The 43,362-nt window shown below is 60.5% G+C and carries 41 protein-coding genes, 1 tRNA gene and 1 pseudogene; 20 read left to right on the top strand and 23 right to left on the bottom strand.

All coding sequences use genetic code 11. From position 1 onward, the window contains the following. The coding region (locus J9885_RS14105) for a hypothetical protein (protein WP_210549840.1) at positions 1 to 210 on the top strand (210 nt) is incomplete at its 5' end. A gap of 153 nt (positions 211 to 363) precedes the next feature. Beyond that, positions 364 to 903 carry a gamma carbonic anhydrase family protein gene (locus J9885_RS14100; protein ID WP_210549839.1) on the top strand — a complete coding sequence of 180 codons (540 nt, stop codon included), beginning with the start codon at positions 364 to 366 and terminating at the stop codon, positions 901 to 903. 89 nt (positions 904 to 992) lie between these two features. On the opposite strand, the gene polA is transcribed toward J9885_RS14100, so the two are convergent. Continuing rightward, on the bottom strand, positions 993 to 3,743 hold the full coding sequence (gene polA, locus J9885_RS14095; RefSeq protein ID WP_210549838.1) for a DNA polymerase I: 2,751 nt from the start codon (positions 3,741 to 3,743) through the stop codon (positions 993 to 995). A gap of 400 nt (positions 3,744 to 4,143) precedes the next feature. Here polA and elbB point away from each other — a divergent pair, with 400 nt between their 5' ends. Further along, positions 4,144 to 4,794 carry an isoprenoid biosynthesis glyoxalase ElbB gene (elbB, locus tag J9885_RS14090; RefSeq protein WP_210549837.1) on the top strand — a complete coding sequence of 217 codons (651 nt, stop codon included), beginning with the start codon at positions 4,144 to 4,146 and terminating at the stop codon, positions 4,792 to 4,794. A gap of 72 nt (positions 4,795 to 4,866) precedes the next feature. Here the strand turns inward: elbB and J9885_RS14085 are convergent, their stop codons facing one another. From J9885_RS14085 to J9885_RS14070, 4 genes are all read right to left on the bottom strand, one after another. Then, complete coding sequence (locus J9885_RS14085) at positions 4,867 to 5,076, bottom strand: cell division protein ZapB (protein WP_010672454.1); 210 nt, start codon at positions 5,074 to 5,076, stop codon at positions 4,867 to 4,869. A 210-nt stretch (positions 5,077 to 5,286) separates the two neighbouring features. Continuing rightward, positions 5,287 to 6,570 carry a hypothetical protein gene (locus tag J9885_RS14080; protein WP_210549836.1) on the bottom strand — a complete coding sequence of 428 codons (1,284 nt, stop codon included), beginning with the start codon at positions 6,568 to 6,570 and terminating at the stop codon, positions 5,287 to 5,289. A gap of 21 nt (positions 6,571 to 6,591) precedes the next feature. Further along, complete coding sequence (gene cysE / locus J9885_RS14075) at positions 6,592 to 7,371, bottom strand: serine O-acetyltransferase (protein ID WP_210549835.1); 780 nt, start codon at positions 7,369 to 7,371, stop codon at positions 6,592 to 6,594. A 7-nt stretch (positions 7,372 to 7,378) separates the two neighbouring features. Next, positions 7,379 to 8,290: a cation diffusion facilitator family transporter gene (locus J9885_RS14070; protein WP_043763559.1), complete on the bottom strand. Its 912-nt coding sequence runs from the start codon at positions 8,288 to 8,290 to the stop codon at positions 7,379 to 7,381. Between the two features lie 87 nt (positions 8,291 to 8,377). Here J9885_RS14070 and J9885_RS14065 point away from each other — a divergent pair, with 87 nt between their 5' ends. The 3 genes from J9885_RS14065 to trmL all read left to right on the top strand — a co-directional run bounded on the left by J9885_RS14065 (position 8,378) and on the right by trmL (position 10,958). After that, positions 8,378 to 9,070 carry a response regulator gene (locus J9885_RS14065; protein ID WP_043763561.1) on the top strand — a complete coding sequence of 231 codons (693 nt, stop codon included), beginning with the start codon at positions 8,378 to 8,380 and terminating at the stop codon, positions 9,068 to 9,070. Next, positions 9,067 to 10,422, top strand: coding sequence for an ATP-binding protein (locus J9885_RS14060; RefSeq protein ID WP_043763563.1), 1,356 nt, complete (start codon positions 9,067 to 9,069; stop codon positions 10,420 to 10,422). The genes J9885_RS14065 and J9885_RS14060 overlap by 4 nt, the downstream gene beginning before the upstream one ends. 71 nt (positions 10,423 to 10,493) lie before the next feature. Beyond that, positions 10,494 to 10,958: a tRNA (uridine(34)/cytosine(34)/5-carboxymethylaminomethyluridine(34)-2'-O)-methyltransferase TrmL gene (gene trmL, locus J9885_RS14055; RefSeq protein ID WP_043763565.1), complete on the top strand. Its 465-nt coding sequence runs from the start codon at positions 10,494 to 10,496 to the stop codon at positions 10,956 to 10,958. Positions 10,959 to 10,980: 22 nt separating this feature from the next. On the opposite strand, the gene J9885_RS14050 is transcribed toward trmL, so the two are convergent. From J9885_RS14050 to lexA, 4 genes are all read right to left on the bottom strand, one after another. Further along, positions 10,981 to 12,351, bottom strand: a complete 1,371-nt coding sequence (locus tag J9885_RS14050) for an MATE family efflux transporter (protein WP_210549834.1) — start codon at positions 12,349 to 12,351, stop codon at positions 10,981 to 10,983. 22 nt (positions 12,352 to 12,373) lie between these two features. Beyond that, positions 12,374 to 13,000 (bottom strand): SCO family protein, encoded by a 627-nt coding sequence (locus J9885_RS14045; protein WP_210549833.1) that lies wholly within the window; start codon positions 12,998 to 13,000, stop codon positions 12,374 to 12,376. Between the two features lie 188 nt (positions 13,001 to 13,188). Next, positions 13,189 to 13,479: a hypothetical protein gene (locus J9885_RS14040; protein WP_210549832.1), complete on the bottom strand. Its 291-nt coding sequence runs from the start codon at positions 13,477 to 13,479 to the stop codon at positions 13,189 to 13,191. Positions 13,480 to 13,857: 378 nt separating this feature from the next. Beyond that, positions 13,858 to 14,484, bottom strand: a complete 627-nt coding sequence (gene lexA / locus J9885_RS14035; RefSeq protein ID WP_210549831.1) for a transcriptional repressor LexA — start codon at positions 14,482 to 14,484, stop codon at positions 13,858 to 13,860. 201 nt (positions 14,485 to 14,685) lie between these two features. Between lexA and plsB the strand changes: the two genes are divergently transcribed. After that, complete coding sequence (gene plsB, locus J9885_RS14030; protein WP_210549830.1) at positions 14,686 to 17,109, top strand: glycerol-3-phosphate 1-O-acyltransferase PlsB; 2,424 nt, start codon at positions 14,686 to 14,688, stop codon at positions 17,107 to 17,109. Between the two features lie 57 nt (positions 17,110 to 17,166). On the opposite strand, the gene ubiA is transcribed toward plsB, so the two are convergent. Beyond that, complete coding sequence (ubiA, locus tag J9885_RS14025; RefSeq protein WP_210549829.1) at positions 17,167 to 18,036, bottom strand: 4-hydroxybenzoate octaprenyltransferase; 870 nt, start codon at positions 18,034 to 18,036, stop codon at positions 17,167 to 17,169. Then, the gene (locus tag J9885_RS14020; RefSeq protein ID WP_210549828.1) at positions 18,033 to 18,584 is read right to left on the bottom strand and encodes a chorismate lyase; all 552 of its coding nucleotides are present in this window, start codon (positions 18,582 to 18,584) and stop codon (positions 18,033 to 18,035) included. The genes ubiA and J9885_RS14020 overlap by 4 nt, the downstream gene beginning before the upstream one ends. Before the next feature lie 145 nt (positions 18,585 to 18,729). On the opposite strand from J9885_RS14020, the gene J9885_RS14015 reads away from it, so the two are divergent. Then, entirely contained in the window at positions 18,730 to 19,164 is a 435-nt protein-coding gene (locus J9885_RS14015; protein ID WP_043763586.1) for a flagellar basal body-associated protein FliL, read from the top strand. 38 nt (positions 19,165 to 19,202) lie between these two features. Further along, positions 19,203 to 19,373 (top strand): hypothetical protein, encoded by a 171-nt coding sequence (locus J9885_RS14010; protein ID WP_081843875.1) that lies wholly within the window; start codon positions 19,203 to 19,205, stop codon positions 19,371 to 19,373. Between the two features lie 48 nt (positions 19,374 to 19,421). Here the strand turns inward: J9885_RS14010 and J9885_RS14005 are convergent, their stop codons facing one another. From J9885_RS14005 to J9885_RS14000, 3 genes are all read right to left on the bottom strand, one after another. Beyond that, positions 19,422 to 19,760: a DUF2799 domain-containing protein gene (locus J9885_RS14005; protein ID WP_167576870.1), complete on the bottom strand. Its 339-nt coding sequence runs from the start codon at positions 19,758 to 19,760 to the stop codon at positions 19,422 to 19,424. 181 nt (positions 19,761 to 19,941) lie between these two features. Further along, the gene (locus tag J9885_RS20095; RefSeq protein WP_081843877.1) at positions 19,942 to 20,064 is read right to left on the bottom strand and encodes a hypothetical protein; all 123 of its coding nucleotides are present in this window, start codon (positions 20,062 to 20,064) and stop codon (positions 19,942 to 19,944) included. 255 nt (positions 20,065 to 20,319) lie between these two features. Next, positions 20,320 to 21,342 (bottom strand): LacI family DNA-binding transcriptional regulator, encoded by a 1,023-nt coding sequence (locus J9885_RS14000; RefSeq protein WP_134696821.1) that lies wholly within the window; start codon positions 21,340 to 21,342, stop codon positions 20,320 to 20,322. 252 nt (positions 21,343 to 21,594) lie between these two features. Here J9885_RS14000 and J9885_RS13995 point away from each other — a divergent pair, with 252 nt between their 5' ends. From J9885_RS13995 to J9885_RS13980, 4 genes are all read left to right on the top strand, one after another. Continuing rightward, positions 21,595 to 22,038: a PTS sugar transporter subunit IIA gene (locus J9885_RS13995; RefSeq protein WP_049046508.1), complete on the top strand. Its 444-nt coding sequence runs from the start codon at positions 21,595 to 21,597 to the stop codon at positions 22,036 to 22,038. 32 nt (positions 22,039 to 22,070) lie between these two features. Beyond that, a complete protein-coding gene (locus J9885_RS13990; protein ID WP_016349013.1) occupies positions 22,071 to 22,358 on the top strand; it encodes a PTS sugar transporter subunit IIB in 288 nt (95 codons plus the stop codon). Between the two features lie 60 nt (positions 22,359 to 22,418). Next, a complete protein-coding gene (locus J9885_RS13985; protein ID WP_094697045.1) occupies positions 22,419 to 23,675 on the top strand; it encodes a PTS ascorbate transporter subunit IIC in 1,257 nt (418 codons plus the stop codon). A gap of 222 nt (positions 23,676 to 23,897) precedes the next feature. Next, positions 23,898 to 24,962, top strand: coding sequence for a glycosyltransferase family 9 protein (locus J9885_RS13980; protein ID WP_210549827.1), 1,065 nt, complete (start codon positions 23,898 to 23,900; stop codon positions 24,960 to 24,962). On the opposite strand, the gene J9885_RS13975 is transcribed toward J9885_RS13980, so the two are convergent. The 6 genes from J9885_RS13975 to rfaD all read right to left on the bottom strand — a co-directional run bounded on the left by J9885_RS13975 (position 24,913) and on the right by rfaD (position 31,867). Continuing rightward, a complete protein-coding gene (locus tag J9885_RS13975) occupies positions 24,913 to 25,995 on the bottom strand; it encodes a glycosyltransferase family 9 protein (protein ID WP_246876961.1) in 1,083 nt (360 codons plus the stop codon). The two genes, J9885_RS13980 and J9885_RS13975, sit on opposite strands and share 50 nt — an antisense overlap. Beyond that, positions 25,995 to 26,672 (bottom strand): glycosyltransferase family 25 protein, encoded by a 678-nt coding sequence (locus tag J9885_RS13970; RefSeq protein ID WP_210549826.1) that lies wholly within the window; start codon positions 26,670 to 26,672, stop codon positions 25,995 to 25,997. The genes J9885_RS13975 and J9885_RS13970 overlap by 1 nt, the downstream gene beginning before the upstream one ends. A 95-nt stretch (positions 26,673 to 26,767) precedes the next feature. Beyond that, entirely contained in the window at positions 26,768 to 27,859 is a 1,092-nt protein-coding gene (locus J9885_RS13965) for a glycosyltransferase (protein WP_210549825.1), read from the bottom strand. Beyond that, positions 27,856 to 29,091: an O-antigen ligase family protein gene (locus J9885_RS13960; protein WP_210549824.1), complete on the bottom strand. Its 1,236-nt coding sequence runs from the start codon at positions 29,089 to 29,091 to the stop codon at positions 27,856 to 27,858. Before J9885_RS13960 ends, J9885_RS13965 begins: the two co-directional genes overlap by 4 nt. A 3-nt stretch (positions 29,092 to 29,094) precedes the next feature. Then, positions 29,095 to 30,858, bottom strand: a complete 1,764-nt coding sequence (locus J9885_RS13955) for a polysaccharide deacetylase family protein (protein ID WP_210549823.1) — start codon at positions 30,856 to 30,858, stop codon at positions 29,095 to 29,097. 49 nt (positions 30,859 to 30,907) lie between these two features. Then, positions 30,908 to 31,867, bottom strand: coding sequence for an ADP-glyceromanno-heptose 6-epimerase (rfaD, locus tag J9885_RS13950; RefSeq protein WP_210549822.1), 960 nt, complete (start codon positions 31,865 to 31,867; stop codon positions 30,908 to 30,910). A 153-nt stretch (positions 31,868 to 32,020) separates the two neighbouring features. On the opposite strand from rfaD, the gene J9885_RS13945 reads away from it, so the two are divergent. The 5 genes from J9885_RS13945 (at position 32,021) to J9885_RS13925 (ending at position 38,206) form a co-directional block, all read left to right on the top strand. Then, positions 32,021 to 32,665 carry a TetR/AcrR family transcriptional regulator gene (locus J9885_RS13945; protein WP_210549821.1) on the top strand — a complete coding sequence of 215 codons (645 nt, stop codon included), beginning with the start codon at positions 32,021 to 32,023 and terminating at the stop codon, positions 32,663 to 32,665. A 183-nt stretch (positions 32,666 to 32,848) separates the two neighbouring features. Next, positions 32,849 to 34,039: a glycine C-acetyltransferase gene (locus J9885_RS13940; protein ID WP_210549820.1), complete on the top strand. Its 1,191-nt coding sequence runs from the start codon at positions 32,849 to 32,851 to the stop codon at positions 34,037 to 34,039. 86 nt (positions 34,040 to 34,125) lie between these two features. Further along, positions 34,126 to 35,151 (top strand): L-threonine 3-dehydrogenase, encoded by a 1,026-nt coding sequence (gene tdh, locus J9885_RS13935; RefSeq protein WP_043763620.1) that lies wholly within the window; start codon positions 34,126 to 34,128, stop codon positions 35,149 to 35,151. A 214-nt stretch (positions 35,152 to 35,365) separates the two neighbouring features. Then, positions 35,366 to 35,818, top strand: coding sequence for a c-type cytochrome (locus J9885_RS13930; RefSeq protein ID WP_043763622.1), 453 nt, complete (start codon positions 35,366 to 35,368; stop codon positions 35,816 to 35,818). A gap of 84 nt (positions 35,819 to 35,902) precedes the next feature. After that, positions 35,903 to 38,206, top strand: a complete 2,304-nt coding sequence (locus tag J9885_RS13925; protein WP_210549819.1) for a bifunctional diguanylate cyclase/phosphodiesterase — start codon at positions 35,903 to 35,905, stop codon at positions 38,204 to 38,206. Here the strand turns inward: J9885_RS13925 and rep are convergent. Next, positions 38,193 to 40,205, bottom strand: coding sequence for a DNA helicase Rep (gene rep, locus J9885_RS13920; RefSeq protein WP_210549818.1), 2,013 nt, complete (start codon positions 40,203 to 40,205; stop codon positions 38,193 to 38,195). The two genes, J9885_RS13925 and rep, sit on opposite strands and share 14 nt — an antisense overlap. Positions 40,206 to 40,357: 152 nt before the next feature. Between rep and J9885_RS13915 the strand changes: the two genes are divergently transcribed. After that, on the top strand, positions 40,358 to 41,578 hold the full coding sequence (locus J9885_RS13915) for a SufS family cysteine desulfurase (protein ID WP_210549817.1): 1,221 nt from the start codon (positions 40,358 to 40,360) through the stop codon (positions 41,576 to 41,578). Positions 41,579 to 41,591: 13 nt separating this feature from the next. Further along, the gene (locus J9885_RS13910) at positions 41,592 to 42,026 is read left to right on the top strand and encodes a SufE family protein (protein ID WP_210549816.1); all 435 of its coding nucleotides are present in this window, start codon (positions 41,592 to 41,594) and stop codon (positions 42,024 to 42,026) included. A 21-nt stretch (positions 42,027 to 42,047) separates the two neighbouring features. Here the strand turns inward: J9885_RS13910 and tcdA are convergent. Together tcdA and J9885_RS13900 are read right to left on the bottom strand one after the other, a co-directional pair. Next, a pseudogene (gene tcdA / locus J9885_RS13905) lies at positions 42,048 to 42,885 on the bottom strand (tRNA cyclic N6-threonylcarbamoyladenosine(37) synthase TcdA). 342 nt (positions 42,886 to 43,227) lie between these two features. Further along, positions 43,228 to 43,304, bottom strand: a tRNA-Asp gene (locus tag J9885_RS13900). Between the last annotated feature and the right edge of the window lie 58 nt (positions 43,305 to 43,362).

Here is a 43,362-nt window from a genome sequence, read left to right as displayed (position 1 = left end):
CAAAAATTGTTTTTGATGCTCGATGCTGTGAGTGCCCACACAGATTGCTTGATTCAAATTGTTAAAGAGCGACGCAGCTTTTGGCTGCTGCGGGAGTGGCATTCTACTCAACCGCCTTCTCGAGTCAAGCCTTATTTTTACAGGCTTTTCGAGGCTACCGACTTGGCTTTCTGCGTTGCCGCTTGCCGTGTCGATGGAGGCGCATTATAGGGAGCGAATTCGTTCTGGCAACCCCTCCCCTGCAATAAAATTGCAAAAAAGCACACTTTTTTAGTTATTCACCTCCAAGCACAGCTTTTATACAAACTTATCCACAGAAACGGGTGCCAAGTTGCTAGAATGGCCGAAAACAAGGAGGCCAAGATGGACTTGCGACTGAGACCTTACAAGGGGAAACGCCCGCAACTGGGCAAACGGGTATATGTGGACCCCTGCGCCACCCTGGTGGGCGACATCGAACTGGGCGACGATGCCAGCATCTGGCCCATGGTGGCCGCCAGAGGGGACGTCAACCACATCCGCATCGGCGCGCGCAGCAACATTCAGGACGGCACCGTGCTGCACCTGACCCGCAAAAGTGCCAGCAATCCAACCGGCCATCCCCTGTTGATCGGCGAGGATGTCACGGTCGGCCACAAGGCGATGCTGCACGGCTGCACCATAGGCAACCGGGTGCTGGTCGGCATGGGTGCCATCCTGCTGGACGGGGCCGTGGTCGAAGATGATGTGATGATAGGCGCAGGCAGCCTGGTACCACCGGGCAAACGGCTCGAGGCCGGCTTTCTTTATATGGGCAATCCCATCAAGCAGGCGCGCCCCCTCAAGCCAGCCGAGATCGCCTTCCTCAAGACCTCGGCCGACAACTATGTGCTGCTCAAGGACGAATACCTGCAAGAGGCTTGAATCCTATCAGCCACAAACAGGAAGCCCGGCATGATGCCGGGCTTCGCGTCTTATATAGCTATATAGGTGTCGATGACGACTGCCAGAGATCAGTGGGCCTGATCCCAGTTGTCACCGGTGCCCGCCTCAACCACCAGCGGCACATGCAATTCGGCAGCGGCTGACATCTTCTCCTTGATGAGCGCGATGTACTCCTCCAGCTTCTCTTCGCGGATCTCGAACACCAGTTCATCGTGCACCTGCATCAGCATGCGGATCGACTGGTCTTCAATGCCCCGGATCCAGCCGTCCACGTTGATCATGGCGCGCTTGATGATGTCGGCGGCCGTGCCTTGCATGGGGGCGTTGATGGCGGCCCGTTCGGCCGCCTTGCGCAGACCGGCGTTGCGGGACTTGATGTCCGGCAGATAGAGGCGGCGACCAAACAGGGTTTCGACATAGCCCTGGGCTTCCGCCTGCTGGCGAGTACGCTCCATGTACTCCAGCACGCCCGGGTAGCGCTCGAAGTAGAGATCCATGTACTTCTGCGCCTCAGCGCGGCCGATCCCCAGCTGCTTGGCCAGACCGAAGGCGCTCATACCGTAGATGAGGCCGAAGTTGATCGCCTTGGCGCTGCGACGCATGTCGCTGGTCACCGCATCAAGTTCAACCCCGAATACCTCGGCGGCGGTCGCCTTGTGGATGTCCTTGCCCTCGGCGAAAGCGGTCAGCAGTCCCTGGTCACCGGAGAGGTGGGCCATGATCCGCAGCTCGATCTGGGAGTAGTCCGCGGCCACCAGCTTGTAACCGGCGCACGGGATGAAGGCCTGCCGAATGCGACGCCCCTGTTCGTTGCGCACCGGGATGTTCTGCAGGTTGGGATCGGTAGACGAGAGCCGCCCGGTCGCCGCCACCGCCTGATGATAGGAGGTGTGCACCCGCCCGGTCTGCGGCTTGATCATCAGCGGCAGCTTGTCGGTGTAGGTGGATTTGAGCTTGGCCAGGCCACGGTGCTCCATCAGCAGACGCGGCAGCTCATAGGTCTCCGCCAGCTCGGCCAGCACCTCTTCCGCGGTGGAAGGGGCTCCTTTCGGAGTCTTCTTGATGATCGGCAGCCCCAGCTTGGTAAAGAGGATCTCCCCCAACTGCTTGGGCGAGGAGAGGTTGAACTCCTGCCCGGCCAGCTCGTGGGCCTGTTTCTCCAGCTCAGCCAGACGCACTTCGATCTCCTGGCTCTGCTGGTGCAGCAGCTTGGGCTCGATGGTGGTGCCGAGCCGCTCCATCCGCGCCAGCACCGGCAGCAGCGGCAGTTCGATCTCGCTGAACATCTTGGCGAGACCCGGCTCGGCAGAGAGCTTGCCCCACAGCGTCTGATGCAGACGCAGGGTGATGTCGGCATCTTCCGCCGCGTAGGGGGCCGCCTGCTCCAGTTCAATCTGGTTGAAGGTGAGCTGCTTGACCCCCTTGCCGGCGATATCCTCGAACGAGATGGTCTCGACGTTCAGATATCTGCGAGCCAGCGAATCCATGTCGTGGCGACTGGCGGTGGAGTTGAGCACATAGGACTCGAGCATGGTGTCGTAGGCGATGCCCTGCAGCTCGATGCCGTGGTTGAGCAACACGTTGCGATCGTACTTGAGGTTCTGCCCCACCTTGAGGCGGGCCGGATCTTCCAGCAGCGGCTTGAGCTTGCCGAGCACCACGGCCTCGGTCAGCTGTACCGGCGCCCCCAGATAGTCGTGACCGAAGGGCACATAGGCCGCCTTGCCCGGTTCGATGGCAAAGGAGACGCCCACGACGCGCGCTTCCATATAGTCGAGACTGGTGGTCTCGGTGTCGAAGGCAAACAACGGCGCCGCCTGCAGCTGGGCCAGCCAGTCGTCGAACTCGGCCTCGTCCAGAATGCAGCGGTAGTCGGTTTCGATGGCGGCAGCCGGGGCTGTGCCTTCCTCATCTCCCTCGGCGCCGCTCTCCTCGCCACCGGACTCCAGCTCTTTGATCAGGTTGCGCAGCTCATACTCGCGATAGACCGCCAGCAGGGCCTCCTTGTCGATGGGGCCGAGCTCCAGCTCTTCCAGGCTCTGCTCCAGCGCCACGTCGGTCTTGATGGTGGCCAGCACATAGGAGAGGCGCACCTGCTCCTCCTGCTCGCGGAACTTGTCGGCAAACGCCTTGGAGCCCCGGAAACCAAGGGCAGCGACCTTGTCGAGGTTGGCGGCGATCTCGTCGATGCTGCCGATCCCCTGCAGCAGGGCAAGGGCCGTCTTCTCGCCGACACCGGTCATGCCGGGGATGTTGTCCACCTTGTCCCCCATCAGGGCCAGGTAGTCGATGATGAGCTCGGGCGGTACGCCGAACTTCTCGATCACCCCTTCCCGATCGGTCTTCACGTCCTTCATGGTGTCGATCAGGGTGACATGGTCGGAGACCAGCTGCGCCATGTCCTTGTCGCCCGTGCTTATCAGCACCGGCAGCTGTTTCTCGGTCGCCTGACGGGCCAGGGTGCCGATCACGTCGTCGGCCTCGACCCCTTCGACCATCAGGAAGGGGAAGCCCATCGCCTTGATCATCTGGTGGATGGGGGCGACCTGGCTGCGCAGATCATCCGGCATGCTGGCCCGGTTGGCCTTGTATTCGGGATAGATGTCGTCGCGGAAGGTCTTGCCCTTGGCATCGAACACCACGGCCACGTGGCAGTCTGGATACTGCTTGCGCAGGCTGCGCATCATGTTGGCCATGACACGGACGGCGCCGCTCGGCAAACCGGTCGAGGTGCGCAGATCGGCCTGCTGAGAGGCAAAGAAGGCGCGGTAAAGGTATGAAGAGCCGTCGACCAGAATAAGGGGATTGCTAGGGGCCATGAAATCGTCCTGCCAGAGATAAACAGCCGCTAGGATGCCACAGGGCCCGCACCACACCAAGGGGCAGCCCCTCTCCCCTGCACGCCATCGCCAGCAGACCACCCTGTGGATAACTCTGTGCTCAAAAATGGCATCGTGACGGCACCACACTGACAAAGCTGTGGATTAAAATATAAAATTTGTTTTAAAACATGCAGTTGCTGCCAACAAAACACACCTTGACAGGCAGGTCATGATCTCGATCAATGTGGAAAAAAATTGAGAGGGGTAGCTGAGGCAGGATCCAAAACGAAACAATCCTAGCACAGCAAGATGACTTGACCAGCCGAGGTCGAACGATAACCATACAAAAGTACAACAATTGACCCTGGCTCACATTTTCAACAAGGAGGAGTCCGCCATGAAAAAAGTGGCCGTGATCTTGAGTGGCTGTGGCGTGTTCGATGGCGCCGAAATCCATGAGGCCGTCATCAGCCTGCTGGCACTGGCCCGTCAGGGGGCATCCGTTCAATGCTTCGCCCCCAATGTCCCTCAGCTTCATGTCATCAATCACCTGACCGGCGAGGTCAGCGCGGGGGAGAGCCGCAACGTGCTGGTCGAGGCCGCCCGTATCTGCCGCGGCCAGATAAAGGACGTGGCCGAGCTGGATGCGGCCGACTTCGACGCCCTGCTGCTGCCCGGGGGCTTCGGCGCCGCCAAGAACCTGTGCGACTTCGCCGTCAAGGGTGCCGATTGCCAGATCCAGCCGGATGTGCTGAAGGCCTGCCAGAGCTTTGCCAAGGCCAGGAAACCGGCGGCCTATATCTGCATCGCGCCGGCCATGATCCCGCTCATCTACGGCGCCGGGACCCTGGCCACCATAGGCAATGACGAAGGCGCCGCCAACGCCATCGAGGCAATGGGCGGCAGCCACCTCAACTGTCCGGTGAGCGAGTTCGTGGTGGATCAGGAGCGCAAGGTGATCTCCACCCCCGCCTACATGCTGGCGCAGAACATCGTCGAGGCGGCCGACGGCATCGAGAAGACGGTCAAGCAGCTGCTCGCGCTCTGATACTCCGTCCGTCCAAAACAAGCGGGCCGCTCAAGGAGCGGCCCGCTTTCATTCCGGTCAGCAGCGACAGGATCAGATGGCATCGCCCATCTGGTCCATCTTGCCCAGCAGGGCACGCAGACGCTCTTGCCAGGCAACGTGCTCGTTGCGCAGCTGATGGTTCTCGTCTTGCAGCTTGCTGTTCTGCTCTTTCAGCTCGTCCAGCTCCATCTTCAGCAGGGAGATGTTGTCGACGGCGGATTGTACTTTGGATTCGAGTTGCTCAAGGACTTCTAGTGACATATGCATACCTGTATGTTCAATTGCGATGCCCCACAGGGAGCGATTCAAGCGCGTGAAGCCAGCATACCCCGATGCGCGCGGCACAAACAAGCCAGCGCGTTGCAAAATGCGCCCTCCAGCTCGGTATTGCCTAAATATGCGTCGGTTTTTCTCGCAGGTGGCAGGCGTCCCTTTCCATGGCACGTCCCGCAATATTCACAGCCCTGCGGATCAGACTCCGTGCAGGGCGATGAAGCCTCCCATCAGCAGGCAGGCAACCCCGTACATCAGCAGGCCATAGAGCAGGTTCCAGCGCAGCAGGAGCGCGGCGCTCAGGTTGTAGCGGGATGCCAGGGCCAGGTTGGAGCCGGAGAGCGGGCTGGTGCCGGTGGCCAGCCCCCACCCCAGCAGGAAGCACATGCCGAGCAGGCTGGGATCCGGTGACAGGGGCCACAGCAGGGGGGCCACCCCCGAGATGCTGATGAGGGGGTGCACGCCGACGATGGCCACCAGGAAAATCAGCAGCAGGGTCAGGCTGGCCTCCAGCCAGCCGAAGTGAATGAACAGCGGCAGGCCGTGCCCGCCGCCAAAGTCGAGCACCGACAACGCGCTGTTGATGCCCGCCGCCAGCAGGCCAGCCCCAAGGAACAGTACCAGCTGACCACCAATGGCCGGGAAGCGCTCCACCACCTGCCGCTTGAGCGCGGCACCACGCCCGGCTCGTGGCATGAACAGCAGTGCCAGCAGGGGGGCCACCAGCGCGATCACCGCCAGGATGCTGAGACCGGGCCAGAACTGGTGGATCAGCAAGACCAGCAGCGCCAGAGCCACCGGCAGCCCCAGGGTCTGGGGTCGAAGCGGATAACCCTCGAAATCCGCCACCCCGAGCCGCTCCACCTGCCAGGCCGTCAGCCCCATGGCAAGCAGGGCGGCCAGGATGCCAAAGGGCAGTATGCTGCCCAGTTGCAGGCCGGGGGAGTAGGTGAGCGCCACCGCCATGGCGACGAAGAAGGGAGACCAGAAGGCCGCAGCGCAGAAAATCCGGCTCAGCACCATGACCTGGCGCCGCTCCAGGGTGCCGCCCCGTTCCAGCCGATCACCGATGATGAAGAGCACCGAGAGGTTGATGACGGCCCCGAGCAGATTGAGGCTGGCCATGGTGCTCCACAGCCCCTTGCGACCCTGCCAGGAGGTGGTCCCCGTCAGCAGTCCGGAGGTGGCGAGGTTGAGGGTGCTGACCGCCGCGAACATGGTGAGCATGTTGATGTTCGGCAGCAACCAGTCCCCCGGGCTGAGGACAGCCCCCCGCCACCAGGAGAAGATCAGCAGCAGCAGCGCCGCACCGTAGAGGGCCAGGGCCTGGCGCCTCGCGGCCCCCACCAGCCAGGGCCAGGTGAGCAGGGAGGCGGCCCAGGCGGCGATGGCCGCCGGCCAGGGGGAGAAACCCAGATAGAGATGGAGCAGGTTGAGCAGCCACATCCCCAGGATCAGAAAGCCTGACCAGCGCTTGACCATACAACGGCCTCGGTCAGGGGATCAGAGACACTGATCCATGTCCAGGGAGGGTTTGTCGCACTCGGGACGACCCACGATCTTGGCGGGCACGCCAGCCACGGTAGTGTGGGGCGGCACCGGATTGATCACCACGCTGCCGGCACCTATCTTGGCGCCGACGCCCACTTCGATGTTGCCGAGCACCTTGGCCCCAGCCCCTATCATCACCCCTTCCCGGATCTTGGGATGGCGATCACCGCTCTCCTTGCCTGTCCCCCCCAGGGTCACGCTCTGCAGGATGGAAACGTCGTTTTCGATGACCGCGGTTTCCCCGACGACGATGCCGGTGGCGTGGTCAAACATGATGCCCTTGCCAATACGCGCGGCCGGGTGCACGTCAACCCCGAACACCACGGAGATCTGGTTTTGCAGATAGAGGGCCAGGGCGCGACGCCCCTGACGCCACAGCCAGTTGGCGACCCGGTAACCTTGCAGGGCATGGAATCCCTTGAGATAGAGCAGGGGCGTGGAGAAGAGGTCGACGGCCGGATCGCGCTCCTGCACGGCGCAGATGTCGGCGGCCACCGCCGCCAGCAGCTCGGGCTCGCTGCGCAGGGCCAGCTCGATCACTTCGCGCAGGGCGATGGCCGGCATGGTGGTGCTGTCGAGCTTGTTGGCGAGCTGGAAGCTCAGCGCCGAGCGCAAATCCCGGTGATTGAGAATGGTGGAGTGAAAGAAGCTGGCCAGCATGGGCTCCTGGGTCGCCATGCTCTGCGCTTCCTGCTGAATTTTTTGCCACGTGTGGGCGACCAGATCATCCATGTTGAGCCTACTGTTGTTCAGGGTGAGTGCTTTGTCGTTCTTTTGTCAGCACCGAGATGGGGTCCATGTGAATGATCACATCCATCCGCTCGAAGGCCTGGCGGACGGCCAGTTCAGCCTCGTCGGCTATCTGATGGGCCCTGACCAGGGGCAGTTGGTCATCCAGTTCCAGATGCAACTGCACGAAGCGGGTCGGCCCGGATTGGCGGGTACGCAGATCATGTACGCCATGCACCCCCTCTACGGCACAGCAGAGGGCCATTATTCTCGCTTGTTCCTCCTCTGGCAACTGACGATCGAGCAGGGCCTGCACCGATTCGTAGCCAATATGCACGGCGCCCCACACCAGGAACAGGCCGATCAGAATGGCAAAGAGGCCGTCTGCCCAATACCACCCCTGCCCCGCCAGCACCAGTGCCAGCAGCACGCCGCCGTTGAGCAGCAGGTCGGAGCGGTAGTGCAGCATGTCCGCCTTGATGGCCACGCTGTTGGTCTTGCGGATGACCAGGCTCTGGAAGCTGACCAGCAGCAGGGTCAGCACGATGGAGCCGACGCTGACCCAGATCCCCGCCTCCAGGCGCACCACGGGCACATGATTCAGCATCGACGAGATACCGTGCATCATCAGCAGCAGGGCAGAACCCGAGATGAAGGCCGACTGGACCAGCCCCGCCAGGGACTCCGCCTTGCCGTGGCCGAATCTGTGCTCCGCGTCGGCCGGCGCCATGGCGTAGCGGATGGCCAGCAGGTTGATGATGGAGGCGCTGACGTCCATGAAGGAGTCCGTCAGGGAGGCCAGCAGGCTGGAGGAGTCCGTCATCAGCCAGGCGATCAGCTTGCCCAGGATGAGCAGGGTCGCGGTGACGACCGCCGCCATGCTGGCCAGGGTGACCCAGCGGGAATATTGTTGGTGGCTCAAAACCGGCTTTCCTCCGACGCGTAAAAACTTATTATACCCTGACCCGACCGTCTGTTTGGCGTGTGAAATCAACAGAGTGACTCCCAGATGAACAAAATACTCCTGGTCGATGACGATCTCGAACTGACCCAGTTGCTGACCGAAATCCTGACCCTGGAAGGCTTCCAGGTGACCGTGGCAGAGGACGGGGAAGAGGGGCTGCAGCGACTGGGCGAGCAGCCTTTCGATCTGGTGTTGCTGGATGTGATGATGCCCAGACTCAACGGCTTCGCCATGTTGACCCGGCTGCGCAAGACCCACGACACCCCGGTGCTGATGCTGACCGCCCGTGGCGACAGCCAGGATCGGGTCAACGGCCTGGAAGCGGGTGCCGACGACTACCTGGCCAAGCCGTTTGACGACAGGGAGCTGCTGGCCCGGGTGCGTGCCATCCTGCGCCGCACCCAGGGCAGCCAGCCCCAGCGCGGCACCCCGGATGAGCTGAGATTCATGGATCTGGTGCTGCAACCCGGCCTGCAGCAGGCCCGCTGCGATGGTCAGTTGCTGGAGCTGACCGCCACCGAGTTCGGCCTGCTGGAGTGCCTGCTGCGCAATCCGGGTCAGATCGTCAGCAAGAACCTGCTCTCCGAACAGGTGCTGGGCAAGAAGCTGGAGCCCTTTGATCGATCCATCGACATGCACCTGAGCAACCTGCGCAAGAAACTGCCGGAACGCACCGACGGCCAGCCCCGCTTCAAGACAGTACGCGGCCGGGGTTACCTGTGGCTGGAGCAGGCATGAAGATGGCCCGCCCCTTCAACGGCATCTCCACCCAGATCTTTCTCTGGTTCTGGTTCATGCTGCTGCTGGTAGTGGCGGCCGTGGTGATACTGCCCACCCTGGATCCCCGCAACATCATTCCGCTCCCAGCCCACGAGGTCACCCGCCTCAACAACAACCTGGCGGCGCTGCAGCGGGGGGCGGATCCCGACCAGGATTTCGATCTAGCCAAGGCCATCGATGCGGCCGGCCTCCTGCCGGTGGACAACATCTATCTGCGTGACGCCAAGGGGCAGATGCAGGCCAGCACCCAGCTCAGCAAGTTCGTGATCCGCTTCATGCTCGACTCGGACAACCCGGCCAAGCCCATGCTCGGCAGCGAGCACCAGCGCGCCATCGCCGGCCCCTTCCAGATGACCCACCACGGCCAGGTTTATCACGTCTACTTCGGCCTCAACGTCGAGAATTCCTACCTGTTCCTGTTCATCCAGATCCTGGATCACCCCATCCAGATCCTCGGCATCGCCATGCTGGTCAGCACTCCGCTCTGCCTGTTGCTGGCCTGGCGCCTGACCCGCCCCATCCTGGAGCTGCAACGGTCTGTCTCCCGGCTGGCTCAGGGCAACCTGGAGATGCAGATCCCCAACCTCGGTCGCAAGGACGAGATCGGCCAGCTGGCGGAGCATGTCAGCCACATGGTCGATACTCTCAAGGACATGATCCAGAAGCAGAAACAGCTGCTCTCCGACATCTCCCACGAGCTGCGCAGCCCCCTCACCCGCATCCAGCTGGCCCAGGCGCTGATCCGCCGCAAGCAGGGGGACAGCGCCGAGCTGGCACGCATTGAAGGGGAGATCGCCCGGCTCGACAAGCTGATCGGGGACCTGCTGGATCTGTCGCGGGTACAGCAGCATGTGGAGGCTCCGGTGTCCCTGCCGCTGGCGGAGCTGCTGGAGCCCATCCTGGATGACGCCATGTTCGAGGCGAACCAGAACGGCAAGCAGCTCAGGCTGCCCCCTCTGCCGGAGGAGTCCCTCACCATGTGGCCTGAGCTGCTGGCGCGCGCCCTGGAAAACCCGCTGCGCAACGCGCTCAAATATGCCCGCGAGTTCATCAAGGTGGAGTGGTACCGGGAGGGTCGGGAGTGGGTGATGACCATACGGGATGACGGCCCCGGTGTGCCGGTGGAACAGCAACCCAGGCTGTTCCTGCCCTTTTTCCGGGTCGATGATGCCCGCAATGCCAAGACCGGCGGCACCGGCCTCGGTCTCGCCATCGCCGCCGAGGCGATCGCGCGTCATGGCGGCACCATCCGGGCCAGCAGCAACCAGCCGACCGGCCTGGTCATCACCATCCGCCTGCCCATGGCCTGAGTCGCCCCCTTTTCATCGACACGGGCGCTGGGTATGCTGGCGCCCATTTCGCACCACCCCAGGATACCGTCATGCTCGACATCGTGCTCTACCAACCGGAAATCCCGCCCAACACCGGCAACATCATCCGTCTCTGTGCCAACACCGGCTATCGGCTGCACCTGATCGAGCCTCTGGGATTCGCGTGGGATGACAAGCGGGTGAAACGGGCAGGGCTCGACTATCACGAGTTCGCCGAGGTGAAACGCTGGCCGAGCTACGAGGCATTTCTGGCGGCCGTCGCCCCCCAACGGGTCTTTGCCTGCACCACCAAGGGACGCACCGCCCATTCGGCTGTCCGCTTCGCCCAAGGCGACGCCCTGCTGTTCGGACCGGAGAGTCGTGGCCTGCCGGCGGAGATCATCGAGAGCCTGCCGTTCGAGCAGCGGCTGCGCATCCCCATGCTGCCCCAGAGCCGCAGCATGAATCTGGCCAACGCGGTCGCCGTGTTTGTCTACGAGAGCTGGCGACAGTTCGACTACGCAGGATCTGCCTGACCCGGCCGGGCAGAATCACGAATCAGGCCGCCCCCTTGGCCCTCTGCCCCGTCAGCAGTCGGCCGTCACGCTCCAGCCGCCAGCAGAGCCAGCCGAGCGTCAGACCCCGTCCGGCCATCAGGGCGCTCATGGCGGCCCACAAGGCGGTGACACCCCAGCTCTGACAGAACCACCAGATCGGGAAGAAACCGGCAAACACCGCCACCAGCATGCTGTTGCGCATCTCACGGGCCCGGGTTGCCCCGATGAAGACCCCGTCCAGCAGGAAACACCAGACGGCCAGCAGCGGCATGGCCACCAGCCAGGGCAGCTGACGGTTGGCCTCGGCGATCACCGCCGGAATGTCGGTGATATGGGCGATAAGCACGCCTCCTCCCAGGGCAAACGCCAGGGTGAACGCCAGGGCGATCAGCAGGGCCCAGCCCAAGTTGAGGACGATGGCCTCCCGCAGCCCCTGCCGGTCACGCCGCCCGATGGCGCGCCCTACCATGGCCTCCACCGCATAGGCGAAGCCGTCCAGCCCGTAGGAGATCAGCATCAGGAAGTTGAGCAGCACCGCATTGGCCGCCACGGCCACATCCCCCAGCCTGGCCCCCTGCAGGGTCATGAAGGCGAAGCAGAGCTGCAGACAGAGAGAGCGGATGAAGATGTCCCGGTTAAGGGCGAGCAGGCGCACCAGCGCGGGCCATTGCCGCCAGCGCGACCAAGCGTTTTGCCATACCGCCGGCGAGAGGCGTCGCAGGTGGCGGCTTACCAGCCAGAGCCCCACCGCCAGCGCACTGTAGTCGGCCAGCACGGAGGCGGCCGCGACCCCCTTCACCTGCCACCCCAACCCCAGCACAAAACCGGCGTCCAGCACCATGTTGGCGAGGTTGCTCAGGATCAGCAGCCACATGGGGCTGCGTGCATCCTGCATGCCCAGCAACCACCCCATGATCACCAGGTTGCACAGCGCCGCCGGCGCGCTCCAGATCCGCACCGACACATACTGGCCGGCATAGGCCTGCACCTCGGCGGAGCCGCCGCCGAGGGCGATGATGGCGGGGAGGAAAGGCAGCACCAGCAGCAGGATCACCACCCCGAGGGCGATCGCCAGCCCCAGCGCTCGCGCCAGGGTGTCGAGCTGGCCTTCTGCGCTGGCCGCCCCCTGGGCCTGAGCCGTCAACCCTGTGGTGGACATGCGCAGGAAACCGAGTAGCCAGAACAGCAGGTTGATGAGGGTCGCACCGACCGAGACGCCGCCGAGGAACCAGGCCTCGCCGAGATGACCGATCACCCAGGTGTCCACCAGCCCCAGCAAGGGGGTGGTGATATTGGAGAACACCATGGGCAGGGCCAGGGCAAAGACGGCCCGGTGGCGGCCGGCATCCCTCAACCAGGGCGCCATCAGCATGGGTGATACAAAGAGAGCGGGATCACTCGCCGGTCAGCCGCACGATGCGCGCAAAGTCGGAGACCATGGTCTGCATGTCCACGTGAGGCACTTCGCCCGGCGCCACCCTGGGACGGAACATGGCCGCCAGCTTGCCCGCCGGGTTGATCAACACGATCGAGGCAGAGTGGTCTATCAGATAATCCTTGCGATCGCTCTCCACGATGGAATAGACGAGGCCCAGATTGCGCACCAGGGGGAAGAGGGCGCTGTGGGGCCCGGTCGCCGCCTTGAACTCCGGCTCGAAGAAGGCGGTATAGCTCTTGAGGCGGGCGCTGTCGTCCCGCTGGGGATCCGCCGAGATGAACACCACCTGGCTGTTGGACGCGATCGTCTTCAGGCTCGGATAGACGGCCCGCAGATCCGCCAGCGTAGTCGGACAGACGTCCGGGCAATAGGTGTAGCCGATGAACAGGAAGGTCCAGTGACCCGCGAGCTCCGCTGGCGTAAAGGGCTGGCCATCCCCGTCCGTCAGGGCGAAGGGATTGATGTCCCGCCCCGTCGGATAGTAGTCGGCCTGCTCCGGCAGGGAGGGCTGGCTCCAGTAATAGGCGACCATGAGGCTGCCGATGAAAAGCAACAGCAGCAGGTAGAAGCGGGGTTTAACCATATGAAACAATGTGTTGCCTGTATCAGCTGCCCAAAGGGCAGAACCAGAAGAGGGGCCATTGTAACCCGCCGGGCCCCGCTTATGGCTAGCCTTTCGTCCGAATGGAGTCATTCAGAAACACTCGGAGACCCTGTCGGCAGGAAAACAAGAGCCCCGCACTGGGCGGGGCTCGCAGCAAACGGAAAAGGTCAGTGTTTCAGCCTGCGCAGCGGCTGAGAACGTCTGATGGGCGCACGCAGCGGGATCACGGGCGCCGTCCAGGGGGCATCCGGCAAGCCTATGTCATGGTGGCGGCGAAACAGACGCACCAAGCGGACGATCTTGTCCTTGGGACACCCAAGCCAGACGGTCCAGCCATCTCCCTTGTGGTAGACCCAGAGCGCATAGAACCACGTCATCCGACTGCCCTTGATGAATCGGGTGATGGAGGATGCGGGTGCCGCGACCGGCACCGGATCCCACGGCGAGCTTGAAGCCATACCTGTCCTCCTTGCTCAACAGGCCACGCCGACCAGTGTTACTGCCATCGGGAGGCAAGCCAACCACCGTCGCGTACTGACTGTACGAGTCGTGCCATTGCAGACGACTCTCCCTTCTTCCCGCACCGTCCCGGCGGTGATGCATCCCTGCACATCCGCCCAACCGGCCGGTGCGGCACACGCGTCGTCATGGGGGAAACCCGGCCATAACAGTGCGAGCCTTATCAAAGGATATATCCGAAATGCATGCTTCGTGGCGGGACTGTTTGCAACGAGGAATCGCGGCGGGCGCGACGAAGAGGGGAGCAGGCGGGCGTCCGGGGAGGAGCGCCCAAATGACGGGGCCTCCCGCAGGAGGCCCCTCACCGTGCCGGATGCTTACATCCAGTCGGCGTTGCGGATGACGCCGACCGCCAACCCTTCGATGGTCAGGTGCTGGCTGGCGAGATCCACCTCGATGGGGGAGAGTTCTTCGTTCTCCGGCAACAGCCACACCTGGCTGCCCTTGCGCTGGAAGCGCTTGACGGTGACGTCCTCGTCGAGCCGCGCCACCACCACCTGGCCGTTGCGCACCTCCTGGGTCTTGTGAACCGCCAGCAGATCCCCGTCCATGATGCCGATGTTCTTCATGCTCATCCCCTGCACCCGCAGCAGGAAGTCTGCCCGCGGATGGAACAGGGCAGGATCCACCTGGTAGTGGCTCTCGATATGCTCCTGGGCCAGGATAGGTTCACCGGCCGCCACCTTGCCGATCAGCGGCAGGCCGCTCTCTTCTGGCGCAGCCTCCTCCTCTTCGAGCAGCAGGCGGATGCCGCGGGAGGTTCCCGGCATGATCTCGATGACCCCCTTTTTGGCCAGGGCCTTCAGATGTTCCTCGGCCGCGTTGGCCGACTTGAATCCAAGCTTCTGGGCGATCTCGGCGCGAGTCGGCGGCATGCCGGTCTCGTTCATGTTCGCCTTGATCAGCTCCAGGACTTCGGCCTGGCGAGGGGTAAGGGGTTTCATAGCATGGGCACCTGTCTTTTTATACAGCACACTGGCAGTATATACAGTGCTGTGGCCAAGGCAAGGCGTTGCTGACATTTGTCCCCCATTGCAGCCAAAAGGGTGTCCTCGATCCCGTCTCGGGACTCATCGTACCTCTCGGCGACAAGCCGTCGGTGATTTGCTATGCTCACGCCGCATTTTTTTGGAGAGCAGACGCACATGTCCCTTGGACAGAAGATTTCCAGAGCCATCCTGCAATGGCCGGTCAGCGGCTTGGTCAATCACAAGAGCCTGCCGGAAAACCCCATCACCGAGCTCAAGCTGGATCCGGCCAGACCCATCGTCTATGCCCTGAAGACCAGCTCGATCACCGATCTGATGACCCTGCAGCAGTGCTGCGAGGATCTCGGCCTGCCCGGCCCCTTCACACCGCTGGAGCTGAACGGTCAGCTGCTGCCGCGCTATGTCTGCCTGGATCGTCCGCCTCCCCTGTTTGGCAAGCGCACCAAGCCGCTGCCCTTCCTGCAGGAGTTCCACCAGCTGCTGGACTTGCACAAGCAGGATCCGGCGCTGGATATCCAGGTGGTGCCCGTCACCCTGTTCTGGGGCCGAGCCCCGGGCCGCGAGGGCGAAGAGGCCTCCGGCTGGAACATCATCAGCAGCCTGGCGCCGAACCGCCTGAAGAAGGCGCTTATCGTGATCCTCAAGGGGCGCGAGAACCTGGTGCGCTTCTCCCCGCCCCTCTCCCTGCGCTACATGGCGGACAAGCACGGCACCGACGAGGCCATCGCCCACAAGCTGGCCCGGGTCGCCCGCACCCACTTCAGCCGCCAGCAGCTGGCCGCCACCGGGCCCAAGCTGCCGAACCGCAACCTGCTGTTCAAGCAGTTGCTGGACTCCGGCGTGATCCAGCAGGCCATCGAGGAAGAAGCCAGACGGGAGGGGATCAGCCTGGAGAAGGCGCAGAAGCGCGCCCACGGCTACATGGACGAGATCGCCTCCAACTTCTCCTACCGGCTGATCCGCCTCGGCGAGAGCTTCCTCGGCTGGCTCTGGAACAAGCTCTACCGCGGCCTGTCGGTCAACGGTGCCGAGCAGGTGCGCCAGCTGGCCCAGGAGGGGCACGAGATCGTCTACGTGCCCTGCCATCGCAGCCACATGGACTACCTGCTGCTCTCCTACGTCATCTACCACCAGGGCATGGTGCCGCCCCACATCGCGGCCGGCATCAACCTCAACTTCTGGCCGGCGGGGCCCATCTTCCGCCACGGCGGTGCCTTCTTCATCCGCCGTACCTTCAAGGGCAACCCGCTCTACAGCACGGTGTTCCGTGAATACCTTAACCTGCTGTTCGCCAAGGGCTACTCGGTGGAGTTCTTCACCGAGGGCGGCCGCTCGCGCACCGGCCGCCTGCTGCCCCCCAAGACCGGCATGCTGGCCATGACGCTGCAGGCCATGATGCGCGGGCTCGACCGCCCGGTGACCCTGGTCCCCGTCTACCTCGGCTACGAGCACGTGATGGAGGTGAACACCTACCACAACGAACTCAAGGGCAGCCGCAAGGAGAAGGAGAGCTTCCTGCAGGTGCTCGGCATCCTGCGCAAGCTGCGCAACTACGGCCGGGGCTTCGTCAACTTCGGCGAGCCCCTGACCATCAACGGCTACCTCAACGAGCGGGTGCCGGAGTGGAAGGCCCATATCGGCAAGGAGGAGCGCCCCGAGTGGATGGCGCCCACCGTCAACCAGCTGGCCGAGCTGATGATGACCCGCATCAACGATGCCGCCGCCGTCAACGGCCTGACCCTGAGCGCCCTGGCGCTGCTGGCCGCCGAGCGCCACGCCCTGACCCGCGACGAACTCCAGGCCCAGCTCAACACCTATCTGGATCTGCTCAAGCAGGTGCCCTACAGCCCGCAGAGCACCATGCCGGATGAGGATGCCAAGACCCTGCTGGATCAGGCGATGGAACTCAACAAGTTCGAGGTGAGCGAGGACAAGCTGGGCCAGATCATCAGCCTGGACCGCTACCAGGCGATCCTGCTGACCTACTACCGCAACAACATCCTCCACCTGTTCGCCATGCCCTCCCTGGTGGCGGCGCTGATCGAGCGGTGCGAGGGGATCTCCCGCAACGAAATCGTCGCCCGCTGCGTCGACATCTACCCGCTGCTCAAGACCGAGCTCTTCCTGCGCTACCAGGAAGACGAGCTGCCGGAGCTGGTCGATGCCCTGCTGGCCGAGCTGCAGCGCCAGCAACTCATCGAGGCCCGCGACGGCGGCTTCTGGGTCAACCCGGGCAACCAGATGCGTCTGCTGCTGCTGGCCGAGAGCATCCAGGAGACCCTGCAGCGCTACGCCATCGTGCTGACCCGCATGCTGGCCCAGCCCCACATCGAGGCGGAGCAGCTGGAGGCGGACGGCCTGATGATGGCGGAACGCCTCGGCACCCTGCACGGCATCAATGCCCCCGAGTTCTTCGACCCGAAACTTTTCAGCACCCTGATCCACACCCTGCGCAGCGAAGGCTATCTGGACCCGGGCTGCAAGCCGGATCTGGGCCGCTTCCAGGCATTGGCCGACAACATAGTGCCGCTGCTCAGCACCAAGATCCGCCGCACCATACAGGCGGGCAACCGGACCTGAGCCGGTACGCACCCATGAAAAAGGCCGCATCATGCGGCCTTTTTCATCTCGTCGGGGCTAACCCTGCAGGTAGTGAACGATCACCCCGAGCAGCACCAGAGCCCCCACGTAGTTGTTGTTGAGGAAGGCCTGGAAGCAGGCTTCCCGCTGTCGCTCCCGGATCAGGCGCTGCTGATAGACGAACAGGGCGGCCGCTCCCAGCAGACCCCAGTAGTAGCCTGAACCCAGCCCCATCAGCTGGCCCACCAGCAGCAGGATCAGCAGGGTCGCGAGCTGCAACACCCCGATGATTCGCTTGTCGTGACGGCCGAACAGGATGGCGCTCGACTTGAGGCCGAGCTTGAGGTCGTCGTCCCTGTCCACCATGGCGTACTCGGTGTCGTAGGCGATGGTCCACAGCAGGTTCGCAAGAAACAGCAACCAGGCCACAGGCGGCAGGGCATTGGCCTGGGCCGCATAGGCCATGGGAATGGACCAGGAGAACGCCATCCCGAGCACCAGCTGCGGGATCGGGATGAAGCGCTTCATGAAGGGGTAGCAGACCGCCAGCAGCAGGCCGGCAAACGACAGGCCGATGGTGAGCGGGTTCAGGGTCAGCACCAGGGCGAATGAGATGAGCGCCAGCACGGCGAACAGGATCAGTACCTCGCGCTCGGCGACCCGGCCCATGGGCAGCGGTCGCCCGGCGGTGCGTTTCACGTGGCCGTCGAAGTTGCGATCCGCATAGTCATTGATGACGCAGCCCGCCGAGCGCATCAGGAAGACGCCGATCACGAACACGGTCAGGATCCAGGGATCCGGCAGGCCGCCGGCGGCCAGACAGAGTGCCCACAGGGTCGGCCACAGCAGCAGCAGCGTGCCGATGGGCTTGTCGATGCGGGCCAACTGCGCATAGGCCAGTCCCCGCTCCTTGGTTAACAGCTTCACACCAGCTCCTTATTCGATGGCAACCCGTTGGGCGATAGCGAGGGCAGGAAGAGTTCGTGGACAAGCAAGGGCCACTGCCCCAGATAGAGGCGGGAACGGCGCCCCCAGACAGTGCCGGCCGGGCACCAGGGATTGCTCGCGATCTCGAAGCAGGCCAGTTGCAGGTGATCGCGCCGCGCGGGCAGATCACCGAAAATGCGCTCCCCCAGCGGTTGCTCCCCCAGATCCTGCAGGCCGCCGCCAAGCAGTACCTCCTCGGCAAACAGGGTCCAGCCCAGGATGGCGGGCCCGCCGTCCCCGTGCAGAATGACCTCGCGGCACATCCCAACGGGATCATGCACCGCCACCAGCGCCTGCTCGTCCTCTGCCAGCGACACGCTGCGATTGCCGAGCAGTTGCACCGAGAGGTGGCGATTGTAACGGCGCAGGCGCCGGGTCATGGAATCGGTCTCCAGCAACCAGGGGCGCAAGGCCTCGGGGAGTTCGCACTCTGCGGGAGCCCGCCATGGGACGAGCTGGATGAGGGGAACAGTCAACTCGGACTTCACAGCTTCACCATCCGGAGATTTCCGTTGTCAGGTTAAAATCCGGTTTATTATCCGTAAATCAATGGCGAATTGTAAGAACATCCGTGCTTGACGGCCCCGATGACAGCATCAAAAATGGGGCATCCATCGCTGCCGAGCCATCTAGATGAAGATCTTCAGAATTCTGCTGGTGTTATCCCTGGGTTGTACCCTGCTGCAAACGCAGGCCTTCGCCAACGAAGAGGCGGCCACCGACGCTGCCTCCTCCGCCGTCCAGCCGGGCTTTGCTTATCATGCGCTGGATCCGGACATCATCACCAACTACCTGGGCGATGGCAAAACCCTGGGCTACGTGCGGGTGACGGTGGAGCTGATGGCCGAGAACGCCGCCGATCTCGCGCTGTTGGAACAGCACGACCCCCTGATCCGCGACGCCATCATCCGCCTGATTGGCAGCAAGACGGGCGCCCAGATCAAGTCCCTGGTGAGCCGGGAAGAGCTGCGCAAGGAGTGTGAGGCCAGAGTCAACGAACTGCTGGTCAAGGAGACCGGCAAGAAGGCCGTACGCGAGCTCATCTTCACCAAGTACCTGTACCAGTAACTCACTCCCCTTACATTCACTGTCGAGGACGTATCGTCATGGGTCACAAGACGCTGTGTGAATGGCGCCGCCACGAGATCCCGGCCGATCTCAAGGCGCTGCGCAAAATCTTGCGCAAGCCCAAGTTTGTGTGCGGCAAGTGTGCCCGCAGCGCCAACGACAAGGACTACCTGTGTCAGCCGCTGCGGCTGAAAAACAAGGAGGAGTAGGCCCCCGTTTCTGCAGGAGCTGAGGGGAAAGGCAGGGCGGGCCGAGCCCTATTGATCGGTCCAGCCGTGGCGGCCCTGTTCGACCAGGCGACGGGCCTGGACGTCGTTGGGGCAGACGCCTCGATATTCCTCTCCCGACCGCCCGGCCAGATAGAGGTGCTCGGGCCGGCAATACCAGGCCAGTCCCTTCTGCCGCCCCTGTTCCCACAGAGCGACGTCCACCTTGTCAGCGCACTGGGTCTGATGGAATGCCACCCTGTCGCCGGCAAAACCGAGCTTGCCGTCGGCCTCGCCGACGTCACTCCACACCTTCTCGCAGGGATCGTCCGAGTTGGAAACGCAGCCCCCGAGCAGGGCAACACAGAACATGATGACGAGTGAGCGCATAATCATCCTTGATCGTCGTTTGCGTGTGTATCCAGCCGCCGGCCCGACGGGTCACCGCCAAGTACAGCGCCATTTGAGAGATTCATTCTAACCAGCCCGATGCCTTCCCACCAAGGGCGACGTCCCCGGCCGCCAAATAAATCGGGCGGGCACAGGGCCCGCCCGCAGGCGTTACAGGGAGTCATTGATCGTCGAGAGGGTCATCGTCCAGCCAGCTCTCGTCGTCGAACTCCTCCAGCTCGTCTTCCCAGGATTCCGGCTCCCATTCGTCGTCGAGCTCGAAATCCGGTGTCTGCTTACCCATGCTCATTCTCCTTGGATAGTGCACCGGCCTTCAAAGTCTATCCAGAAAAATGGGGCCCGCCAGTGGCTCTAGTCGGCGATTAATTAAGGTCCGGCCAGCCACCTGTCTCAGCCCGATCCCGGTCGCAGCCCGGGTGAAGAAGCCAGCCGGCAGATCCCGCGCCAGCTGGACCAGGGTCGGTACTGTCTTGCCATCTTGGCTTTCCAGTAAGAGTGTCTTGAACCTGCCTGCCTCTCGCAGTTGTGCCATCGCCCGTCAGGTGCTTTGACGCCGTTGCAGTTGAAAATCCAGGGCCAGGGTCATGCCCGCCACCGCTTCCCCCGCCAGCTGACGCAGGATCAGCTCCGCCGCCTCCCGGCCCATCTGGTGATAGGGGATCCTGACCGAAGTGAGCGCCGGGTAGCAGGCGCGCGCCACATCCAGATCGTCGAAACCGGCGATGGCGAGTTTGCCCGGCACACTCAGGTGGCGGCGCTGGCACTCGAACAACACGCCAGCGGCCAGCTCGTCGTTGACGCAGACCAGGGCATCCAGCTCGGGCCAGCGCAGCAGGAACTCCCCCAGCATGGCCGCCCCCGTGCTGAAACTCGGCAGCTCGGACGTGTTGATGATGGCGTCGGGGGAGAGGTAGTTGTCGAGCAGTGCCTTCTGCCAGCCCTGCATGCGCTGCTGCAGCATCCACTGCTCCTGGCGGGCGCAGAGGAAACCAATGTTGCGGTAGCCGCGCTCGATGAGGTGGCGGGTCAGCTGATAACCGGCATCGAAGTTGGAGACCCCGACGTTCATGTCGATGGGGCTACGGGCCATGGCCCCCACCTCCACCACCGGCAGGCGGGCGGCCCGCAGGCGCTGCCGGATGGTCTCGCCGGGATCGCCGCCAAACAGCACCACGGCTGCCGGATTGTGCTGCAGGAAGTTACTGAGCAGGCTCTCCTCCTGCTGCTTCAGGTGCTGGGCATCCCCCAGCATGATCTGGTAGCCCTCGGCGAGCAGGGTCTGCTGCAAACCGGCGATCATGTCGCCACAGGCGCGCTCCGCCAGGCTGGGGACGATGACGACTATGGTCTGGGAGGTGGCGGAGGCCAGTGCCCCCGCCGCCCGGTTCGGGATATAGCCGAGTTCATCCACTGCCGCCTCGATGCGCTCGCGCATCTTGTCGGACACCAGCTCCGGGGTACGCAGGGCTCGCGACACCGTCATGGCCCCCACGCCCGCCAGCTGGGCCACATCGTTGAGGGTCACCCGACCCGTGCTACGGCGCTTCTTCGCTTCTGACATCCTTTCCCTTCCTCGGCATACGGGCATTCACTTTAAGGCAAAAGCGGGATACTGACTATTTGCTCCAACCGCATTTTACCGCCTTCGGCAGCGAGAAGGGGCAAGACGGACCCCGTGCGCGGCACAAATGTTAGCGCTATCACAGAACGATGTTAGCGCTATCTGGTAGCGCTAACTTTCGAGATCATGATCACAGTTCCGGGCGAGGGAGATCGCTAGATTGGCGCCATCTTATCCAGCCCGGACACTGCCATGCTGACCCAATTGCTGACCGAGGAGGTCATTTCCATCGAAGCGGGCGCCCGCGACTGGCGTCACGCCATCGAGCTGGCCACCGCCCCCCTGCTGGCCAACGGCACCATAGAACCCTCCTATGTGGCGGCGCTCTATCGCTCCCACGAGGAGCTCGGCCCCTACTACGTGCTGGGCCCGGGCCTGGCCATGCCCCACGCCCGCCCGGAAGACGGCGTCAACCGGCTGGGACTGGCGCTGACCGTGCTGAAGGAGGGGGTCAACTTCGGCTCCGAGGGCAACGACCCGGTCCGGCTGCTGGTCACCCTGGCCGCCAGCGACAGCGACTCCCACGTGGAGACCATCGCCCAGCTGGCCGAGCTGTTTATGAATGAAGAGGACGTGGCGGCCATCATGGCGGCCACCAGCAAAGACGACATCTTGCGCATCCTGGCGCGTTATTGAGTGGCGCCCTGCGCCCGACAGAGGAAGAGAACATGAAGATTCTGGTTGTATGCGGACACGGCCTGGGCACCAGCCTGATGATGGAGATGAGCATCAAGAGCATTCTCAAGGAGCTGGCCGTGACGGCCGAGGTGGATCACCGGGATCTCGCCTCTGCCGGTAGCGAGAGCGCCGAGATCTTTGTCGCCACCCGCGACATCGCCGAACAGCTGGTCAGCATGGGCGTCGACGGCCGGCTGGTCTCGCTGGACAACATGGTCGACAAGGCCGCCATGAAAGAAAAACTCGCCATCGCCCTGCGCGAGCTGGGCGCACTCTAACCCCTTTGCGACTGTCTGGGCGGCCGGTGAGCCGCCGCTTCCATCTGCTTGGAGCTGACCATGGAATTTTTCAATTTTCTGATGTTTGACGTGCTGTCGGAGCCGGCCGTGCTGGTCGGCCTGATCGCCCTCATCGGCCTGATCGCCCAGAAGAAACCGGTGACCGAGTGCATCAAGGGCACGGTCAAGACCATCATGGGCTTCGTCATCCTGGGGGCTGGCGCCACCCTGGTGGTGAACTCGCTGGGTGACTTCGCCACCATCTTCCAGCACGCCTTCGGCATCAAGGGAGTGGTACCCAACAACGAGGCCATCGTCTCCATCGCCCAGCAGTCGTTCGGCAAGGAGATGGCGATGATCATGTTCTTCGCCATGCTGGTGAACATCCTGATCGCCCGGCTCACCCCGTGGAAATTCATCTTCCTGACCGGTCACCACACCCTGTTCATGTCGATGATGGTAGCGGCCATCCTCTCCGCCGGCGGCATGAGCGGCATCCCGCTCATCGCGGTGGGCAGCCTGGTGGTCGGCGTGACCATGGTGCTATTCCCGGCCCTCGCCCACCCCTACATGAAGCAGATCACCGGCTCCGATGACGTGGCGCTCGGCCACTTCTCCACCTGCTCCTATGTGCTGGCCGGCTGGATCGGCGCCAAGTTCGGCAACAAGGCCCACAGCAGCGAAGAGGTGCAGGTACCCAAGAGCCTGCTGTTCCTGCGCGATACCCCGGTGGCCATCTCCTTCACCATGGGCATCATCTTCCTTATCACCTCAGCTTTCGCTGGCCCCGAATTTGTCGCCAGTGTCGCCAAGGGCAAGCACTGGTTCATGTTCTCTCTGATGCAGTCCATCACCTTCGCCGCAGGGGTCTACGTGATCCTGCAGGGGGTACGGATGGTCATCGCCGAAATCGTGCCGGCCTTCAAGGGGATCTCCGACAAGCTGGTGCCCAACGCCAAGCCGGCGCTGGACTGCCCCATCGTCTTCCCCTACGCCCCCAATGCGGTGCTGATCGGCTTCCTGTCGAGCTTTGCCGCCGGACTGGTGGGCATGGTGCTGCTCTACCTGCTGGGGCTCACCGTCATCATTCCTGGGGTGGTGCCGCACTTTTTCGTCGGCGCGGCAGCCGGGGTCTTCGGCAACGCCACCGGCGGCCGTCGCGGTGCCATGCTGGGGGCCTTCGCCAACGGCCTGCTGATCACCTTCCTGCCGGTGTTCCTGTTGCCGGTGCTGGGGGATCTCGGCTTTGCCAACACCACCTTCAGCGATGCCGACTTCGGCGTGGTGGGGATACTGCTCGGCCTCATCGTGCGCTGATCGCAGCAATGTGTGGCCGAAAAAAGGCACGACCCAAGGTCGTGCCTTTTGCATTTCACTGCGCTGGCCGCGTGAGTGGCGAATAATCCAGCAGAGAGACAAAAATCGGGTCCGCACAGTGCCGGGGATCGGATTTTCACGCCGTCGCGGCAGCATCTGACGGTCGAGTGCGATATGCTGTTTCGCTGTCGTTCAACCATGACCTCACATGAGGCCTTCTCCATGAAATACCTGGTAGTACAAACCAAACAGATAGGGGACGTGCTGATCTCCACCGCCCTGTGCAACAACCTCAAGCAGCACGATCCTGCCGGGGAAGTTCACTATCTGGTCATGGATTACTGCGCGGGCATGGCAGAGGGAAACCCCAACATCGACCGCTTAATCGTCATCGAGAAGGCGCGCCGCAACGAGTGGCGCTACATGAAGGATTTGCTGTTGAGGATCCGCCGCGAGCACTACGACGTGGTGATCAACAGCCAGGGCCAGATGATAGGCCTGCTGACCTGCCTCTTCTCCGGCGCCCGCCTGCGGATCGGGTTTGACTCCTTCCCCTGGCGACTCGGCCACAATCGCATCGTGCGCTTCCGACACGACACCGAGCATCGGGGCAACAGCACCCTGGTGGACGACAGATTCTCCCTGCTCAAGCCCCTCGGCCTCGCCAGGGAGGATCGCAACTACTATCTCTGGCTCAGCGACGAGGAGAGGCAACGGGGGCGCGAGACCCTGCTGGCCGCCGGCGTCGACCTGAGCCGCCCGCTCATCGCCATGGGGGTCAACTCGCTGGGCCACTACAAGCGCTGGCCCATCGACTGCTTTGCCAAGGTAGCGCGCTGGCTCATCGAGGAGCACAACGCCCAGATCCTGATTTACTGCGGGCCGGGGGAAGAGGAGTACAACCGGGGGCTCAGACCGTTGCTGCCTGAGGCGCTGCAAGCCAGCGTGTTTGACCAGATCAAGACACGTTCGGTGCGCGAGCTGGTCGGGCTTTTCGCCCATTGCCAACTCTTCGTCGGCAACGACACCGGCCCGCGCCATATGGCGCAGGCCATCGATCTGCCGCTGCTGACCATAGTGGCGCCAGGTGGCGACAAGATCATCGCCAACCCGGTGAACCACCCCCGTTATCAGGCCATCGATATCTTCGATGCCAAGGGGACAGACTATCGGCTCCCGCCCCAGCAGAAAGACGCCTTCGATGAAGCCCTGTTCCGAGCAATTACGCCGGAGCTGGTTATTCAGCGGCTAGAGACTCTGCTTGCTCAGTCACAGTCAACAGACTAGATAGCGCCTCACAAACGGCCCGATTATCGACGTTGTTCATGTCGGCATTCAGGCCCGGGGAATCGCTGAAGAGGATCCGGACCTTCGGCGTGCTGGTCGGCAGCCACTGATTGAACACCTCACCATGACGTGGGTAGACCGCCACCAGCGGCTTCTCCAATCCGACGGCGATATGCACTATGGCGGTGTCCACCGACAGCACGGCCCTGGACTGCTGAACACAATAGATCGCATCATCAATGGTTTTCACACCCTCCAGCAGCATGACATTGCTGGCTGTACAGGCGCTGACCATGGACGCTGCCGCGTCATAAGTGGCGGGTGAGGACAGGAGCCCGAAGCGGCAATCCGAGAATTCATTCCCCAGCGTGTTCAATAACGCAACCACCTTGGCGTGGGAGAACGACTTGTACTGGGTGCTGCCGAAGGGATTGAGGAGAACAAGATCCTCGCAGGCAGAGGTCACATTCCCCCTCCTTGCCACCGGGATGATGTACTGGGGATCTATATCTCCAGCCCCCAGCAGAGACAACAGATAGCGATATTTATCCTGGAACAGCATGCCCGCCGTCGCCCTGGAGAGTTTCACATTGACGCGTCCGATACTGTCATCAAGGGAGGCAACATTGGTCGGAGAGAGCTTGTGCAGGAGATAAAGATCTTTCATCTTCATCCCCTCGGTGAGATGTATCACCAGATCGACATGGTCAATGGTTGCCGCCATCTCGCCGATGGCACGGTAGCCGGGCCTTTTGTTGATCTCGATGACCTCATCAACGCCGAAACAATCCCGATACAGACTGGCCAACGCAGGGGTCGTGATCACGGTCACCTTCTTGCTCCCCGGCAGCTTTTTTATCTCCCTGAAGAAAAATGAAGAGATAAATGAGTCTCCCAGTTTGGCATCCCAGCGGACAACCAGCACGTGGTTGACATCCCCTTGCATGCCGAGGGGCATCTTCTTGTCAAACAAGAGTATACCCAGCGCTCTGCGCACCCTATCACGCAACAGTTGCAGATAGCCGATCACCATCACACCTCTTCGTTGCCAACATGAGGACCATAATTGCGGTCATCAATCGTAGTATCGAACATACCAACATCCATACAGCAAGGCTCAACACCCGAGGCCGTTAGACCGTTGAGCTGTAACCGCCCCGTCAAATAGTCAGCTGGCATTCGAAGCGGATAAGCTGTTGCTAATAATTTTTCTGCACCGGCTAACGTGAGCATATAACCAGCAGCAGAAATTATACCCCTCTTGGATTTTCGACTCGGGGTCATATAGCGAGCCAGACGATACCCTTCTGGGAGCATTTTTAATATTGGCCAATACTTTGCCTTTCCATGATGAAGGAAAACAATCTCCGCCTGATTGCATCCGATAATAAACTCTATAATTGATTTGAAGTGCATATGCAGATAAATATCATCTTCCAGAATTATACAACGCTCGATCCCCTCAGAAATAATTTTTTCATACAATCGGATATGGCTCAAAGCGCAGCCAACCTCAGCCATACTTAGGTCATGACCGCAAAATTCCTTAGCCAAGGTAAAGTCTACCGCCCCAATATCAGTATCATTCAAAGAGCGGCCATCGACAGCTTCAAAAAACTCAAAGTCAATATTGAGATGCTTCATCTGCTTTGTAACCATTGCACGTCTATCCATGCTACGGTTCAAGCTGATAACAAAGACAGGGACCATTAGACTCCACCTCAAAAACTATAATCGCTATTTATGAAAAAAGACTTAAGTTTCATTCATATAATGTATGTAAAAACTGTCATATAAATTAAGCACTACTTATCCAGAACAGATACTATATCACGAAGCAATTTTTCTCTTGAGTATTTTGTCAGATCAATATTTTCTATTTTTGGTGGTGGATTACAAAGCAACTTAGCAAGCTGATCATAGTCTCCCATAGGATACAGAGCTCCATTGGAGCCCCTCTCTAATATCTCACTTGGTCCAACAGGACAATCGGTTGAGATAACGCTGCCAGTTAAAAATAAAGCCTCCACAAGAACAAGGCCAAATCCCTCTCCTTTAGAGCTAAGTACAAATGAACTAGCATGCCTCATCCACACATAAGGGTTGGATTGTTGCCCAAGAAAGACTATCTCATTTGTCAAACCAAATTCTCTAGCTAATTCTTCCAACAGGTACCTATCTTCGCCATCGCCAACAATGAATAACTTTTTGTTCAATCCATTATCTCTCGCGATAGAGAAAGCATTTATAAGACCAGAGATATCTTTCGTCTTTTCATCCAACCTGGATACGCTTAATATATAATCACACGATAGAAGCTCTTTCTCTTTTGAAGTTAGAGCGGAGTAATTGAGTGACTCACTTTCTATCTTGACAAAGTCGAACGGGTTATAAATAACCGATGTTCTATTCCACCATGAAACATTCAGAGGCACTACTTCATCACGCATATCGTGACAAATAAAAATTATATTATCATAACTATCACATCGCTCTCTAATACCACGCTTTCTCTTCTCAAGATTAATAAAGCTAGAATGTAGCAAAGTTATTTTTTTATTTTTAAATTTTTTAATGTATTTATGGAAGTCAGCATCAATAAAATCCACTATTACATCATAGCCAGCCAGAAGGGATTTTAGCTTTGCCTTTCTATTCAATGAGCGCTTGATCCTGTTAATAAAGCTAGCTTTATTTACAACCTCATCTTCAAGGAGGTATGCATACTGTGCATACCTCATAATTTCCTGACACAGGAACTCCTCCTGATTATTCTTGCTTGTTATTACCAGCAATGAATACTTTCCTGAAGATGACAGTAACTTAATATATTCTAGAAGAACCTTTTCGGCCCCCCCCATGTGTAATCTCTCGATCAAAAATGCTACTTTTTTCATTTTTCAGAAATCCCCTCCTCACTATTTACACCCTCTAAAAGATGAGCGTTTTCATAGTAAAACCAGCCGAGCACAAGACTCAATGTATAGATATACAATGTATTTTGATGCTCTAGAGGGACATCTGACAAACTGCAGATTAGTATACCGATAGGAACTAATGTCGAGGCAGAAAAAATACCAAAAGGTCTTCTGGCTATTACAATAGGATAAATTAAAACAAGAATAGCCGCGGCCCCACCGAACATCCCTCTAATAAGAATATTTTGCATGAATTGGTTGTGCGCATGATACATTCCATAATTTATATAGAACTGATCAACAATACCTGATTTCAGTTGTTCAAGCCTCAGATCATCTAAACCATCATAGCCAATACCAAAAATAGGATGTTCTAAAAATCCAAACCAGGCACTCTTCCATGCCATTAGCCTCAATCCCCACGATGTGTCATAGGAATTACCTTGCATCTTATCCAGGTCACTCGTAGCATCCAAGATTCGCTGCTGCACTACAGGGCTGTACTGGTACAGCAGTATCATTGATATGATAAAGGCAAGAATTAAAAGAGACAGTTTTATAGGCTTATGTTTTAGTTTTACAAATGATACGATCATTATGATGAAAACAGCTGCAATCCATACCCCTCTGCTCTGTGACTGATATAGCGCATAGAGTGAGCCAAGCACGGCAACACTAGCGAGAAAAGACACATAAATCCGCTGGCAGGAAAACACAACCATCAGGTTTAGGATAAACATGACTAAAGCTGCCTGGGAGAATAAGATGGCATTTGTATACCCCTCAACTCTATCCAAGCCATGATAGTATTGCCACACACTAAGCCCGCCAATAGATATGCCTCCCATAATCACACTCAGCACACCTATATTAATTATTATTCTCTCTCTTGGCAGGAGAAATGAAAAAACTATAACATAAAGTATATTTCTCATAATCCAAGACGCATCGCCATGAATTTGTCTATTAACGAGAATGACCAGTGCATATGCTAGAAAAGCAAACAGCAGCCTTTTGTCTCGCAAACCAACACTTGTCTTATCACCAGTAAAAAAATTAGCAACACCAAAAAAACATGATAATACAATAAGAGTTGACATATATGATGTTCCAGATGGAACGATAAACAGACCACAAAACAAAAATATAATTGATAAGGAAAATAAACCTATTGTCATTCGATCAAGTAGAATTTTGCTGTTAATAGGCATTAACTAATTCTTCCTAAATACATAATTGCCAAAAATTTTTCGCCACAGGCCGAACACGTCGGTACGGGGGAAGATGGCGATCCGGCGGATCTGAAGCGGGTCCTGATGCATGGCTCTGGGACCGCTGTTGGTGGCCACAGCATAGCGATAACCGGCGGCGCTGGCCTGGGCTTTTGCGCTGTCGTTCAGATCCCCGTAAGGGTAGGCAAAGGAGAGTAGCGGATGGCCCAGCAACTGCTCCAGCCACGCCTTGTTTACCCGGATCTCGTGAGCCTGTTGCTCAGGTGTCAGCTGGCTCAGACGGGGGTGGGTCAGGGTATGCCCCCCTATTTCCACGTGCTCGGAGGCCACGATCGCCTTGATCTCCTCCGGTTTCATCAGGGTCACCGGTGTGTCAGGGTGGGTCGGATGTTCCACGTCCCAACGGTTGTGATCCTCGCCGGTCACCACGTAGACCACCGCCTTGTAGCCATATTTTTCCAGCAGCGGCAACATACGGGTCAGGTTGTCCCGATAGCCGTCGTCCACGGTGATCATCAGGTACTTCTTGCCGTATTGCAGCCGATGGATAAACCCCTTGTCCGCTATATCTGCGAATGTCAGCGTCTCATAGCCGAGCCACTTCATTAAGCGCAGGTGCTTCTCGAACATGGTGATGGGTAACCAGGTGCCATGCACCCCCTTCTCGCTCTCATGTTCGATAAAGCGGTGGTACATGATGACCGGCATCTCCCGGCGCAGAGTCTCGACCACGGCATCCTGATAGATGGACTCCAGCCCGGTGACCACACCTTGCAGGTCATACTCCTGCAAAACACGCTGGCGCACAGGGTCTGGCACCACCTTGCTGGCCAGTGCCGAAGGAATCTGCACCTTCAGCTCGGCAAAATCGATGGCCAGATCCCTGGGGCCGATGTCACCGAAGTTGCTGGCGAGCGCCTCATCCAGATTCGATTCGTCCACCAGCCCGATCGCCTTGGCCTCACCGATGGCAAACGCCGGACGACCACACAGCAGAGCCTCCATCGCCACCCGACCGGCGCCCACAACCAGATCGCAACCTGCCAGCAGGGCGGGCACATCGTCCACATAGCCCACAAAGTCGACCTTGTCCTGGAACCGGGCGAACCGCTCCGGCACCCGGGTACCGCTGACGACCCGCACCCGGCAGGCATCCAGATCCAGCACCTCATCCAGCAACCGGTAGCAGAGCTCCCCCTTGGGGCCGCTCAGCCGACCGATGATGGCAATCACCGGCTTGTCGTTGTCCGGGGCCGGCACGGGCTGGAACTTGTCGGTCTCGATGCCGTTGCGCAGTACCTGGACGATGGCGGGATCCACCCCCAGGTTGTCGATGATCTGGCTGGCGATATCCTCGCACACTGCCACCGCCCGGTAGCCCAACGCATGAAATGCCTTGCGGGAGGCATGCACCGGCTGACGGCCGTGCACCGTGGTGATCATGGGGGTCCCGGTCAGCTTGCAGGCCACATAGCTGCTCCAGCCGGAGGCACGCGAGTGGGCATGCACCAACTGGATATGATGCTTCTTGATCAGGTAGACGAGGTAAAACACGTGCCAGAAACGGCGCAGGATGCTGCGCTTGTTGAAACGCAGCTTGAACACAGGCCCTTGGGTGGGCTTGGTCAGGGTATCCGAGACATAGAAGACGTTGTGACCACGTCGGGTCAGCTCGTTGCCAACCGTGGTGGCATAGACCTCAGCTCCCGTCACTTCGAGCTGGGAGAGAGCCATCATTATGTTCATGCAAGCGCATCCGATCGACGGGTGGCCAGGGCCACCCGTCAGAGGGGGATCAAGCCCGGTTCAGCCAGGCCATGTAATCGGCCACGCCTTCGGCCACTGTCTTGAACTCGCCGTCATAACCGACGCCGCGCAACTTGGTGAGGTCAGCCTGGGTGAAGCTCTGGTAGCGGCCCTTGAGGTGATCCGGGAAGGGGATGTATTCGATAGCGCCTTTCTGATGATGCTTGATCACCGCCTCGGCCACGTTCTGGAACGGCTCGGCACGGCCGGTACCGCAGTTGAAGATGCCGGAGTGCTGCGGGTTCTGCCAGAACCAGAGGTTCACCCTGCAGACGTCGTCCACATAGATGAAGTCGCGCATCTGGCCGCCGTCCGGGAAGCCGTCACAGCCCTCGAACAGCTTGGGGTTGTCACCCTGCTTCACCTGGGTGTTGAGGTGGAAAGCCACGGACGCCATGGAGCCCTTGTGCTGCTCGCGCGGACCGTAGACGTTGAAATACTTCAGGCCCACGACCTGGGAGTTGATCTCCGGCATCCAGCGGCGCACGTACTGATCGAACAGCTGCTTGGAATAGCCATAAACGTTCAGGGGCTGCTCGAACTTGGGATCTTCGATGAAGTTGTCGTTGCGACCGCCATAGGTAGCGGCGGAGGAGGCGTAGATGAACGGGATCTCCCGCTCGATGCAGTAGTGGAACAGATCCTTGGAGTACTCGTAGTTGACCTCCATGATGAACTTGCCGTTCCACTCCGTGGTCGCGGAGCAGGCACCCTCGTGGAAGATAACCTCGATACCGCCATCCCACTCCTCGAATTCGTCACCGGAGACGATGCGCGCCTGGAACTCATCCTTGTCCATGTAATCGGCGATGGTGAGATCGACCAGGTTGACGAACTTGGTGCCGTCGGTCAGGTCATCGATGACCACGATATCGGTCCGTCCTTGAGCGTTCAGCTGCTTGACCAGATTGCTGCCGATAAAGCCAGCACCGCCAGTTACTACGATCATGGAGTTTGCCTCGCGTACGTTGTGGCCCCGTGTGACTGCCTGTTAAAGCTGTGTATAGTGGGCCAATTTGAAATTGCCGAAAAGTTTATCACGGGCCGCAGGGGGATTCGACCTCGATGACTTTCCCCCCGGGGCCCGGCAGAGGGATCAGCGATGAAGACCAGAGACAGGATCATCCACAGCGCCATCGAGCTGTTCAACGACCAGGGTGAACGCAACATCACCACCAACCACATTGCCGCGCACCTCGGCATCAGCCCGGGCAACCTCTACTACCACTTTCGCAACAAAGAAGACATCATCCACTCCATCTTCGATCAATATGCCCGCCACCTGAGCGAGAGCTTTGCCCCCGCGCGCAGACAGGAGATCAATCTGGAAGACCTGATGGGTTATCTGGATGCCATCTTCTACCTGATGTGGCAATTCCGCTTCTTTTACGCGAATCTGCCGGACATTTTGAGTCGCGACGAACCGTTGCAACAGAAATACCTCAAGGCCCAGGAGCAGCTGCGTGCCACCGTGGAGGCGCTGCTCAGGAGCCTGCGCGAGGGGGGCATACTCGCTGTCAGCGACGAAGACCTGCCGGATCTGGGCCAGACCATCAAGATGGTCGTCACCTGCTGGATCCCCTTCCAGATCGCCCAGGCTCCCCACACCCGCATCACCAAGCCATTGCTCTATCAGGGAGTCTTGCGGGTGCTGTTCCTGCTGCGTCCCTATGTGCAGCCTCAGGTGGCCACGCAGATCCACCAGCTGGAGCAGCATTACCACCAACTGGCCCAACCAGCTGGGTGAGATCTGTTTCACAATTGTTTAATACCAGCATAAAAATTTGAATTTATGCGCAGGGATTACAGTAAAATGTTGCCCATTCTAGGGTCTGTCGGCGTTTCGTCGCGACCGTGACGACGCCGCACCGTACGGGTTGCACGGCCCGAGATCCTGATTACCCAGTCGATACAGCAATGAGGACCGAGGATGTCTAACGGATTCTATCGTCACCTGACCGAGCAGCTCGAACAGGTCAAGGCGGAAGGGCTATACAAGCAGGAACGCATCATCACCTCGGCCCAGCAGGCCCAGATTGCGGTGGGCGGCGAGCAGGTACTGAACTTCTGTGCCAACAACTATCTGGGGCTGGCCAACCACCCCGATCTCATTGCCGCCGCCCATCAGGGCCTCGACAGCCACGGCTTCGGCATGGCCTCGGTGCGTTTCATCTGCGGCACCCAGGATCAGCACAAGGCGCTGGAGCAGAAGCTGTCTGCCTTCCTCGGCACCGAGGACAGCATCCTCTACTCTTCCTGCTTCGATGCCAACGGCGGTCTGTTCGAGACCCTGTTCGGTGCGGAAGACGCCATCATCTCCGACGCGCTCAACCACGCCTCCATCATCGATGGCGTGCGCCTGTGCAAAGCCAAACGCTACCGCTACGCCAACAACGACATGGCCGAGCTGGAAGCCCAGCTCAAGCAGGCCGATGCCGATGGCGCCCGCTTCAAGCTGATCGCCACCGACGGCGTCTTCTCCATGGACGGCGTCATCGCCGACCTCAAATCCATCTGCGATCTGGCGGACAAGTATGATGCCCTGGTCATGGTGGATGACTCCCACGCCGTCGGCTTCATCGGCGAGAACGGCCGCGGCACCCACGAATACTGTGGCGTCATGGATCGGGTCGACATCATCACCGGCACCCTGGGCAAGGCCCTGGGCGGCGCCTCTGGCGGCTATACCTCCGGCAAGAAAGAGGTGATCGACTGGCTGCGTCAGCGCTCCCGTCCCTACCTCTTCTCCAACTCCCTGGCCCCCTCCATCGTCTCGGCCACCATCAAGGTGATCGACATGCTGGCCGACGGCCACGACCTGCGCGCCCGCCTGAAAGAGAACAGCGCCTATTTCCGCGGGCGGATGAGCGCCGCGGGCTTCACCCTGGCCGGGGCCGATCACGCCATCATCCCGGTCATGCTGGGGGATGCCAAGCTGGCCGCCGAGATGGCGAGCCGCATGCTGGACGCCGGCATCTACGTGGTGGGCTTCTCCTTCCCCGTGGTGCCCAAGGGCCAGGCACGCATCCGCACCCAGATGTCCGCCGCCCACACCCGGGAGCAGCTGGACAAGGCGATCGATGCCTTCATCCGCATCGGCCGCGAACTGGGCGTGATCTGAACCCGGATGATTGATTGAAACAGGGGCCAAGGTTGGGCCCCTTTTATTACCCTCTGTACCCGGCACAGCGCCGTGAGGACTCTGTCATGAAAGCACTCTCCAAACTCAAATCCGAAGTCGGCATCTGGATGACAGACGTGCCGGCTCCCGAGCTCGGCCACAACGATCTGCTGATCAAGATCCGCAAGACCGCCATCTGCGGCACCGACATCCACATCTACAACTGGGACGAATGGTCCCAGAAGACCATCCCGGTACCCATGGTCGTCGGCCACGAATATGTGGGGGAAGTGGTGGCCGTCGGTCAGGAAGTGCGCGGCTTCGCCGTGGGGGATCGCGTGTCGGGTGAAGGCCATATCACCTGCGGCCACTGCCGCAACTGCCGCGCCGGTCGCACCCACCTGTGCCGCAACACCATTGGCGTGGGCGTCAACCGCCCGGGGTCGTTTGCCGAGTACCTGGTGATCCCGGCCTTCAACGCTTTCAAGCTGCCGGACAATATCCCCGACGAGCTGGCCGCCATCTTCGATCCGTTCGGCAACGCCGTGCACACCGCCCTCTCCTTCGATCTGGTGGGTGAGGACGTGCTCATCACTGGCGCCGGCCCCATCGGCATCATGGCCGCCGCGGTCTGCCGTCATGTGGGCGCCCGCCACGTGGTGATCACCGACGTTAACGAGTACCGCCTCGAGCTGGCCCGCAAGATGGGCGCCACCCGCGCCGTCAACGTGAGCAAGGAGAAGCTCTCCGACGTCATGGCCGAGCTCGGCATGACCGAGGGCTTCGACGTGGGGCTGGAGATGTCCGGCGTACCCAGCGCCTTCCAGGACATGATCGACAAGATGAACCACGGCGGCAAGATCGCCATGCTCGGCATTCCCCCCTCCACCATGGCCATCGACTGGGGCAAGGTGATCTTCAAGGGACTGTTCATCAAGGGGATTTACGGCCGCGAGATGTTCGAGACCTGGTACAAGATGGCAAGCCTCATCCAGTCCGGGCTGGATCTCTCCCCCATCATCACCCACCGCTTCAAGGTCGACGACTTCCAGCAGGGGTTCGATGCCATGCGCTCCGGCCAGTCCGGCAAGGTGATCCTGAGCTGGGACTGACGAGCTCCGGGCACATAGGCCCCTGCCTTGACTGACTCATGAAACCCGGTGCATACCGGGTTTCTTTTTGGGGCCACCAGATCTTCCTCTCTCCCGTCGCCGAAACTTTGTTCGCAGATTGCTTAACACTTCACACACAAGCGTTTAAATGCCTGTAACTATTCGGTTATAATCCCGTCGTTTTCTAGGGATAATAAGAGCCTGCTGGGAGTACATGAGCGTGTTGAAAAAACTGAGCTATTTGCTGGCTGCCGGGATGGCGGCCGCCACCCTGTCCGGCACCGTGTTTGCCGCCGATGAGATGTCACCGGAAGCCATCGCCGAGCGCATCGCCCCGGTCGGTCAGGTCTATACCGCCAAGGATCTGGAGGGGATCGCGACGGCCGCCGCGGCCCCTGCCGCCGCATCGTCCGGTCCACGGGATGGCGAGACCGTGTTCAAGGCAGCCTGTTTTGCCTGCCACGACACCGGTGCCGCCGGCGCCCCGAAACGGGGAGACAAGGCGGCCTGGGAACCGCGCATCGCCCAGGGCTTCGATACCTTGCGCAAGCATGCCATCGAAGGCTTCACCGGCAAGGCCGGCATGATGCCACCACGGGGCACTTGCGCCGCCTGTAGCGACGAAGAGATCGAGAACGCCATTCACTACATGATCGACAAGCTCTAAGTATCTGAAAGGGCTCCCATTGCAGCCCTTTCAATCCAAGCACTTCCGACTACGCTTGAAGGTAAGTTGATTCGGGAGCATTGCATGTCAGTCCAGTCCACCACACCGCCAGACTCCTCCTCTTTGCTGGCGGTCATCTCATCCATCATGGATTTTCCCGCTCCCGGCATCGCCGCCCCCCAAGATTACGCAAGACTCGTTGCACAGCTGGACAGACTCTGCCCCTTGCAGCACTTTGCCATGCTGGGGCTGGTCAACGGTGGCCTGCGCTGGTTGCACGAACATCAGCTGCCCGAGACTTTCAAGCAGCAGCTGGGACGGGAAGAACCCCGCCTCACCGAACAGCTCACCCGGCTCGATGAGCACCAGGGCTGGTGCGTGCAGATCGTGGAGCACCTCGAGGTACAGTGGCTGCTGGCCCGCACGACCCCGGAGCAGACACCCACCCTGCGGCTGCTGCTGGAGTGCCTGGCCAAGCGCCTGCACGAGACCCAGGCCGGCGCTCAGCTGGCTGGGCAGGCCTCCCCCCTCATGCAGCGGGATCCCCACTGGCAGGAGAAAATAGAGAAGATCGGCCGTATCATGCGGCTCGCTCACAACCTGCCGCAGCATGCCCTGTTTGCCCAGCTGGAGGCAGTGCTGCGCCAGATGCTGGCCGTCAGCGACATGTTGCTGATCCGGCTGGAGAACCAGCGCCTGGATCGGCTCTACCCGACACACCTCTCGTACGATGACGACCTCCTCCAGGCCCTCTGTCACAGCACCAACAACATCGAACGCCACGATGCCGGGCTCTACTGGTACAGCCTGCCCCTGCGCCAGCAACAACAGTATTTTGCCCACCTCATCATCAACACGGCCCAACCTTTGGCAGCCGATGACAGGCTGTTTCTCGACTTCCTGCGCCATCAGCTGACCCTGCTGCTGGAGCTGAAAAGAGTCAGGCAACAACTGGATGCTCTCAACTCGGAGGAGTCCATCAACCAGCGGCTACAGCAGCTTCGCCAAACCAATCTCAGGCTGCAGAAACGACTCAAGCACTACCAGGAGCTGGAGCGGCGGCTCCAGTTCAACGCCCTGCACGACCCCCTGACCCAGCTGCCAAACCGGGCCCTGCTGATGAATCACCTGCACCATGCCATGACACGCTATCGCCGTTACCAGAGCGCCGGTTTCACCCTGATCTTCGCCGATGTGGATCACTTCAAGCAGGTCAATGATGCGCTGGGACACAGTACAGGGGATCAGCTGCTGCAGGAGCTGGGCAACCGCCTGCAGAGCTGCATCAGGCAAAATGACATGGTGGCACGACTCGGGGGGGACGAATTTGTCATCTATCTCGACAACAGCCAGCGGGAAGCGGACATCAGCCCTGTGCTCAACCGTATCCTTGCCCGCATTGCCCACCCGTTCCGGCTGCAGGGCAATGAGCTGACCATTACCCTCAGCCTGGGGGTGGCCAGTGTGTCGGAGCAGACCGCCGACATCAGCGAACTGCTGCACCAGGCCGATCTCGCCATGTATCAGGCCAAACGCAACGGCCGCAGCCGCATCGTCATGTATTCCGAGGCCTGCACCGAGCATGCCGGCTCACCGGAGGAGCGGCTGTTCAGGGCTTTGCGAGAAGGCAGGGTCGTCCCCTACTTCCAGCCGGTGATCCGGCTGTGCGACAGCCGTCTGGTCGGCCTGGAGGTGATGGCGCGCTGGATCACCGAGGAAGGGGAACTCAAGGATGCCTTCGACTTCATTCCCCTGGCCGAGCAGTGCGGCCTCATCCAGGATCTGGATCGCCAGATCCTGAGGCGCACCTGCCAGCAGCTGAAGCTCTGGTTACCGGTTTCGGGGAACAGTCGCTTCAAGATAGCCCTCAATCTCTCCGGCAAGCATCTGGCCAGCCGCGATCAGATCATGCGGCTGGTCGGCATCATGGAGGAGGAGGGAGTCATTCCAGGTTATTTCATCTTCGAGTTCAACGAGCGCGAGATCTCCAGGCAGAGTGCCGACTCGCTCACCGCGCTGCATGAGCTCAGGGCCAAGGGGATCCAGATCAGCCTGGATGACTTCGGCACCGGCTTCTCCTCCCTCAACGCCCTGTTCCACTTCCCGGTGGACTACATCAAGGTGGATGACAGCTTCACCCACCGCATGATGAACTCCCCCAGGGATCTCGCGCTGATCCGCGCCATGCGCGACATCTGTCAGGATCTCGATTTCACTCTGGTGGTCGAGGGCATCGAAAACCAGCAGCAGCTGATGAAGCTGATCGAACTCGGCTGTGCTCTCGGGCAGGGGCGCCACATCTCTCCCCCGCTGCCGGGAGCCGACATCCTGCCCCTGCTGAGTCAGACGGGTCGGGAAATGATACCTTCCGACATCAATCCTTCTTGAACATGGCGCGCAGGTTGGCCACCGCCATCTGCCCCTTCTGCTGGCGCTCCTCGGCGCTCACCTGCTTCTGGTTTTCCCACTCCAGGTCATCCTGGGGCAACTCCAGCAGGAAGCGACTCGGCTCCGGCCGCACCGACTCGCCATACTGGCGCCGCTCCTTGCAGAGGGTGAAGGTCAGCTCGGTCTGGGCCCGGGTGATCCCCACGTAGGCGAGGCGACGCTCCTCCTCCACGTTGTCCTCGTCGATGCTGGTCTGGTGGGGCAGCAATCCCTCCTCCATGCCCACCATGTAGACATAGGGAAACTCCAGACCCTTGGAGGCGTGCAAAGTCATCAGCTGCACCTGATCCGCCTCGTCCTCCCCCTCGTTGCGTTCCATCATGTCCCGCAGGGTGAGGCGTGTGACCACCTGGGCGAGCGTCATCGACTCCTCGAGTTCATCTCCCTCCAGCATCTCGCTGATCCAGCGATAGAGAGTGGAAACGTTCTGCATCCGCATCTCCGCCGCCTTGGGGCTGGGAGACGTCTCGTAGAGCCACTCCTCGTAGTGGATCTCCTTGATCATGTCCCGCACCGCTTCCACCGGGTTGCCGCGCAGGGCCTGATCACCGAGCCGTACCAGCCAGTTGGTGAAAGCCTGCAGGGCGGTGAGGCCTCGACCGGAGAGGTGCTGCTCCAGCCCCAGCTCGAAGCTGGCGGCAAACAGGCTCTTGCCGCGCTGATTGGCGTATTGGCCCAGTTTCTCCAGGGTGGTGGGGCCTATCTCCCGACGCGGCAGGTTGACCACCCGCAGGAAGGCGGTGTCCTCGTCCGGATTCACCAGCAACTTGAGGTAGGCCATGATGTCCTTGATCTCGGTGCGGGAGAAGAAGGAGGTGCCCCCCGAGATGCGGTAAGGAATGCGGTTGGTCATCAGCGCCTTCTCGAAGATGCGCGACTGATGGTTGCCCCGGTAGAGGATGGCGTAATCCTTGAAGCGGGTGCGGTTCATGAACTTGTGACCCATCAGCTCGGCGGCGATGCGTTCCGCCTCGTGCTCCTCATTCTTGGCGAACAGCACCTTGAGCTTCACCCCCTCGTCCAGCTCGGAGAAGAGCGCCTTGTCGTAGACGTGGGGGTTGTTGGCGATCAGGATGTTGGCGCACTTGAGGATGCGCCGCTTGGAGCGGTAGTTCTGCTCCAGCTTGATGAGCCGAAGATTGGGAAAATCTTCGTTCAGCAGCACCAGGTTCTGCGGCTTGGCCCCGCGCCAGGAGTAGATGGACTGGTCGTCATCCCCCACCACGGTGAAGCGGGCCCGCTCGCCGACGATCTGCTTCACCAGCTCGTACTGGCTGGTGTTGGTGTCCTGGTATTCGTCGACCAGCAGGTAGCGGATCTTGTTCTGCCAGCGCTCGCGTACCTCCTGATTGCTCTTGAGCAGCAGGGTCGGCATCACGATGAGATCGTCGAAATCCAGCGCGTTGTAGGCCACCATCTGGCGGTGATAGCGCTCGTAGAGCTGGGCCATCAGCACCTCTTCCGGCCCTCGGGCGATGCGCATGGCGCGGGCAGGCAGGATGAGGTCGTTCTTCCAGTTGGAGATCTGGCTGATGAGGGCCGAGAGCTTGTCCTTGTCGTTATCGAGCTCGGTTTCCGTCAATTCTTTGAGCAGCGCCAGCTGATCGGTATCGTCGAACAGGGAGAAGTTGGCCTTGAGGTTCAGGCTCTTGTGCTCGCGACGAATGATCTCGAGCCCCAAGGTATGGAAGGTGGAGACCATCAACCCCCGCGCCTCCTTGCGACCCAGGGTCTGGCCGACCCGCTCCTTCATCTCCCGCGCCGCCTTGTTGGTAAAGGTGACCGCCGCTATGTTGCGCGCGTTGTAGCCGCACTGCTGCACCAGGTAGGCAATCTTGTTGGTGATGACGCGGGTCTTGCCCGATCCGGCACCCGCCAGCACCAGGCAAGGGCCGGAAACATACTTGACCGCTTCGTTCTGATTGGGGTTGAGCTTCATGGGCCGGATCTCTTGGCTTATGATGAGGGGCGGCATTGTAGCAGAGATCCCGCGGGCAGCCGAAACCGGACACGGGAGCCCGTCACTTCGTCTTGTGTTTGCCCGCCATTTTCCGGATCATGACCGACTTTTCCAGATGAGATGAGGGGAGCATGAATCAGCAACAGCACGCCCTGCTGCGCGGCCAGTTTCCGGCCTTGGCACAGGAGGTCAACGGCCACCCTCTGATCTATCTGGACAACGCCGCCACCACCCAGAAACCGCAGGCGGTGCTGGATGCGATCAATCACTACTATCGAGCCGATAACGCCAACGTGCACCGTGCCGCCCACGCACTGAGCGGCCGGGCCACCCGGGCCTTCGAAGATGCCCGCGAGACGGTCGCCCGCTTTATCAATGCCCCTCTCAACCACGAAGTGATCTGGACCCGTGGCACCACGGAGGCGATCAACCTGGTGGCCCAGAGCTGGGGGATGAGCGAGCTCAAGGCGGGGGACGAGATCCTGCTCAGCACCCTGGAGCACCACGCCAATATCGTCCCCTGGCAACTGGTCGCCCAGCGCACCGGAGCCGTCATCCGAGTCATCCCCCTCGATGAGCGGGGCGATCTCGACATGGCCGTTTATCTGACCATGCTGGGGCCACGTACCCGACTGGTGAGCGTTGCCCATGTCTCCAATGCCCTCGGCACCGTCAACCCTGTCGGGCAGATAGTGGCGGCGGCCAAGGCGGTCGGTGCCCTGACCCTGATCGACGGCGCCCAGGCTGTGGCCCACCTCGAGGTTAATGTGCAAGCCATCGGCTGCGACTTCTACGCTTTCTCCGGCCACAAGCTCTACGGCCCGACCGGTATCGGCGTGCTGTGGGGCCGCACCGCACTGCTGGAGCGGATGCCCCCCTGGCAGGCCGGCGGCGAGATGATCGACAGGGTCAGCTTCGACGGCACCACCTTCAATGCCCTGCCCTTCAAGTTCGAGGCGGGGACCCCCCATATCGCCGGCGCCATCGGCCTGGCTGCCGCCATCGATTTTGTGATGGAACAAGACCGGGGGGGATTGACCCGCCACGAAGAGGCGCTGACCGACTACCTGGTCGCCGGCCTGCGGCAGGTGCCGGGGCTGCGTCTGGTCGGTGAGCCAGGCCAGCGCGCCGGTGCAGTCTCCTTCCTGTTGGAGGAGATCCACCCCCAGGATGCGGCCACCCTGCTCGATATGCAGGGGATTGCCCTGCGAGTAGGCCACCACTGCGCCATGCCGTTGATGGAGAGCCTTGGCATTGGCGGCACAATGCGAGCCTCACTCGCCTGTTACAACAACCGTGACGATGTGGACGCCCTGCTGGCCGCCCTGCACAAACTCAGTGACTTCTTCTAAGGCAGACAACCCGATGAACAGCCTCGCAACCTATACCCGGATCGGCCTTGATCCCGATGCAGATAGCATCCGCCGACAGTTTGCTGCGGCGAACGGCTGGGAAAACCAGTACCGGCTCATCATCCAGCTCGGCAAGCTGTTGCCCGCGCTACCCAGCGAATGGCAGCAGGAGGAATTCCGCCTCAAGGGATGTGAAAGCCAGGCCTGGCTAAAGGGAGAGCAAAGCGAGGATGGCTGCTGGCACTTTGCCTGTGATTCAGATGCCCGCATCGTGCGTGGCCTCATCGTCATCGTGCTGGCAGCGCTCAATCATCAGACTGCCGATGCTATCCAGGCTTTTGATATGGATACCTATTTCAGCGAGCTCGGGCTCGAGAAACACCTGAGCCCGTCGCGGGGCAACGGGCTCAGGGCAATCGTGTTGGCAATCCGGGCGCTGACGGTCTAACCCGCCAGGTTCAATGGTCGATTAGGCTTCGCCAATCGACCCAACTTCTTCAATTCCCGGCCTCTTTCTCGGCACGAGCCCCGCGCTCGGCAATCTTCTTCAACACCCGGGACGCAGCCACCAGACCGAAGGTCGCCGTCACCGGGGTGACGGCACCGAAGCCGGAGGCACAATCCATCTTCATGTTGCCATCGCTGGTCGCCTTGGCCTGACAGGTGCCGCCATTCCCGTCCGGGTAGCTCAGCTGCTCGGTTGAGAAGACACACTCCACCCCGAACTTGCGCGCCGGATTCTTGCTGAAATTATGCAGCCGACGCAGGTCGGAGCGCACCTTGGCAGCCAGCGGATCTTGGATAGTCTTGGCCAGGTCGGCCACGGTGATCTGGGTCGGGTCCATCTGCCCGCCGGCACCGCCAGCCACGATCACCGGGATCTTGTTGCGCTTGCAGAAGGCAATCAGCGCCACCTTGGCCTTGACCGAGTCAATGGCATCCACCACATAGTCAAACTCCCGCTTGATATGCTCGGCCAAGTTGTCGGCAGTGACGAAGTCATCTACCTCTATCACCTCGCAATCAGGGTTGATGGCGCGAATGCGCTCGGCCATCACCTCCGTCTTGAGGCGACCGACCGTGCCTTGCATGGCGTGGATCTGGCGGTTGGTGTTGGTGATGCAGATGTCATCCATGTCGATCAGGGTGATCTGGTTGATGCCGGCACGGGCCAACGCCTCTGCCGCCCAGGAGCCGACGCCGCCGATCCCGACCACGCAGACTTTCGCTTGGCTGAAGGAGCGCAGCGCACTCTGACCATAAAGACGGGCAATGCCCCCGAATCGCTGTAGATATTCTGCTTTCATACCACCACCTTGCTTGAGGGCGGCCATTATAGCGACAACCATGGGCGGCGGCGAATTTCAGATAAACATGAAACGGGATGGAACGGCGACATCGGACTAACTGAGATGAGATAGAGAGATCGTAGAGACGAAAAAAAGCCCAGTCTGTCGACGGGCTTCTTGTTAGTGGCGGAGCGGGCGGGGAGACTGACAGCGTCCGGCTCAAGCACAAGAGACAACAGACCGGGACCGAGTTGCCAGTGCCAAGTCGCAGCACCGTCGGTTGTTTCTTGTTTCCTTATCCCGTTTGCAAAAGCCAGAAAGCAAAAAGGCCTTCCCGTCAGGGAAGGCCTTTCAATTTAGTGGCGGAGCGGACGGGACTCGAACCCGCGACCCCCGGCGTGACAGGCCGGTATTCTAACCGACTGAACTACCGCTCCGCATTCGGTTAGCTTTCGCTAAATCTTTTGCTGCTTCTTTATGAGGTGTCATCCTCGC

Origin of the sequence: Aeromonas sp. SrichE-2G (assembly GCF_017939565.1) — a bacterium.
Lineage (GTDB): Bacteria > Pseudomonadota > Gammaproteobacteria > Enterobacterales > Aeromonadaceae > Aeromonas > Aeromonas taiwanensis.
This window is presented reverse-complemented; position numbering and strand designations above follow the sequence as displayed.

What these genes read in the sequence shown, in the direction of transcription:
- J9885_RS13980 (WP_210549827.1), top strand. Translation starts at nt 23,898, where the DNA reads ATGAAATACCTGGTAGTACAAACCAAACAGATAGGGGACGTGCTGATC.
- J9885_RS14040 (WP_210549832.1), bottom strand. Translation starts at nt 13,479, where the DNA reads ATGGCTTCAAGCTCGCCGTGGGATCCGGTGCCGGTCGCGGCACCCGCA.
- J9885_RS13985 (WP_094697045.1), top strand. Translation starts at nt 22,419, where the DNA reads ATGGAATTTTTCAATTTTCTGATGTTTGACGTGCTGTCGGAGCCGGCC.
- J9885_RS13975 (WP_246876961.1), bottom strand. Translation starts at nt 25,995, where the DNA reads ATGGTGATCGGCTATCTGCAACTGTTGCGTGATAGGGTGCGCAGAGCG.
- J9885_RS13970 (WP_210549826.1), bottom strand. Translation starts at nt 26,672, where the DNA reads ATGGTCCCTGTCTTTGTTATCAGCTTGAACCGTAGCATGGATAGACGT.
- J9885_RS14015 (WP_043763586.1), top strand. Translation starts at nt 18,730, where the DNA reads ATGAAGATCTTCAGAATTCTGCTGGTGTTATCCCTGGGTTGTACCCTG.
- J9885_RS13955 (WP_210549823.1), bottom strand. Translation starts at nt 30,858, where the DNA reads ATGAACATAATGATGGCTCTCTCCCAGCTCGAAGTGACGGGAGCTGAG.
- lexA (WP_210549831.1), bottom strand. Translation starts at nt 14,484, where the DNA reads ATGAAACCCCTTACCCCTCGCCAGGCCGAAGTCCTGGAGCTGATCAAG.
- J9885_RS13925 (WP_210549819.1), top strand. Translation starts at nt 35,903, where the DNA reads ATGTCAGTCCAGTCCACCACACCGCCAGACTCCTCCTCTTTGCTGGCG.
- J9885_RS14060 (WP_043763563.1), top strand. Translation starts at nt 9,067, where the DNA reads ATGAAGATGGCCCGCCCCTTCAACGGCATCTCCACCCAGATCTTTCTC.
- J9885_RS13915 (WP_210549817.1), top strand. Translation starts at nt 40,358, where the DNA reads ATGAATCAGCAACAGCACGCCCTGCTGCGCGGCCAGTTTCCGGCCTTG.
- rep (WP_210549818.1), bottom strand. Translation starts at nt 40,205, where the DNA reads ATGAAGCTCAACCCCAATCAGAACGAAGCGGTCAAGTATGTTTCCGGC.
- polA (WP_210549838.1), bottom strand. Translation starts at nt 3,743, where the DNA reads ATGGCCCCTAGCAATCCCCTTATTCTGGTCGACGGCTCTTCATACCTT.
- J9885_RS13910 (WP_210549816.1), top strand. Translation starts at nt 41,592, where the DNA reads ATGAACAGCCTCGCAACCTATACCCGGATCGGCCTTGATCCCGATGCA.
- J9885_RS13940 (WP_210549820.1), top strand. Translation starts at nt 32,849, where the DNA reads ATGTCTAACGGATTCTATCGTCACCTGACCGAGCAGCTCGAACAGGTC.
- trmL (WP_043763565.1), top strand. Translation starts at nt 10,494, where the DNA reads ATGCTCGACATCGTGCTCTACCAACCGGAAATCCCGCCCAACACCGGC.
- J9885_RS14085 (WP_010672454.1), bottom strand. Translation starts at nt 5,076, where the DNA reads ATGTCACTAGAAGTCCTTGAGCAACTCGAATCCAAAGTACAATCCGCC.
- rfaD (WP_210549822.1), bottom strand. Translation starts at nt 31,867, where the DNA reads ATGATCGTAGTAACTGGCGGTGCTGGCTTTATCGGCAGCAATCTGGTC.
- J9885_RS14005 (WP_167576870.1), bottom strand. Translation starts at nt 19,760, where the DNA reads ATGCGCTCACTCGTCATCATGTTCTGTGTTGCCCTGCTCGGGGGCTGC.
- J9885_RS14080 (WP_210549836.1), bottom strand. Translation starts at nt 6,570, where the DNA reads ATGGTCAAGCGCTGGTCAGGCTTTCTGATCCTGGGGATGTGGCTGCTC.
- J9885_RS13990 (WP_016349013.1), top strand. Translation starts at nt 22,071, where the DNA reads ATGAAGATTCTGGTTGTATGCGGACACGGCCTGGGCACCAGCCTGATG.
- elbB (WP_210549837.1), top strand. Translation starts at nt 4,144, where the DNA reads ATGAAAAAAGTGGCCGTGATCTTGAGTGGCTGTGGCGTGTTCGATGGC.
- J9885_RS14100 (WP_210549839.1), top strand. Translation starts at nt 364, where the DNA reads ATGGACTTGCGACTGAGACCTTACAAGGGGAAACGCCCGCAACTGGGC.
- J9885_RS13960 (WP_210549824.1), bottom strand. Translation starts at nt 29,091, where the DNA reads ATGCCTATTAACAGCAAAATTCTACTTGATCGAATGACAATAGGTTTA.
- J9885_RS14010 (WP_081843875.1), top strand. Translation starts at nt 19,203, where the DNA reads ATGGGTCACAAGACGCTGTGTGAATGGCGCCGCCACGAGATCCCGGCC.
- J9885_RS20095 (WP_081843877.1), bottom strand. Translation starts at nt 20,064, where the DNA reads ATGGGTAAGCAGACACCGGATTTCGAGCTCGACGACGAATGGGAGCCG.
- tdh (WP_043763620.1), top strand. Translation starts at nt 34,126, where the DNA reads ATGAAAGCACTCTCCAAACTCAAATCCGAAGTCGGCATCTGGATGACA.
- cysE (WP_210549835.1), bottom strand. Translation starts at nt 7,371, where the DNA reads ATGGATGATCTGGTCGCCCACACGTGGCAAAAAATTCAGCAGGAAGCG.
- J9885_RS14045 (WP_210549833.1), bottom strand. Translation starts at nt 13,000, where the DNA reads ATGGTTAAACCCCGCTTCTACCTGCTGCTGTTGCTTTTCATCGGCAGC.
- J9885_RS14050 (WP_210549834.1), bottom strand. Translation starts at nt 12,351, where the DNA reads ATGCTGATGGCGCCCTGGTTGAGGGATGCCGGCCGCCACCGGGCCGTC.
- plsB (WP_210549830.1), top strand. Translation starts at nt 14,686, where the DNA reads ATGTCCCTTGGACAGAAGATTTCCAGAGCCATCCTGCAATGGCCGGTC.
- J9885_RS13995 (WP_049046508.1), top strand. Translation starts at nt 21,595, where the DNA reads ATGCTGACCCAATTGCTGACCGAGGAGGTCATTTCCATCGAAGCGGGC.
- J9885_RS13965 (WP_210549825.1), bottom strand. Translation starts at nt 27,859, where the DNA reads ATGAAAAAAGTAGCATTTTTGATCGAGAGATTACACATGGGGGGGGCC.
- J9885_RS14065 (WP_043763561.1), top strand. Translation starts at nt 8,378, where the DNA reads ATGAACAAAATACTCCTGGTCGATGACGATCTCGAACTGACCCAGTTG.
- J9885_RS14000 (WP_134696821.1), bottom strand. Translation starts at nt 21,342, where the DNA reads ATGTCAGAAGCGAAGAAGCGCCGTAGCACGGGTCGGGTGACCCTCAAC.
- J9885_RS13930 (WP_043763622.1), top strand. Translation starts at nt 35,366, where the DNA reads ATGAGCGTGTTGAAAAAACTGAGCTATTTGCTGGCTGCCGGGATGGCG.
- J9885_RS13945 (WP_210549821.1), top strand. Translation starts at nt 32,021, where the DNA reads ATGAAGACCAGAGACAGGATCATCCACAGCGCCATCGAGCTGTTCAAC.